The sequence below is a fragment of the Shimia sp. genome, assembly GCF_965227725.1.
In the GTDB taxonomy this organism is placed as follows: Bacteria; Pseudomonadota; Alphaproteobacteria; order Rhodobacterales; family Rhodobacteraceae; genus Shimia.
Genome location: NZ_CBDDGH010000001.1, coordinates 1004286 through 1061340, shown reverse-complemented (window position 1 = coordinate 1061340; position 57055 = coordinate 1004286). Strand labels below are relative to the sequence as shown.

The 57055-nt window shown below is 56.2% G+C and carries 51 protein-coding genes and 5 pseudogenes (1 of these 56 running past the window's edge); 26 read left to right on the top strand and 30 right to left on the bottom strand.

The window, feature by feature from the left end; all coding sequences use genetic code 11:
• The first annotated feature begins 54 nt into the window (after nt 1–54).
• On the top strand, nt 55–609 hold the full coding sequence (locus ACO07T_RS04970; RefSeq protein ID WP_209058183.1) for an ActR/PrrA/RegA family redox response regulator transcription factor: 555 nt from the start codon (nt 55–57) through the stop codon (nt 607–609).
• 140 nt (nt 610–749) lie between these two features.
• Here the strand turns inward: ACO07T_RS04970 and ACO07T_RS04965 are convergent, their stop codons facing one another.
• Complete coding sequence (locus ACO07T_RS04965; protein WP_422048491.1) at nt 750–1637, bottom strand: LysR family transcriptional regulator; 888 nt, start codon at nt 1635–1637, stop codon at nt 750–752.
• Nucleotides 1638–1774: 137 nt separating this feature from the next.
• On the opposite strand from ACO07T_RS04965, the gene ACO07T_RS04960 reads away from it, so the two are divergent.
• Nucleotides 1775–2458 (top strand): type 1 glutamine amidotransferase domain-containing protein, encoded by a 684-nt coding sequence (locus ACO07T_RS04960; RefSeq protein WP_422048490.1) that lies wholly within the window; start codon nt 1775–1777, stop codon nt 2456–2458.
• 110 nt (nt 2459–2568) lie between these two features.
• On the opposite strand, the gene ACO07T_RS04955 is transcribed toward ACO07T_RS04960, so the two are convergent.
• The 3 genes from ACO07T_RS04955 to ACO07T_RS04945 form a co-directional block, all read right to left on the bottom strand.
• The gene (locus tag ACO07T_RS04955) at nt 2569–3063 is read right to left on the bottom strand and encodes a GNAT family N-acetyltransferase (RefSeq protein ID WP_422048489.1); all 495 of its coding nucleotides are present in this window, start codon (nt 3061–3063) and stop codon (nt 2569–2571) included.
• 40 nt (nt 3064–3103) lie between these two features.
• Nucleotides 3104–3688 carry an HD family hydrolase gene (locus ACO07T_RS04950; RefSeq protein WP_209076382.1) on the bottom strand — a complete coding sequence of 195 codons (585 nt, stop codon included), beginning with the start codon at nt 3686–3688 and terminating at the stop codon, nt 3104–3106.
• An 89-nt stretch (nt 3689–3777) separates the two neighbouring features.
• The gene (locus ACO07T_RS04945) at nt 3778–3900 is read right to left on the bottom strand and encodes a hypothetical protein (protein ID WP_422048488.1); all 123 of its coding nucleotides are present in this window, start codon (nt 3898–3900) and stop codon (nt 3778–3780) included.
• A gap of 14 nt (nt 3901–3914) precedes the next feature.
• On the opposite strand from ACO07T_RS04945, the pseudogene ACO07T_RS04940 reads away from it, so the two are divergent.
• The 10 genes and pseudogenes from ACO07T_RS04940 to ACO07T_RS04895 all read left to right on the top strand — a co-directional run bounded on the left by ACO07T_RS04940 (nt 3915) and on the right by ACO07T_RS04895 (nt 15127).
• A pseudogene (locus tag ACO07T_RS04940) lies at nt 3915–4567 on the top strand (IS6 family transposase).
• A gap of 239 nt (nt 4568–4806) precedes the next feature.
• The gene (locus ACO07T_RS04935; protein ID WP_422048487.1) at nt 4807–6702 is read left to right on the top strand and encodes a GumC family protein; all 1896 of its coding nucleotides are present in this window, start codon (nt 4807–4809) and stop codon (nt 6700–6702) included.
• Between the two features lie 174 nt (nt 6703–6876).
• Nucleotides 6877–7944, top strand: coding sequence for a glycosyltransferase (locus ACO07T_RS04930; protein ID WP_422048486.1), 1068 nt, complete (start codon nt 6877–6879; stop codon nt 7942–7944).
• Nucleotides 7941–8927, top strand: coding sequence for a glycosyltransferase (locus ACO07T_RS04925; RefSeq protein WP_422048485.1), 987 nt, complete (start codon nt 7941–7943; stop codon nt 8925–8927). The genes ACO07T_RS04930 and ACO07T_RS04925 overlap by 4 nt, the downstream gene beginning before the upstream one ends.
• Nucleotides 8920–10041: a glycosyltransferase family 4 protein gene (locus tag ACO07T_RS04920; RefSeq protein ID WP_422048484.1), complete on the top strand. Its 1122-nt coding sequence runs from the start codon at nt 8920–8922 to the stop codon at nt 10039–10041. Before ACO07T_RS04925 ends, ACO07T_RS04920 begins: the two co-directional genes overlap by 8 nt.
• Nucleotides 10038–11285: a polysaccharide pyruvyl transferase family protein gene (locus ACO07T_RS04915; protein WP_422048483.1), complete on the top strand. Its 1248-nt coding sequence runs from the start codon at nt 10038–10040 to the stop codon at nt 11283–11285. Before ACO07T_RS04920 ends, ACO07T_RS04915 begins: the two co-directional genes overlap by 4 nt.
• The gene (locus ACO07T_RS04910) at nt 11260–11928 is read left to right on the top strand and encodes a WecB/TagA/CpsF family glycosyltransferase (RefSeq protein ID WP_422048482.1); all 669 of its coding nucleotides are present in this window, start codon (nt 11260–11262) and stop codon (nt 11926–11928) included. The genes ACO07T_RS04915 and ACO07T_RS04910 overlap by 26 nt, the downstream gene beginning before the upstream one ends.
• A 58-nt stretch (nt 11929–11986) precedes the next feature.
• On the top strand, nt 11987–13072 hold the full coding sequence (locus ACO07T_RS04905) for a hypothetical protein (RefSeq protein WP_422048481.1): 1086 nt from the start codon (nt 11987–11989) through the stop codon (nt 13070–13072).
• 1 nt (nt 13073) lies between these two features.
• The gene (locus ACO07T_RS04900; RefSeq protein WP_422048480.1) at nt 13074–14027 is read left to right on the top strand and encodes an acyltransferase family protein; all 954 of its coding nucleotides are present in this window, start codon (nt 13074–13076) and stop codon (nt 14025–14027) included.
• Nucleotides 14024–15127 carry a hypothetical protein gene (locus ACO07T_RS04895; protein WP_422048479.1) on the top strand — a complete coding sequence of 368 codons (1104 nt, stop codon included), beginning with the start codon at nt 14024–14026 and terminating at the stop codon, nt 15125–15127. The genes ACO07T_RS04900 and ACO07T_RS04895 overlap by 4 nt, the downstream gene beginning before the upstream one ends.
• 82 nt (nt 15128–15209) lie before the next feature.
• On the opposite strand, the pseudogene ACO07T_RS04890 reads toward ACO07T_RS04895, so the two are convergent.
• The 5 genes and pseudogenes from ACO07T_RS04890 to ACO07T_RS04870 all read right to left on the bottom strand — a co-directional run.
• Nucleotides 15210–15840: pseudogene (locus ACO07T_RS04890) on the bottom strand (integrase core domain-containing protein); the annotation flags it as partial.
• Nucleotides 15824–16551, bottom strand: a pseudogene (locus tag ACO07T_RS04885) (transposase); the annotation flags it as partial. The pseudogenes ACO07T_RS04890 and ACO07T_RS04885, both read right to left, overlap by 17 nt.
• A gap of 220 nt (nt 16552–16771) precedes the next feature.
• The gene (locus ACO07T_RS04880; protein WP_422048478.1) at nt 16772–17983 is read right to left on the bottom strand and encodes a polysaccharide biosynthesis/export family protein; all 1212 of its coding nucleotides are present in this window, start codon (nt 17981–17983) and stop codon (nt 16772–16774) included.
• Nucleotides 17984–18286: 303 nt separating this feature from the next.
• Nucleotides 18287–18712, bottom strand: coding sequence for a transposase (locus ACO07T_RS04875; RefSeq protein ID WP_422048606.1), 426 nt, complete (start codon nt 18710–18712; stop codon nt 18287–18289).
• A pseudogene (locus tag ACO07T_RS04870) lies at nt 18692–18823 on the bottom strand (IS6 family transposase); the annotation flags it as partial. The gene ACO07T_RS04875 and the pseudogene ACO07T_RS04870, both read right to left, overlap by 21 nt.
• A gap of 241 nt (nt 18824–19064) precedes the next feature.
• On the opposite strand from ACO07T_RS04870, the gene ACO07T_RS04865 reads away from it, so the two are divergent.
• From ACO07T_RS04865 to rfbA, 7 genes are all read left to right on the top strand, one after another.
• Nucleotides 19065–19388, top strand: a complete 324-nt coding sequence (locus ACO07T_RS04865; protein ID WP_209058171.1) for a hypothetical protein — start codon at nt 19065–19067, stop codon at nt 19386–19388.
• 175 nt (nt 19389–19563) lie between these two features.
• Nucleotides 19564–20949 carry an adenosylhomocysteinase gene (ahcY, locus tag ACO07T_RS04860; protein ID WP_422048477.1) on the top strand — a complete coding sequence of 462 codons (1386 nt, stop codon included), beginning with the start codon at nt 19564–19566 and terminating at the stop codon, nt 20947–20949.
• 208 nt (nt 20950–21157) lie between these two features.
• Entirely contained in the window at nt 21158–22324 is a 1167-nt protein-coding gene (locus ACO07T_RS04855; RefSeq protein WP_422048476.1) for a nucleotide sugar dehydrogenase, read from the top strand.
• Nucleotides 22325–22453: 129 nt separating this feature from the next.
• Complete coding sequence (gene rfbC / locus ACO07T_RS04850; protein ID WP_422048605.1) at nt 22454–23008, top strand: dTDP-4-dehydrorhamnose 3,5-epimerase; 555 nt, start codon at nt 22454–22456, stop codon at nt 23006–23008.
• A 4-nt stretch (nt 23009–23012) separates the two neighbouring features.
• Complete coding sequence (gene rfbB, locus ACO07T_RS04845; RefSeq protein ID WP_422048475.1) at nt 23013–24095, top strand: dTDP-glucose 4,6-dehydratase; 1083 nt, start codon at nt 23013–23015, stop codon at nt 24093–24095.
• A complete protein-coding gene (gene rfbD, locus ACO07T_RS04840; protein ID WP_422048474.1) occupies nt 24092–24955 on the top strand; it encodes a dTDP-4-dehydrorhamnose reductase in 864 nt (287 codons plus the stop codon). The genes rfbB and rfbD overlap by 4 nt, the downstream gene beginning before the upstream one ends.
• A gap of 2 nt (nt 24956–24957) precedes the next feature.
• On the top strand, nt 24958–25836 hold the full coding sequence (rfbA, locus tag ACO07T_RS04835) for a glucose-1-phosphate thymidylyltransferase RfbA (protein WP_422048473.1): 879 nt from the start codon (nt 24958–24960) through the stop codon (nt 25834–25836).
• A 7-nt stretch (nt 25837–25843) separates the two neighbouring features.
• Here rfbA and ACO07T_RS04830 read toward each other — a convergent pair whose 3' ends face one another.
• Nucleotides 25844–26827, bottom strand: a complete 984-nt coding sequence (locus ACO07T_RS04830; RefSeq protein ID WP_422048472.1) for a Gfo/Idh/MocA family protein — start codon at nt 26825–26827, stop codon at nt 25844–25846.
• A gap of 212 nt (nt 26828–27039) precedes the next feature.
• Here ACO07T_RS04830 and ACO07T_RS04825 point away from each other — a divergent pair, with 212 nt between their 5' ends.
• The gene (locus ACO07T_RS04825; protein WP_209058117.1) at nt 27040–27381 is read left to right on the top strand and encodes a DUF2853 family protein; all 342 of its coding nucleotides are present in this window, start codon (nt 27040–27042) and stop codon (nt 27379–27381) included.
• A 767-nt stretch (nt 27382–28148) separates the two neighbouring features.
• Nucleotides 28149–29483, top strand: coding sequence for a glycosyltransferase family 4 protein (locus tag ACO07T_RS04820; RefSeq protein ID WP_422048471.1), 1335 nt, complete (start codon nt 28149–28151; stop codon nt 29481–29483).
• 65 nt (nt 29484–29548) lie between these two features.
• Here the strand turns inward: ACO07T_RS04820 and ACO07T_RS04815 are convergent.
• From ACO07T_RS04815 to tsaD, 6 genes and pseudogenes are all read right to left on the bottom strand, one after another.
• A pseudogene (locus ACO07T_RS04815) lies at nt 29549–30252 on the bottom strand (IS6 family transposase).
• Between the two features lie 261 nt (nt 30253–30513).
• Nucleotides 30514–30909: a DUF1761 domain-containing protein gene (locus ACO07T_RS04810; protein WP_422048470.1), complete on the bottom strand. Its 396-nt coding sequence runs from the start codon at nt 30907–30909 to the stop codon at nt 30514–30516.
• Between the two features lie 48 nt (nt 30910–30957).
• Nucleotides 30958–31377, bottom strand: coding sequence for an EVE domain-containing protein (locus ACO07T_RS04805; RefSeq protein WP_422048469.1), 420 nt, complete (start codon nt 31375–31377; stop codon nt 30958–30960).
• Complete coding sequence (locus tag ACO07T_RS04800; RefSeq protein WP_209058110.1) at nt 31377–31652, bottom strand: YciI family protein; 276 nt, start codon at nt 31650–31652, stop codon at nt 31377–31379. Before ACO07T_RS04800 ends, ACO07T_RS04805 begins: the two co-directional genes overlap by 1 nt.
• 2 nt (nt 31653–31654) lie before the next feature.
• On the bottom strand, nt 31655–32608 hold the full coding sequence (locus ACO07T_RS04795) for an NAD(P)H-dependent glycerol-3-phosphate dehydrogenase (protein ID WP_422048468.1): 954 nt from the start codon (nt 32606–32608) through the stop codon (nt 31655–31657).
• A complete protein-coding gene (gene tsaD / locus ACO07T_RS04790; protein WP_422048467.1) occupies nt 32605–33702 on the bottom strand; it encodes a tRNA (adenosine(37)-N6)-threonylcarbamoyltransferase complex transferase subunit TsaD in 1098 nt (365 codons plus the stop codon). The genes ACO07T_RS04795 and tsaD overlap by 4 nt, the downstream gene beginning before the upstream one ends.
• Before the next feature lie 82 nt (nt 33703–33784).
• Here tsaD and ACO07T_RS04785 point away from each other — a divergent pair, with 82 nt between their 5' ends.
• From ACO07T_RS04785 to ACO07T_RS04775, 3 genes are all read left to right on the top strand, one after another.
• Nucleotides 33785–34492 (top strand): uroporphyrinogen-III synthase, encoded by a 708-nt coding sequence (locus ACO07T_RS04785; RefSeq protein WP_422048466.1) that lies wholly within the window; start codon nt 33785–33787, stop codon nt 34490–34492.
• Between the two features lie 73 nt (nt 34493–34565).
• Nucleotides 34566–35963: a COG4223 family protein gene (locus ACO07T_RS04780; RefSeq protein ID WP_422048465.1), complete on the top strand. Its 1398-nt coding sequence runs from the start codon at nt 34566–34568 to the stop codon at nt 35961–35963.
• 10 nt (nt 35964–35973) lie between these two features.
• Nucleotides 35974–37479, top strand: coding sequence for a heme biosynthesis protein HemY (locus ACO07T_RS04775; protein WP_422048464.1), 1506 nt, complete (start codon nt 35974–35976; stop codon nt 37477–37479).
• A gap of 47 nt (nt 37480–37526) precedes the next feature.
• Here the strand turns inward: ACO07T_RS04775 and ACO07T_RS04770 are convergent, their stop codons facing one another.
• The 8 genes from ACO07T_RS04770 to ACO07T_RS04735 all read right to left on the bottom strand — a co-directional run bounded on the left by ACO07T_RS04770 (nt 37527) and on the right by ACO07T_RS04735 (nt 49204).
• Entirely contained in the window at nt 37527–38774 is a 1248-nt protein-coding gene (locus ACO07T_RS04770) for an NAD(P)/FAD-dependent oxidoreductase (RefSeq protein WP_422048463.1), read from the bottom strand.
• A gap of 84 nt (nt 38775–38858) precedes the next feature.
• Nucleotides 38859–41273: a response regulator gene (locus tag ACO07T_RS04765; RefSeq protein ID WP_422048462.1), complete on the bottom strand. Its 2415-nt coding sequence runs from the start codon at nt 41271–41273 to the stop codon at nt 38859–38861.
• A 25-nt stretch (nt 41274–41298) separates the two neighbouring features.
• The gene (locus tag ACO07T_RS04760) at nt 41299–42204 is read right to left on the bottom strand and encodes a phosphate/phosphite/phosphonate ABC transporter substrate-binding protein (protein ID WP_422048461.1); all 906 of its coding nucleotides are present in this window, start codon (nt 42202–42204) and stop codon (nt 41299–41301) included.
• A 303-nt stretch (nt 42205–42507) separates the two neighbouring features.
• Nucleotides 42508–43629: an ABC transporter ATP-binding protein gene (locus ACO07T_RS04755; RefSeq protein ID WP_209058085.1), complete on the bottom strand. Its 1122-nt coding sequence runs from the start codon at nt 43627–43629 to the stop codon at nt 42508–42510.
• Nucleotides 43622–45319, bottom strand: a complete 1698-nt coding sequence (locus tag ACO07T_RS04750; protein WP_422048460.1) for an alpha-amylase family glycosyl hydrolase — start codon at nt 45317–45319, stop codon at nt 43622–43624. Before ACO07T_RS04750 ends, ACO07T_RS04755 begins: the two co-directional genes overlap by 8 nt.
• A 50-nt stretch (nt 45320–45369) precedes the next feature.
• Nucleotides 45370–46533 (bottom strand): carbohydrate ABC transporter permease, encoded by a 1164-nt coding sequence (locus ACO07T_RS04745; protein WP_422048459.1) that lies wholly within the window; start codon nt 46531–46533, stop codon nt 45370–45372.
• An 11-nt stretch (nt 46534–46544) separates the two neighbouring features.
• Nucleotides 46545–47771 (bottom strand): carbohydrate ABC transporter permease, encoded by a 1227-nt coding sequence (locus tag ACO07T_RS04740; protein WP_422048458.1) that lies wholly within the window; start codon nt 47769–47771, stop codon nt 46545–46547.
• 68 nt (nt 47772–47839) lie between these two features.
• Nucleotides 47840–49204: an ABC transporter substrate-binding protein gene (locus ACO07T_RS04735; protein ID WP_422048457.1), complete on the bottom strand. Its 1365-nt coding sequence runs from the start codon at nt 49202–49204 to the stop codon at nt 47840–47842.
• A 204-nt stretch (nt 49205–49408) separates the two neighbouring features.
• On the opposite strand from ACO07T_RS04735, the gene ACO07T_RS04730 reads away from it, so the two are divergent.
• Together ACO07T_RS04730 and ACO07T_RS04725 are read left to right on the top strand one after the other, a co-directional pair.
• The gene (locus ACO07T_RS04730; protein ID WP_209076204.1) at nt 49409–50461 is read left to right on the top strand and encodes a substrate-binding domain-containing protein; all 1053 of its coding nucleotides are present in this window, start codon (nt 49409–49411) and stop codon (nt 50459–50461) included.
• A gap of 1 nt (nt 50462) precedes the next feature.
• Nucleotides 50463–51791 (top strand): GH1 family beta-glucosidase, encoded by a 1329-nt coding sequence (locus ACO07T_RS04725; protein ID WP_422048456.1) that lies wholly within the window; start codon nt 50463–50465, stop codon nt 51789–51791.
• Here the strand turns inward: ACO07T_RS04725 and ACO07T_RS04720 are convergent.
• The 6 genes in view from ACO07T_RS04720 to ACO07T_RS04695 are tightly spaced (each overlapping or abutting the next) and all read right to left on the bottom strand, a layout consistent with a single transcriptional unit that may run on beyond the window.
• A complete protein-coding gene (locus tag ACO07T_RS04720) occupies nt 51788–52519 on the bottom strand; it encodes a copper homeostasis protein CutC (protein ID WP_422048455.1) in 732 nt (243 codons plus the stop codon). The two genes, ACO07T_RS04725 and ACO07T_RS04720, sit on opposite strands and share 4 nt — an antisense overlap.
• Nucleotides 52506–53645 (bottom strand): N-acetylglucosamine-6-phosphate deacetylase, encoded by a 1140-nt coding sequence (locus tag ACO07T_RS04715; protein ID WP_422048454.1) that lies wholly within the window; start codon nt 53643–53645, stop codon nt 52506–52508. Before ACO07T_RS04715 ends, ACO07T_RS04720 begins: the two co-directional genes overlap by 14 nt.
• Nucleotides 53642–54871, bottom strand: a complete 1230-nt coding sequence (locus ACO07T_RS04710; protein ID WP_422048453.1) for a class II D-tagatose-bisphosphate aldolase non-catalytic subunit — start codon at nt 54869–54871, stop codon at nt 53642–53644. The genes ACO07T_RS04715 and ACO07T_RS04710 overlap by 4 nt, the downstream gene beginning before the upstream one ends.
• Entirely contained in the window at nt 54864–55769 is a 906-nt protein-coding gene (locus ACO07T_RS04705; RefSeq protein ID WP_422048452.1) for an ROK family protein, read from the bottom strand. Before ACO07T_RS04705 ends, ACO07T_RS04710 begins: the two co-directional genes overlap by 8 nt.
• Nucleotides 55766–56827, bottom strand: a complete 1062-nt coding sequence (locus ACO07T_RS04700; RefSeq protein WP_422048451.1) for a tagatose-bisphosphate aldolase — start codon at nt 56825–56827, stop codon at nt 55766–55768. The genes ACO07T_RS04705 and ACO07T_RS04700 overlap by 4 nt, the downstream gene beginning before the upstream one ends.
• Nucleotides 56824–57055 carry the 3' end of an SIS domain-containing protein gene (locus ACO07T_RS04695; protein WP_422048450.1) on the bottom strand. Its footprint extends 767 nt past the window's final position, so 232 of the gene's 999 nt are visible here — the last part of the coding sequence; its start codon lies beyond the right edge, outside the window — the gene reads right to left on this strand; its stop codon occupies nt 56824–56826. Before ACO07T_RS04695 ends, ACO07T_RS04700 begins: the two co-directional genes overlap by 4 nt.

Sequence of the window (57055 nt, the reverse complement as noted above, 5' to 3'; positions counted from 1 at the left end):
ACCAAGATTGGCTGTGCCGTTACAAGTTAGAAAATTGGCATAGGAAACAGGCAAATGGCTGATAGCGCGCTGTCGGAGATCGGGCCGGACAAATCCCTCCTCCTCGTAGATGATGATGAACCGTTTCTGAAACGACTGGCAAAAGCCATGGAAAAACGGGGCTTTGAGGTGGAAACCGCTGGATCGGTTGCTGCGGGTCAAGCCATCGCGACAGCCCGTCCTCCAGCCTATGCCGTGGTTGATTTGCGCCTTGGGGATGGCAATGGATTGGACGTTGTCGAGGTCATCCGAGAGAAGCGCGAAGACAGCCGCGTGGTGGTGCTGACCGGTTATGGCGCGATTGCCACTGCTGTGGCTGCGGTGAAGATCGGGGCGACGGATTACCTCAGCAAACCGGCGGATGCGCAGGATGTGACCAATGCGCTTTTGAGCACCGGAGATGAGCTGCCGCCGCCACCGGAAAACCCGATGAGTGCGGATCGGGTGCGCTGGGAACACATCCAGCGGGTTTATGAATTGTGTGACCGCAATGTGAGTGAAACGGCGCGGCGGCTGAACATGCATCGCCGGACGTTGCAGCGGATTCTAGCCAAGCGCTCGCCGCGTTAATTTTGCTCTGAGTCGGCCAAAACGGCCTGTCTGTATCGCGGTGGTAACGCGTCGGTATTGCGTCGGTGCGAATTTCGCCCGGCGCTTTTAACGTTTTGCGCAACGGCTGCGCCGCCCGGATCTTGTGTAAAAAATGCGTTTCAGCTGCGTTCGTTGGCAAAGGACGCCAGCAAGTGATCTATCGCCGCACGCACATGACGTGGCATGAGGCGGCGGTCTGCATAGACAATCCAGTGAGAGCGGCTCTGATCCTCAAATCCTTCGAGGATGGGGGTGGCTTCGCCCGCGTCGATCAGCGGTTGCAGATTTCCAATGGGCGAGTAGGCAATACCAAAGCCGCGCCGGACAGCATCCTGCATGAGTGGAATATTGTTGGTGCGCAGGCGACCCGAGATTTTGACGGGCAGGGGGCTGCCGCTTTCCGGGTCGTGAAACAGCCAGGTGTCGTTGTTGGCGACAAGGCAGGAATGCTGGCGTAGATCCTGTGGCGTTTGCGGTGTGCCGTGGCGCGCGAGATATGCGGGGGCGGCGACGCAGGAGAGCCGGTGGTTGACCAGCTTGCGTGCAATCAGCGAGCTGCTTGAGAGCACGCCGTAGCGCAGGGCAAAATCATAGCCATCCGCGATCAGATCCACATTGCGGTTGTTGAAATCTATCTCAAGCGTGATGCGCGGATTGGCTTGGGCAAAATCCAGAAGCCTTGGTGCCGCCACAGTTTCGGCAAAGGGGCCAGCGGCAGACACGCGGATCAGACCGGAAAGTGCTGCGACATCTCCTGCGATGCTCTGGTTGGCCTCCTGCAGGCCGGAGATGACGTTTTCGATCTGCGCGAGATACTCCGCCCCGCGTTCGGTGACCCGGACGGTTCGGGTGGTGCGCGCCAGAAGCTTTGTGCCGAGCCGGTCCTCCAGCGCCTGAACACGGCGCGAGATATGAGAGGTGGAGACATTGAGCCGCCGCGCCGCTGTGGTGAAGCTGCCGGTTTGCGCCACCGTGGCGAATTCTTCGATCCCGTCCCAGAGCGCCATGCCGTGATCCCTTATTGTTGCTCATGTGCAAAGATGTGTTGTCAGTTACGTCACTTGCGTCACCTATGCAATGATACCTAGATGCCTCCTCAGAAGAGGCGGCGCGGGCTGCCTCACATCATAGGCAGGAACATCTGATGACCAAAAAGATCCTCGTGGCGCTGACATCCCATGACCAACTCGGCGACACCGGTGCAAAAACCGGTTTCTGGCTCGAAGAGCTGGCCGCGCCTTACTATGAGTTCATTGATGCAGGTTTTGAGGTCACGCTGGCGTCGCCCAAAGGGGGCTTGCCGCCGCTCGACCCAAAGAGCAATGAGCCTGATTTCCAGACCGAGCACACCCACCGTTTTGAGGCGGATGCGGCGGCAAATTCCGCGCTGAACAGCACCGCAAAGCTGGCAGATGTGGCAGCCGAGGATTTTGACGCAATTTTCTATCCCGGTGGCCACGGCCCGATGTGGGATCTGGTTGAGGATGCGGACTCCATCAAGTTGATCGAAGATTTCTTTGCCGCGCAAAAGCCGGTTGGTTCTGTCTGTCACGGGCCGATCGTTCTGGTGAACGCAAAAGACGCAGAGGGCGAATACATCGTCAAAGACCGCAAGGTGACCGGTTTTTCCAACACCGAAGAAGACGCCGTGGCGCTGACCAATGTTGTGCCGCAGCTGTTGGAAGACACGCTGATCGCCCGTGGCGGGATCTACTCCAAAGGCGAAGACTGGATGTCTTATGTGCAGAAAGACGGGCACCTGATCACCGGTCAGAACCCGAACTCCTCTGCCGCCGTAGCGCAGCAGGTGATCGAGGCGCTGTCTTAAGCTGCTGGACAAAGGAAAAGAGGCGCTGCGGAAGCTCAGGTTTGCCTGCGCAGCACGTCTGATCTGTTTCACGTGAAACGACGCGCCGGAGATCCTCTCTGGCGCGTTTGTTATGTCAGGTCGTAGCGCTTGTGGATTTTGTCCACGGTGCTGCCATCGGCCAGCGCGACGTCGGATTTCCGGGCGTAGGTTTCAAAGCTGCGGCTTCGGTAATAGGCGAGGCCGCCTGCGTTGTCGGCGCGGATTTCGGCGTTGATCCATTCATAGCCCAATTTGCGCGCGGCTGTCTTTGTGGCGTCAAACAGTTTGGAGCCGATGCCCATGCCGGTTTGGCCGGTTTTGACAAAAGTGCCGATGTCGCAGGCTTCCGGGGGCAGGGCGGCATAGGGGCCGATCCATTGAAAACCCAAGAGCGTGCCGTTTTCGGCTAGGGCAACATGCCAGGTGGCGTCCTCTGGATTGGCCATCAGCCATTCGCCAAGCGCCTCTTTGGTCATGGTCTTGGTGATCGCGGTTGTGCCGCCCGCTGCGATGATTTCATTGAGCAGATCAGCGGTTTGACGCAGGTCGGCTTGTGTGCCGGGTTGAATGGAAATTTGTGTCATAAAATAGATCCAAATAGAGACTAAATAGGCTTAAATAGGTTCAAATTTGCGCCAGTAATGCGGCGTGTCGGCGGGTAAAATCGGTGCGCACCTCTACGGGTGGGCGCAGGTCAATGGTGAGCCCGTCAATCACTTCCGGGTCGGGCACCCCAAAGAGTTTGTTGGCCTCTGCCACGGAAAAGCCTGCGATCTGCGTCGCTTCCATCCAGGCGGAGATCTTATCGGCTTTCTTGATCTGGGCCTTGAGGCGCTTGGGCGTTTCAGCGGGCAATCCAAAGCGGATGTGAATGGCGGCTGTCAGACGGTCATCAAGCTGTCCGTAGCCGGGGCCCACAGCGGCTTTCACCGGGGAAATCATATCGCCAATGACATATTCGGGCGCATCATGCAGAAGCGCGGTGAGCCGGGTCTTGGGCGTCGCGGATTTATACATGCGGCGATAGATGTCTTCGACCAGCAGGGAATGCTCGGCCACGGAATAGGCAAAATCCCCATGGGTTTGCCCGTTCCAGCGCGCGACAAAGGCGAGGCCATGGGCAATGTCTTCGATCTCTATGTCCACAGGTGTGGGGTCAAGCAGATCGAGCCTGCGCCCTGATAGCATCCGTTGCCAGGCTCGTGCCATGTGTTTGCGCTCCCAAGTGTTCGCAAAATACCTACGCCAGCCACAGGGCGCAGGGCAAGCGTGTGCGAAACGCAGGCATGGGGCTGAGCTCAGCCAACGGTGCCGCTTGCGGTCAGCAACACACTTGTGACCACGATGAGCGACGCCAAAATGAGGACGGTGGGCACCAGTCGCGCAAACCGCAACCGGGGCTTCTGAGAGGGGGCAATCATAATTTCTTCCTCAGATCATCGCCCATGCAGTGTGGTTGTATGCCCGTTTCAATCCAAGCCTAAACGAAGTTGACGAGATGCTGCTGCAGCGTGGGATCGACGTGTCTTACGAGACTGTCCGGCGCTGGGTCATCAAGTTCGGGCCACAAATCGCTCGCAAAATTCGAAAGCGACAGGACCATCCCGGCGATATCTGGCATCTCGATGAGGTTGTCGTAAGAATATCAGACTGCAAGTATTGGCTTTAGCGCGTGGTCGATCAGCACGGCGTCGTTCTGGACGAAATCATCCAACCTAAACGCAACCAACGAGCTGCTAAACGGCTGTTGCGCAGCCTGATAAAGTATCTTGGTTTTACTCCCAAACGGATCGTCACGGAAAAGTTGCATTCATATGACGCCGCCAAACGAGAGATCGCGCCGGGCCTCGATCACTGGTCGCACACGGATCTCAACAACCGCGCTGAAAACAGTCATCTCCATTCCGAAAGTGAGAACGAACAGTGCAAGGCTACCGCTCTCCAGCCGGACTACAGCGGATCGTGGCCGTCTTTTCCGCAGTCCGCAATAGCTTCAGTGTCCCCACTTACCGTCGCTTAGCACTAACAATTAGATATCACGGCCTTGAGGCATTTGACGCCTGGAATGCTGCCACAAAGGCCGCTTGAAATCCGAACACCACAATCGCTATGTGGATCACGGGTGAACGTGACAACACCCTTGAAGCTAAGTGGCCCCCCGATGTTTACGATTAATGCAACAGTCTCTCAGAAATATATGTTGTAGCAATGGTTTGGGTTGCGCGATTTTTCTGCCATTACTATAGGCAGCAACGCTGATCTAATGGTGTTTTCAGCGTCTTTGCAGCCTACTATTAAGGCCTTAGATAACTCGATTGAGGTGAACTATGATGCAGTCTGAAGAACAAAGAGATCAGATCGATTTGGCTGAGTTTCTTGCTGCTGTTTGGCATAGTTGGCGCATGGTTTCTCTGATCACTATTGGATTTGTCAGTCTTGCGGTCTTTTATGCGTTTGTAGTTGCTGAGCCTCAATATGAAGCCTCGACGCGGTTTGAACTTCTAGAAAAGGATCAAGGTGGTGGAGGCCTGGGGCAAGTAGCCGGTCTGGCTGCTATCGCGGGCATCAACATATCGGCCAGTGCCTCAGAAGCCGAGTCCTTGCAAGATCGTGTTCTATCACGACCTTTTGTTGAAAGCATATATGAGGATGCAAGTTTTGCATCAGATCCAGAATTCAACTTCATTCTCCGAGAACCTAGCCTGGTCGATAAAATCAAGGCTCTCATCCGTGGTGCGCCTAAGACAACGCCTGATCAAGACGGCTACTATGTGATGGCTGTTAAGGCACTGTCTAAAAGGATGACGCTATCGCCCAAAGACAATGGCATTGTTAAATTGACGATACGCCATCCCGAGGCCGATCGAGCTGCACATGTAGCCAATGTTATCGTTGAAAGAGCGCTTAATGATATCTTTTTGAGAGAACGTGGTGAAGTACGCGACAGTTTGAATTACTTTGCGGATGAGCTGTTGCAAGTGCGTGAAAACTTGGACTCTGCAAACTCGGCGATGCGTGATTTTGCGATAGAAAACAGCTTACTATCTGATGAAGAACTGGGGAAGGCTTCAGCTCAGCTTACCCAAGTACGGCGCGATATTTCACTTATCAGTGATAGTCTTCAAGCTCTCGAAAGCATCAATGATAGTTCATTTGATGGTACGCAATTTGTGCAAGACTTTCCTGTGGCGATGAGTTTGCCATTTCGACGGGTTCTCAAGTTGTCGGGCAAGCCGAGCGAGTGGGAAAGCCCGACAAAGAGTGAAGTTGAACGGGCTAGTTCCAGTTTGCGTGCGCAGCAAGCAGCGTTGATATCTAGTTTGGATGTACTTGAAAAACAGGCACGTGTTTCGGGTGCTGAGGCGTTAGAACTTGCAGCCTTGGAACGAGAAGTCGAAGTGCGTCAAGCCATCTACGAATCCCTTATCACACAGTTTCAATCGCAGACATTGTTGTCTGGATACGAGCGAGCGAGCGGTCGGATTATTGAAACAGCGATCGCACCCTCAAATCCTATCTCGCCGAAAAAACCGCTATTGATTGTTCTTGGCTTGGTTATCGGCTTGATAATGGGAGTGATCGCAGTTCTGTTCTGTGTCATACGCCGGGAAGTGATCTACTCGAAAGGTTCAATGATTCGTGTCTTTGAATCTATTCGCTTGGATTCCAACAGCGCGATAAACCCAACCGTTATATCTGTTGATAAAATTCGTGCGTTAGCACCTAGCAGATTGATCTCCGCGATTGGCGATGACTGGAAGGTTGCAGCGGTTATGCCAACCAGCAGCACGGGTGTTGGAACAACCCTTGCAGCGGGAATTGCCGGTGGCTGCGCTGAGGCCGGGCGGAAAACTGCGATACTGAATTTGTCTGAAAAGGATTTGAAACAAAAGAAGTCGTCATCAGTATCTCAGCAAGGAGACTATTCTCTTGCCGTTCTAGAGGAGAACGTTGATGTCTTGAGGCCCTCTAGTGTGAGTGGCTTCTTGGTGCGATCAGATGTGTTTAAACGTTTTGGGGAACTCAAGGATCTATATGAGCGTGTTGTAGTGGTTCTTCCGCCCACCGAGAAAAATCCATCTGTGTCACGTGTTGTTGCACAGCTGGCCGACGAAGTGGTTGTGGTTGCCGAGTGCGTAAGGTCGACACGCGGAGCAGTCCAGGTAGTTAAGTCCGTGTTGCAAAGGTCTGAGGTCTCAGTGCCTACCGTGATTGTGGTTTGAGTGCTGCTTGCCGGATGACAAACGGCTTTGGGAACCGGTGCACCACGCTATGAGCCCTTTTCAGAGTTTTTGTTAGCAGCCGAAACAGCTCAATGCCGTTTCAGGGGGCGTAAACTTAAGGAATGCACGTGCCTGCTCTGAACTGTCAGGCATTGCTAAAGAGTTGGTGGAAATATGATCGTAGCTTTTTTTATAAAGAGTTTTTACGGAGGTGGAGCGGAAAAGGTTGTTGTAAATCTGGCGAACGCTCTTTCTAAGCGATATGCTGTCAAGATTTTTGTCGCCCAGAATGACGGCGTCTACAAAAATTTAGTAGGCTCCTCAATCGAAGTCATAGAGTTAGGCCAGCCGTCGATACGATCAATCGTGACAGAGCTGCCTAAACTTCACAAAGAACACAAATTTGATGTTCTGATTTCTAACTTGGTTCATGAGAACATTTTCGCAAGCCTCGGCTGGCTATTTAGCTTTCGTGGCTTCAAGCTAATCAAGGTTGAACACAACAAAGTGTTTGATGAAATGGCGGCGGCTTCGAAAGCCAAGGCTTTCATTACGAAAGCCTTATGGGCGCTTACGAAGAACTTAGGCACGCTCACAATTGGTGTGTCGAAAGGTGTATGTGATGACCTTACCACCAATGGAGTACGGCGTGTACGATACATCTATAATCCAATTCTAGATGCACGAAGTAGGTCGCGGGATCGCGGGGTCAAGGCAGGCCATAAAATTCTGTTTGTTGGTCGATTGGTTGATCAAAAGGATCCTCTCCTAGCTCTTAAGGTGGTTAGGGAAATTCTGAAGAAAGATAGTAGATTTTCGTTGACGATCGCAGGGGAGGGCCCTCTAAAATCTGAGATTTTGGAGTTTGTTCAGGCAAACAAAATGGGCGATGCGGTCAAGTTAGTCGGTTTTCAGAAGGATATTGAGACGCTCTATGAGAACCATGATTTTTTAGTCCTAACTTCAAAGTTTGAAGGTTTCGGAAACGTCATAGTCGAAGCTGCCCATAGAGGGTGTATTCCGATTGTTGCAGATGTTCCCTTCGGCCCGAATGAAATCGTAACTTCATCAAAGATTGGTGTCTTGGTTAACAGTCGAGATAACATTGGTGCCTATGTAGATGCCATGTTGTCGAAAAGTAGCGCGTTTGACTTTGAGTTTGCGCAAAAAGAGCTACGCCAAAGGTTTGGTATCGAGAGTATTTCGGATCAATATTCTGAGTTGATTGAGGAACTAGTATGAAGAATGGGTTGGCAGTTTTTGCATGGGATGATGGCGGAGGTGTGAACAAGATCCATCATACGATTATGGCAAAAACCTCAGTCAATTGGCGCCACCTCTATCTGAATGAAAAAAATATTCTGAACGCGTTTGCAAAGCTCTATCGCAAGCTGAGCGGAGGCGACTTTGACGTTGTCTTTGTGGGCAATGGGCGTGAAGCGCTGTTGGCTGAGCTCGCCAAAAGAATTTCGTTCAAAAAATTCCGTATTGTATATGTACAACATACTCCCATTGAATTTTCTGGGCGGAAGTCTGGCTTGAGCGCGGCATTTTTTCGTTTTTTGGTAAAGCGTCAAAGCGTAATCACAATTTCAAACGAATTGCATGAAAGTTTATCGACCGCGCTTTCTATTCCAAGCGATGCCATCGAATTGATTTATAATCCTGTGCTAGAAGCTGAGGACGCGGACTTCTTACTGCCATCTCACCAGAACGAGCCAATCAGATTGTTGGGTGTTGGTCGTCTATCTACCCAAAAGAACTTCGTGTTCATGATCGGTTTGGTGCGCTTTTTGTTGGACCAGGGGATTTCATGCGAGCTTTCTATTTTTGGTGAGGGAGAGGACGAACATCTTCTAAAGGAAGAAATTGCGCGGCTAGATCTGGAAGATTTTGTGCATTTGAAGGGTTTCAGTACTGAGATTCACACTGAGTTCGCTTCACATGATGTTTTTCTACTGTGTTCGCTCTGGGAGGGATTGCCCACAGTTCTGATCGAAGCATTGCAATATTGCCCGCGTGTAGTGGCTTATCAATGTCCAACCGGCGTTGCCGAAATACTTCACGAACAGCCAGCGACATGTGTCGTCTCCAGACTCGACCATGCGAGTTTTAAGGCCGCCATAGAGCAGGTCCTTAGTCTTCATGGTCCTATACAGAGGAAATTTAAAAAATACTCTGTGCAACGAAATATCTCAAAATATCAGGCTATATTCGATGTTTAACAACACGCTATCAATCGTTTTTAGGTTTCCAAGGTTTGAGGGCCAAGCAGTTGTGAGCGGCGAGGTGAAAAACGCATTTCACTTTACTAATGAACTTGTAAGCAAGTCCAAGAAATCTACGATTATCTCGTTTGAAGAAGATGCAGATAAAGACGTCATTGAACAGGATGGCGCTCTAACTATTGTGCGTCTTAAAACGCCTAAGGCACGTGGTGTTGTTCGATACTTCATTCGCGCATTCGCAGCTAGACGCGCAATCCGACAATTGCCGGATCGTGATTTTGAGCTGGTCCATTCGCATTTGACTTATGGCTCGATTGCGGCAGCGATGGCTGGTTTTCGAAAGGTTCTGATTACCACGCCACACGGAACCAATTTTCAAGAAATCAGTACGGAACTCACGCAGAGCTTCAAAGATAGACTGCGCTTTCTAAATTCTGTCCTTCAGAGAGAGTTGGATTCATTGGCGATGAACCTCTCTAGACTGAACGTGTCGGTTTCCGTATTTCAGATTTCTGACATGAAGGAATGCTACCGCTGTAAGGCCCCGATCTCAGTCGTATACAACGGGGTTCCAGACTACTATCAGCCTCTCGATCAGAGTAAAAAACATGATATCCTTTTTGTGGGGCGCGCGTGCAAAAAGAAGGGCCTCGATGTGGTAAAAGAACTGGCTGAAAACCAGTATCGAGACCGCAGTTTCAAAGTTGTCTTGGGTGACAAGATTTTTGATACATTGGAACCAAGTTTCTTGGCAGATCTAGCTCAACTTCCGAACGTTGATGTCACATACAATGTATCTGAGCTTGGCTTGGTGCAGCTAATTAACGAAAGTAAGGTTTTGTTAGTGCCTTCAAGAGGATATGAGTCTCTTCCTACAGTAATTATGGAGGCAGTGGCATGCGGAACGCCGGTGGTTGCGACGCGTGCATGGGGCGTGCCTGAGGTGATCTTGAACGAAAAACTGATGTTTGAAGAGGATGTCCTATCAGACATCATTGATTGCGTAGAGCATGCTTGGGATAATGGGTTTTCTTCAGCGGATTATTCCAATAAGCAACTTTGCCAAGAGCATACAAAACTACTGAAGACTTTTGCTGAGGATCTATCGTGAAGAAAGCTGTGTTACTCGATTTTGCTTCGGAAGTGAATCGCGGCGACGCGATCATGCAAGAAGTCTTCTACCAGCATTGCCAAGATACGCTTGGAGTGGACGAGATATCTGTAGTGAGCGTGTATGGCAAAAATCAGGATTACGATAGTCCAAAGCATTTCGACTTGTCATCGCGGTTCAATCCAAAGATTTTCGCAAACTTGAGAAATTCAGGAAATAAGCTGGAAGGATCTTCACGATCTAGCAAGCTGGGGAACGTTTTGAACCTCTTCGTGTCTCTCTTGCAACTTCTCAATCTGCTGATTTTCCGACGGTTTGTTGGTCGCCCTGATCAATCGGAACTCGCAAAGGAAATTCGTGAGGCGGACTATGTGATCTGGAACGGGCGGAATTTTCGTAATCGCCGAGGTATCGGTGAGCTCTATGATATTTTGTGCATGTCTGTATCTCCCATGATCGCAGTTATTCTCGGACGGCGTCCAGTGACAATTGGTGTTTCGATATGGCCGTTGCGTATGAAGTCATCAAAATTCATTTTACGCTTTGTTCTGTCGAAATGCGAATTTGTGTCTTGTAGAGAAAGTGAGAGTTTTTCATACGCCAATAACGTGTTGGGGCTAGAGAACACACGTTTAGATCCAGATCTCTCTTTTGCATCCATGCCCTTTAACGGCTTGAAACGTGCGGATGACCCAGACATGAAGACAATGTACATCACATTGGTTGATTGGGATGAAGACGGGGAGCAGGTCAGACAAGACTATATCAACGCAATTGGTGAAGCTATCCGGTGGGGGAACGAAAATGAGTTTTCTGTCACCATCGTTCCTCAGGTACATTTCCAGTGGGAAGACTATCGAGCGCTGCTCCCGGAGCTTGAGAAATTCGGTGACTTTTCAAAGTTGGAGAAATCTCTCGAGCATGAAGAATTGTTGGAACTTTATCGAAACGGATCGATTTTGATCGCGACCAGGATGCACTCTGCTATTTTTGCGTTGTCGGAAGGATGTAAGGTTCTGGCGATCTCTTACGATAGCGGAGCTAAGTGGAACATTCTTACAGACGCTGGTTTGCCTAAAAAATACCTATGCCAAATGCAGAACGTGGGGCAAGTGAACATGCCAGCTCTGCTGCGGGACATCAATAACGATAGTGCATACTGGCAGGACATCGTGCCCGGCTATCTCGACAATAAGAAAAAAGTTGAGGCTCCGTTCCTTGAAACGCTTCGCATTAACAGCTGAATTCAGTTTTCCAAGGGTAATAGGCGAAAGTAAAATCGTTACTTTTGTCAATCCGACTAACTACTTTCAGACACGACCTAAGTGGAACGAGTTTACACAGGTTTTTAGCGACGGGATTCTGTTCACAAAGCTGTATGGGCGGCGATCTGGAGTAGCCATCGAACGGGTTTCATTTGATTTCGGCTCTATTGCAGAAAGTGTTTTCAGTGAAGCTATCAATCGCAATTTTCGTGTTGCATTAATTGGCGGAAAACCTCGCGAGATAGCCAAGGCAGTTCAAAAAATACAGAAAAAATTTCCAAAACTAGCCATCTGTTTCCACACAGATGGCTATGGAGATAAAGATCTTGTCCTTCGAGAGTTGGAGGCTCAGAAGCCTGACTTACTCATTGTCGGGCTGGGGTCACCACTGCAAGAAGACTTTCTAATTGAGTGCAAATCCAAGCTACCAAACCCTTTTTTAGGTTATACTTGTGGCGGCTTTCTTACGCAAACGTCCATTTCGGAAAACTACTATCCCTCCTGGGTGAATAGATACAATCTAAGGTGGTTGTTTAGATTTTTTAGACATGCACATGTTCGGAAGAAACTACTGGTGGATTATCCGGTTTTTCTGGTGCGTTGGTTTACAGATATAAGGTAATCCAATCTATGCTCCAGATTTTTTGGAAATGCATGTTTAGCACGGCATGAGATTAGAAATGACGATATCTAAATCTCATGCCTTTTTTGTCTGTTTGCTTTTGGTACCTCTGTATCCTTTGGGCAGCATTCAGATGGGTGTCCTTCTACACTACGTAGCTGTTTGTACCTTCGCTGTGTTTTTCTTTTTGCCAAAAGACCAGCGTGTGTTCTTGCCCCATTCAGTAGCGATCCTGATCGCACTCTATTTTATGCCTAATGTGGTCAGGATTTTTTTTCAAGAAGTGCGCTTTGATTTGGTTAACAGTATATTGCGCGATTTAATCTGCTTTTTGACATTTATTATCTCTTACAACGTATTCGCCAATCAAGATCTTCAAAAGCTGAGACGTGTTTTGAAAACACTGATTGGTGTAACGGTTGGCTTCGTAATTTTGCAGATTTTGCCTGGGACGTATTCAATATTAAGTCACTGGAACCCAAGAGGTGTCCAAGGATTTTATGGCGTCCAAATCGGTAGCCTTTTCGTGTTTAGTTATTCTTTCGGGGTCTTCATTCTCCTATCATCCATTGTGCTGGGGAAAGTCAAATTTCTCTCTGTGGTGCTGATCGCACTTACACAGAGTAAGTCAATCTTTCTGGCGTTTTTGGGAATTTCTCTGCTTAGGATGAAGCTCAGAAGCCTACCTATCTATCTAGGTGTGCTTTTTACTGTGGGGTTCTTGTACTACGATACCATCCTGCAAAGATTACCATACCTATATTTTTTGATTGATACTTGGGCATCTGGAGAGATCGACCCCAGCACGCAGTATCGTCTCATACAGGCTCAAATCGCAGTGAATTCTGTTCTTGATGGACCTTTTTGGGGCAATCCAACGAGCGACGTTAATATCGAGAACCTTTATCTCTACACGTTGAATGAATATGGGCTGTTGGGTGCCACGTTGCGGCTCGTAGTCGCCTTTCTGGTAGTGCTTGAAACATGCGGGCGTGGTGTCCTATCTCGTTCTGAACGCATGCAAATCCTTCTGGTAATCCTGTTTGCAGGACTGTCGTTTCCTGTACTAGAAGCTCCAAAGATTTCGTTGTTAATCTGGGCCCTTTTTGGGGCTCTCTACCGTATATCTCAGGAAAGGTCCTAAGGTGCGTCCAGGAAGACTCGAATACCTAGATGCTGCGAGGTTTTGTGCTGCAGTTTCTGTCTTTTTGTATCATTTACTATATGTGCATCATGGAGAGTTGTCAGAGGTTTTTCTCCCCTTCAAGTATGGAATTTGGGGGGTGATGGTTTTCTTTGTGATTTCCGGCTTTGTGATCGGAATGAGCGTCGAAGGTTCGACTGCCAAGATGTTTGTACTGAAGAGGGTAAAACGGTTGTACCCTGCGTATTGGGTTTCAATCGCATTTGTAGTCGTAGTCGCGGCAATTGTGGGAGAGGTGCCGGACGCACTGACTACTATTGTAAATCTGACAATGCTGCAGGAGTTTTTGGGCTTTGAGCACATCAATGGAGTTTTTTGGACTCTTACATTTGAGTTGCTATTTTATTTTTATATTTTGTGTGGGGTCTTTATTCTTAAAATAAATATCCGAACATTCAATGTTTTATGGATTTTGGCGCTGTGTGTGGCACATGTTGTCGATATTGATATTGTTCGAAAGTTGATCTTGGGATCTTATGCAATTTATTTTGTTTTTGGCCTTCAGGTGATGCTTATATTCAAGGAGAGGAAGTTAATAGATTGGGTTGTTCTGGTCTTTATCTTAGGACTTCTGTTTTTTTACTCTCGTGAGAATCTCCAGCAATATTCTGTCTATCTTTCAGATAGTATGGGCTTCCTCGGACTGTTTAAGTTTGTTTTTATTTTCCTTTTGTTTTCATACGGATTTCAAAAAATACTGCCGTCCAAAGTTGCTTACCTTGGGGAGATTTCGTATCCGCTTTATCTGGTGCATCCATTTGCAATGGTTTTAAGTAACTATTTTTTTGACAATTGGTTGGATATTTTTGTTTCTACTTTTTTGTCATTTACTGTGAGTGCATTGGTGCTGATTTCTGAGCGACACCTTCGAAGCCTAATGAACAAACTAATATGAAAAACCTCTCCCTGTTGCTGGTCTCCGGTGTATCGGCAAGCGCACTGCAGCTCCTTGCCAACTTTTTCTTGTACAAGCAGTTTTCAGGTGCCGAATTTGAAGCGTTCTATGCTCTTCTGCTATTGAGCGCGAGTATTCGGCCGCTTGCAACCCTGAAAATGGAAGCGGCTTTGTTCCGTAACACGAAGACTATTAGGGTCTTCTGCTTTGTTTTATGTCTCGCAACGGTTGTAAGTCTCGGCGTCGGTTTGTCAGGTTGGCTTTTGTCTCGAGAGTCTTTAACCCAGATTGCGTGCATCATCTGGGCGACGGCACTTAATGAAGTTCTAGAAATGTTTCTTGTGAAACAAAAGCGAGTGCGTGCGGTCAGCGCCATCCGTATCACGAGACCTTTGTTCTTGATATTTTTGGCCTACTTGTCCTTAGAGCAATACTTGGACCGAGATCTCATCGTTTTGTTTTTCCTGTCCTATATTCCTGGTACTGTCGCAGGACTTTTGATGCTCCGGAAATTCTTGTGTTACCTTCCGTCCCTAAAAATTCAGGACGGCTTTGAAATTTTTAAGGGTGAATACGCTCTTCTCATTTACAATGTTCCCGCAGCGATGGGAGTTGGGTTCGCTCAGTTCACCGTTTTTCAGGAATTTACCAACCGGGTGTCATCCGAGATGGGCGCACAGGCCGCCATCATTTCAAGGTTTGTTGATGCCGGCACCAATATCTTCATCCCAAACTTGCGTTTGTATTTACTGCGATTTGTAGAGTTGTCCCGGTATCATTTGTTCGTGTCTTGGTGGTTTAGCTTTACCTTGGCCAGCCTTTTGATTTTGATTTCTGTCTCACCAGCTTCAGTCTTTATTCAATTCTTTGCCGTCTTAAGTCTGTTTGGCTTAATGCGTGCTTTGGTTACCGTTTTTGGGACGTTTGCCTACCAGAAACGCAAGGACTACTTTGTCCTTCTGGATGCTGGCGCGCTGTTTGGTTTCGCTTGGTTCAGTGCGTTTTACGTTCAGATAGGCAATCCACTAATGCTGTTCCTTTATCCGCTGAGCTCTGCAATCATTTGTTTGGCACTCTATTTCTACCTTCGAAAGTTGTAAGAAGGGTACGGGGTCAAAAGTCGAGTGCTGCAGATAATGTCAGGGACAGGAGCGACTGACCTGCTCCTCGTAGAGTCCGCGTTTATTGGTTAGCACTGTACAGGTTTTGGTCTTCGTTTGACCGGATTGCATATTCGTTTGGCGTCAGACCAGCGAGGCTGGTGTGAGGCCGGTTGCGATTGTACTCAGCGCGCCATGCCGCAATTATGCGGTAAAGATTGGGACACATTTTCGTTGAGGCTTTCCTCGCGCATACGCCCGTTGAAGCTTTCGACGAGACCGTTCTGCATGGGTTTGCCTGGTGCGATGTAATGCGCGCCGACCTTGCGGTCCTCCTGCCATTTCAGCATCGCGTTGCTGGTCAGTTCGGTTCCATTGTCGCTGATCACACGGCAGGGACAGCCGTGCAGTTGGGCGATCCGATCCAGTTCACGGGCGACGTGCCTACCGCCAATTGATGTGTCCACCACGGCAGCCAGGCATTCCCAGCTGAAGTCATCGGTGACGTTCAGCACGCGGAACTGCCGCCCGTCCTCCAGCGCATCTGACATGAAGTCGAGTGACCACCTTTGGTTCGGGCCTTGCGGAATTGCCATCGGTGTTCTGGTGCCGACGGCGCGCTTACGTCCGCCCCGCGTGCGAACGGTTAACCCTTCTTCGCGGCAGAGCCGGTACAGCTTCTTCCAGTTCACAGTCCAGCTGATCCGCCATAAAGTCCATAGACCAGATCTCATCCGCAGCTTCAGGCACGGCCAGCGGCTCAGGCTTCTCCCGTTGAAGTCGTTCCCTTGGCTTGATCCGCATGTTCAGCTCCAGCTCGCGATAGATGGGGTAGACGCGCTTGTGGTTCCATCTGAACCTCTTCACGTTGCGCAAGTGCAGGAAGCACAGACCAAAGCCCCACGTCTAATTCGCTTTCGTCAGCGCCACCAACCAATCCGCGATCGCCTCATTCTCACCGCTGAGCTTTGACTGATATTGATAGCAGGCCTCGTTGAGGGAAAAGGCACGGGCGCCGAGGCAATACTGGCAGATCGATAGCGCACCGCCCATTCGGCCATCTCCTTGCGCTGAGATGGCCTAGCCGCTTTTTTCCAAGCGCCTGCTCAGGTTCTCTCGAACCATTGGCGTTCACCTTCGCCGTTCAGCAGATTGTTCTGCATGCTCTTCTCGGCATACATCTCCTTGAGCCGCGTTCGCCATTGGGCTCGAACCAATGGCGCCTTCAATGGCTCACTCTCATCGTCGAATTCTTGCATCCGGGCCATCAAGCTCGCATCCATGCTGCCATACTTGGAGCGCCATTTGTAATAGCTCGCGCTGCTTATGCCGTGTTCCCGGCACAGGTCACCAACAGGCACGCCGTTCTCTGCTTACTTTAAGATCGCCATGATCTGCGCGTCGCTGTACTTCGATTTCTTCATCAGAATCTCCTCTTTCATCTTGGAGAAAATTCTACTTCCGCACACCCTAAATTTTCGGGGGAATTATCATGCTAAAAAGGTCGTTTGAGATCCGAAAACCAGGATCTCTATGTAAGTCACCGGTTAACGTCACGACACTGAGTGTCTTTGCGCAAAGCCATGTCATATAGACATATTCGACCGCAATTTTGCGGTCGAATGTACAATTTTCAAGCAGCATCTATCGTAGGCTGGCTGCGCCAGTGTTTAGCAGAACAGGGAAGGCCTGTGCCAGGGTGCGTCCCCATGTGGTGATGGGCTGTTCTTGTACAAAAATTATGTCATTTGGGCGCATCTGGAATTGAGTGGCCATGGCGATATTAACAACGTTATTAGCGTTGAGGTGGAAAGCTGTCAGCGTTTCTCCACCACTGCGCAACACATAGATATGAGCTGGGTTACCTGTCACCGTGGGGAAGCCACCGCTTTCATACAATACATCTGCAAGCGAAGAGCTCACCTCAAAAGGGAGAGCGAAGCGGCCTTGCTGGCTGACCTCTCCAGTGAGATAGACATGATCACGCGCCACCGCACCCAATTCCAATTTGGCTTGGAAATTGGCGCGCCGCTCCTGCAGTTCATTCCGGTGTTGCTCGTAGGCATTGTCTACAAAAACCGAGTCACCATCCTGCAATGCGACTTTTCGAACCTTGGGACTGGAGTAATAACTGGCAAGTGGAATCTGATAGAGGGAGCCCGCACGGTGAATACGGATCAAAGCATAAGCGTGTCGGCCAGGTACCATACCACCAGCGGCAGCGATCGCCTCATCCAAATGCAAAGTGTTGAGAGTAATAGGCACCAACTGTGGCTGCTGCACAGCACCTTCGATCGACACCTGCTTAGAATTGAACTCGGCTATCTCTAGGCTGAACTCAGGATCCAATTGGTTTTGCACCAATCTCTGAAAGACACGCTCTTCCGCTTCTTCGATAGTCAGACCTTCTATGGCAACCGCGCCCACTTCAGGAACAGCTATGGCACCGTCATCACGGACAGTGTAGTTTTCACGTTGGCTTTGAGCCGGTTCATCGCCAATTGCGAAGCTGCGAGTGGCAAGCAGGACTGTGTCGCCAATTCCGATTTTATAAGCACCGGTTACAGTTGGTGGCGGCAAGCGCAGCTCAAGTTGTTTGGGTTTCTTGGGAAGCTGACCGAGATTTACGGAGGTGCCACCCGCAATTTGCGAAAAAGCTCCAGGCAAACGCTTGGGTTCGTAGGAACTGGTGTTGGCGCGCGCAACAGTTGCGGGTGTCATGGATACAACCGAAACATCAAAGGCGGTTTTTTTTTCACTGACGGTCGGGCTGTTGTACGTCACTCCACAAGCCGAGAGGAACACGCAGAACGCCAAGATTACAGCGCGGTGCAGATGCAGCATATTTAAATCCATCGTCAGTCTTTCAACTGGGGCAGCAGTATCGCAATTGCGACAAGACGGCTATATGGATTTTCAAGCACCCTTTTGTTAATCATCCGGAGTGACACTAATGCATAAGTCTCAAACAGTGGAAACAATCCAAATTAGCGGTCAAAAATTGGCTAACCAAGCCACCTAGATCATAGTGTAAACATAACTTCTTGTCGCGTGACGCCTTGTTTTAGCGATAGAACGGACAATAAATCTACAGAAAATCCGAGCACATGCGGGCGGTTCTATAATCTCATCTGCATCGTGCGTTGTATGACCTGTACCCTATGAGAACCAGACCACGCAAATTGCCTCAAAGACCTCTTTAAAGGTTCGCGCACCGATCCGTCGCAGGTGGGCTCTGAGCGTGGAGAATGCTCTTTCAATGGGGTTCAAGTCGGGTGAGTATGGCGGTAGGTAGAGGAACCAGCAGCCATGGTCGCGCAGTGACTGAGCGGCCTCTTTGTTCCGGTGGGTGGCTAAGTCATCGAGGATGACGACGGCACCGGGGACGATCTCGGGGATCAGCACCTCACGGATGTAAGCGGTGAAGGCCGGGCCGTCCATCGCACCCTTTATGACCACGGCGCGATCAGCTTGTCGTGTTTCAGCCCTGCGATCAGCGTCTTTGTACCCCAACTGCCGAAGGGTGCGTCCATTGTCAGGCGTTCCCCCGTTTTGCACTTCGGTAATCCCACGTTGCAGAGGCATCTCTTCAACTTCGCGTAGGCTTAGATTGAAACGGGTATACAGCCACACCGCGTGGGCGATGATTTGAGGAGGAAATCGGTGACGCTTGTAGCTGATCGATGATGAATTCATCGATGTCAATTATGCCCAAATCCAAACATCAGTAACCCAACAGCAATTAACGTGACAACACCGTTGGGATCACATGCTGCCGCAAAACAACGTGATCACGCGTGTTTTGAAAAACAGCCGCATGGCACCAACATGACTAGCGAGGGGGACACGTAACTTATCTACGTCCTCCCGCGTGTCCCTCTCTCCAACCCCAGCGCCTGTTGCTGATGCAATGGGCCGCGCGTGAAAGGAGAGCGCTATGTTTAAGAGACTTGTAGGATCCGCCCTGTTGTTTGGTATGGCCGCAGCGGCCCCACCCGCATTTGCCCAAGGATGTGCAGATCGCGAGACATTGGTAGAGCGGTTGCAATCCAAATACTCCGAGGTCAGGACCGCCGGGGGCCTGCACGGCTCGGCCTCAAACACCCAATCGGCGGCACTTGTGGAGGTCTGGTCCTCCGAAAAAACCGGAACATTCACCGTGATTTTGACCAATGCGCAGGGGGTCTCCTGTGTGGTCGCTGCCGGGACCGACTGGTTCCAGCACGTGCCGATGCCCGAGCCGCCGGGCGTAAATGGCTAGTAGGTTTAGCGCAGAAAAACTGCATCGCCTGTGTCAGCTGCGTGCAAAGCGCTGAAATATCGACGGATTGGCACGGGCCTCACAGGCTGACAGGCTCAAATCCCTGCGCCGTTGTGCAACACCCATAGGGGTGCTATCTGGTCGCCAAGGAAACCCTGCATAGGAGCTGGGCGCCATGGCGACCGAATACACTGTAAAAGACATTTCGCTGGCCGATTTTGGCCGCAAGGAACTGGATATTGCCGAAACCGAGATGCCGGGCCTGATGGCGCTGCGCGAGGAATACGGCGAAGCGAAGCCACTGAGCGGTGCGCGCATCGTTGGCTCGCTGCATATGACCATTCAGACCGCTGTTCTGATTGAAACGCTGGTGGCTCTGGGTGCGGATGTGCGCTGGGCGAGCTGCAACATCTTCTCCACGCAGGATCACGCGGCGGCGGCGATTGCCAAAGCGGGCATTCCGGTGTTTGCGATCAAAGGCCAGAGCCTTGAGGAGCACTGGGACTATCTCGACAAGTCGTTCCTGTTTGAAGACGGCCCCAACATGATCCTCGATGATGGCGGCGATGCGACGCTTTACGTGCTGTTGGGTGCAAAAGCCGAAGCGGGCGAAGACCTCGGCGTGCCAACCTCTGAAGAAGAGGAAGTGATCCACAAGCAGATCGCCAAGCGTATGGCGGCAAGCCCCGGCTGGTTCACCAAGACCCGCGACGCGATCCAAGGCGTGTCTGAAGAAACCACCACCGGTGTGCACCGTCTCTATGATCTGGTGAAGCGCGGCGAGCTGCCTTTCCCAGCGATCAACGTGAACGACTCCGTCACCAAATCGAAGTTCGACAACAAATATGGCTGTAAAGAGAGCCTCGTGGACGGCATCCGCCGTGCCACTGACACCATGATGGCTGGCAAAGTGGCGGTTGTCTGTGGTTATGGCGATGTGGGCAAAGGCTCCGCCGCCTCCCTGCGCGGCGCAGGTGCTCGTGTGAAAGTCACCGAAGTGGATCCGATCTGCGCCCTGCAGGCGGCTATGGACGGCTTTGAAGTGACCACGCTGGAAGACGAAGCCGCCACCGCGGATATCTTCATCACCACCACCGGCAACAAAGACGTGATCCGCATCGAGCACATGCGCGAGATGAAGGACATGGCGATTGTTGGCAACATCGGCCACTTCGACAATGAGATTCAGGTGGCGAACCTGAAGAACCACAAGTGGACCAACATCAAAGAACAGGTGGACATGATCGAGATGCCATCCGGCAGCCGCTTGATCCTGCTCTCTGAAGGCCGTCTGCTGAACCTCGGCAACGCCACTGGCCACCCATCCTTCGTGATGTCTGCGTCTTTCACCAACCAGGTTCTGGCCCAGATCGAGCTCTTCACCAAAGGTGAGGAGTACAAAAACGAAGTTTACATCCTACCCAAGCATCTGGATGAGAAAGTGGCCGCGCTGCACCTTGCGAAAGTGGGCGCGAAACTCTCCAAGCTCAGCAAAGAGCAGGCGGATTACATCGGTGTCGGCACCGAAGGCCCGTTCAAGCCAGAGCACTACCGCTATTAAGGTGGTTTAGAGCCTGAAATAAAGAAACGGCGCTCCTGAGAAGGGGTGCCGTTTTTTGTTTGGCGCACTGGGTCCGTCAGATCAGATTTTGCGCAAATCTCGGTGGCGCGTTGCCAATTTGCGGCGGATGAAGTTAACACATTGCGACGATCTGGACTCAACTCTGAAGGCATGCTCCAACATGTCCATTGTTATAAGGACCATTTGAATGAAAATTGCTGTTGCGGGTTTGGGGTATGTTGGGCTGTCAAATGCGGTTTTGTTGGCCCAGAACAATGAGGTTGTCGCTGTCGATGTGTCTGAGGCGCGGGTGCAGATGGTCAATGAGCGTGAGTGCCCTATTGTGGATGCGGAGCTGGAAGAGTTTCTGACCTCGCGGGAGCTGCGTTTGACCGCAACCACCGATGCTGCGGCAGCTTACACAGATGCGGATTTTGTGATTGTCGCGACGCCGACGAATTATGATCCGAAGACCAACTATTTTGACACTTCCAGCGTTGAGGCTGTGATCAATCAGGTGATCGCTGTGAACACCTCCGCGACGATCGTGATCAAATCCACCATTCCGGTTGGTTATGTGAGTGACATTCGGGCGCAGATGGATACGGATCAGGTGATCTTCTCCCCCGAGTTTCTGCGCGAGGGCCGGGCGCTTTATGACAACCTGCATCCGAGCCGGATCATTGTGGGGGAGCAGTCAGAGCGGGCGCGGATCTTTGCGGATCTTCTGTTGGAAGGCGCGGTGCGCAAAGATGTGGAGGTGCGCTTCACCGATCCGCAGGAGGCAGAGGCGATCAAGCTTTTTGCCAACACCTACCTGGCGATGCGTGTGGCCTTTTTCAATGAGCTCGACAGCTATGCCATCGCTGGTGGCATGGACTCGCGCCAGATCATCGAAGGCATCAGTCTCGATCCGCGCATTGGGGATCACTACAACAACCCGTCTTTTGGCTATGGCGGCTACTGTCTGCCCAAGGACACAAAGCAGCTTCTGGCGAATTACAACCATGTGCCGCAGAACCTGATCCGCGCGATTGTGGACGCCAACCGCACGCGCAAAGACTATCTCTCCGATCAGATTCTGATGAAGGGGCCGCGGGTTGTGGGGATCTATCGTCTGGTGATGAAAGCGGGCTCGGACAATTTCCGCCAAAGCTCTGTGCAGGGCATCATGAAGCGTCTGAAAGCCAAGGGTGTTGAGGTGATTGTCTATGAGCCGGTGCTTGAGGAAGAGGACTTCTTCCGCTCGCGGGTGGTGCGCGACATTGATGCCTTCAAGGCGGAGGCCGATGTGATTGTCGCCAACCGCATGACAGACGATCTTCTGGATGTGGAAAACAAAGTCTTCACGCGGGATCTGTTTGGCGCGGATTGAGCGCGTTTCAGAGAACGTTTTGACCTCTCTATCCCAGAGTTACAGCCCCTCTGAGTTGCCAATTCCTTTCACCCTATCTATGCGTTGAGGTAACAGCAGCGCGATGCCGCTTTGGCGATGGGAATGACGATGCAGGTAGAAACAACAGCGCTGGACGGGGTGCTTATCCTGACACCAGCACGCTACGGGGATGCGCGGGGGTTCTTTTCGGAGAGCTGGAACAAGCAGCGCATGCTGGAACATGGTATTGATCTGGAGTTTGTGCAGGACAATCATTCGATGTCTGCCGAGGTGGGCACGGTTCGTGGTTTGCATTTTCAGTCTCCGCCACATGCGCAGGACAAATTGGTGCGCTGCGGGCAGGGCGCATTGCTCGATGTTGTCGTGGATGTGCGCAGGGGTTCGCCCACCTACGGGCAACATCTGGCTGTGGAGTTGAGTGCAGAAAACGGCAAACAGCTTCTGGCGCCCAAAGGGTTTCTGCACGGGTTCATCACCCGCGCGCCGATGACCGAAATCATCTACAAATGCACCGATTACTATGCGCCTGACTGCGATGGGGCGGTGCGTTGGGACAGCTGCGGCGTGGATTGGGGCCATGATGGCGCGGTGATCCTGTCTGACAAAGACAAAGCAGCGCCAGCTCTGAAAGATTTTGACAGCCCGTTTACGTGGGAAGGATGACGCGATGAAGATTCTTGTGACCGGTGGTGCAGGGTTCATTGGCTCTGCTGTGGTGCGTCAGGCGATTGCCGCTGGGCATGGTGTGGTGAACGTGGATGCGCTGACCTATGCGGCCTGTCTGGAGAACGTGGCATCGGTTGCGGACAGCCCGAACTACAGCTTCGCGCAGGTGGACATCCGTGACCGCAAGGCGCTCAATCAGGTCTTCACAACGCATCAGCCGGATGTGGTGATGCATCTGGCCGCGGAATCCCATGTGGATCGCTCCATTGATGGCCCCGGCGATTTTATCGAGACCAATATCACTGGCACATTCAACATGCTGGAGGCGGCGCGCCAGTACTGGATTGAGAAGGGCAAACCGGAGGGGTTTCGCTTCCACCACATCTCAACGGATGAGGTCTATGGCAGTCTGCCCGCAGATCCGGAGGTGCAGTTCACTGAGGACACCGCCTATGATCCGCGCAGTCCCTATTCCGCCTCAAAAGCGGCTTCAGACCATCTGGTGCGGGCCTGGGCGGAGACCTACGGGCTGCCGGTTCTGCTGACCAATTGTTCTAACAACTATGGGCCGTATCACTTCCCGGAAAAGCTCATCCCCGTTGTGATTCTGAACGCGCTCGCAGGAAAGCCGCTGCCGATTTACGGCGACGGGTCCAATGTGCGGGATTGGCTTTATGTGGAAGACCACGCCGATGCGTTGCTGACAGTGGTGAAACAGGGCGTTGTTGGGCGGACCTACAACATTGGTGGCGAGAACGAGCGCACCAACCTGCAACTGGTGCAGACGCTCTGTGCGATCCTTGATGAGCTGCGGCCGCGGGAGAGCGGGGCCTATGCCGACCTGATCACATTTGTGACCGATCGCCCGGGCCATGATGCGCGTTATGCGATTGACCCGACCCGCATTCGAGAAGAGCTGGGCTGGCGACCGTCGGTCACCGTGGAGGAAGGGCTGCGCAAGACAGTGGCCTGGTATCTGGACAATGAGGCCTGGTGGCAGCCGCTGCTCAATCGGCATCGCGTGGGAGAACGCATTGGCGAAGATGCGGACCGCAGTGCCAAAGACGCGGCTGATGCGTCATGAAGGCACTGGTGTTCGGAAAAACCGGCCAGGTGGCGAGGGCGCTGATCGCCTGCGGAGAAGCCGAGGCTGGTCTGACCATTGAAGCGCTTGATCGCAGCCAAGCGGATTTCACCCAGCCCGATGCCTGCGCAGCATTGGTCGAGGCGACAGATGCGGATGTTGTGATCAACGCGGTGGCCTATACGGCCGTGGATCAGGCGGAGAGTGACGAGGCGGTTGCGACCACAATAAACGGCACCACTCCGGGGGCGATTGCCGCCGCCTGTGCCGATCGGGGCCTGCCGTTTGTGCATATCTCAACCGACTACGTGTTTGACGGCGCGGGCGAGGCGCCCTTTGCACCAGATCATCCGACTGCACCGCTGGGAGCCTATGGCCGCTCCAAATTAGCGGGCGAAGAGGCGGTGCGTGCAGCGGGTGGCACCCATGCGATCCTGCGCACCTCCTGGGTGTTTTCCGAGCACGGCAATAACTTTGTCAAAACCATGCTGCGGCTTGGGGCGGAGCGCGAGGGCCTCACCATTGTGGCAGATCAGATCGGCGGGCCGACCAGCGCGGCCCATATCGCGCAGAGCTGTCTGACCGTTGCACGCACTCTCACAGCGCAACCGGAGCAAAGCGGCACCTATCACCTTTCGGGCGGACCGGATGTGAGCTGGGCAGATTTTGCCCGAGAGATCTTTGCACAGGCAGGTTTGAGCTGCGCGGTTGAAGACATTCCAAGCAGCGCATATCCAACCCCGGCCGCGCGGCCCGAAAATTCCCGTCTGGACAACAGTCAGACGCTTGCCAGCTTTGGCATAGAGCGGTCTGATTGGCGCATTGAGTTGGCAGACGTTTTGAAGAAATTGGACAGATAGATATGACACAGCGCAAAGGCATCATTCTGGCGGGCGGGACGGGTTCACGCCTGCATCCGATCACCATGGCTGTCTCAAAACAGCTTTTGCCGATCTATGACAAACCGATGATCTACTATCCGGTTTCGGTGCTGATGCTGGCAGGCATTCGCGAGATCTGCATCATCACGACGCCGCAGGATCAGGAACAGTTCAAGCGGCTTCTGGGAGATGGCAGCCAGTGGGGGATCTCGCTCACCTATGTGGTTCAGCCGTCACCGGACGGGCTGGCGCAGGCGTTTATTCTTGCAGAAGAGTTTCTGGATGGGGCGCCCTCCACATTGGTGCTTGGCGACAATATCTTCTTTGGGCACGGCTTGCCTGAGGTGCTGGCAGCAGCCGATCAGCGCGCGGTTGGCGGCACGGTTTTTGGCTATCATGTGCAGGATCCAGAGCGCTATGGCGTGGTGTCGTTTGATGCGGATGGACAGGCGCGCGAGATCGTGGAAAAGCCGGCGGTGCCCCCGTCCAACTATGCGGTGACCGGGCTGTATTTCCTCGATCAGGAAGCGCCGGAGCGCGCGCGCAGTGTCAAACCTTCTCCGCGCGGAGAGCTTGAGATCACCGATCTGCTGCAGACCTATCTGACCGAGGGCAAGCTACATGTGGAGACCATGGGGCGAGGGTATGCCTGGCTTGATACCGGCACCCACGCCTCCCTGCTGGACGCGAGCAATTTTGTGCGCACGCTGGAAAACCGGCAAGGGCTGCAGACCGGCTGTCTGGAAGAGATCGCCTTTGATCGCGGCTGGATTTCGGTGGAGCAGCTTGCCGAGCGCGCCAAGCTCTTTGAGAAAAGCGCCTATGGCGCCTATCTGGCGAAGATCCTGGCAGAGACCTGAGCGCGGCCTAGGGGCGGCAGGCCGCCTCCCATTCGGTCAGAAACTGCATGATTTCCAGACTGTCTGAGAGCCGTGGACTGGGCCGGTCTGCGGCCTTTGCACCGCTGCGTAGAGCGCGCTCTACCATGCGGGTCTGGTGATAGAAGGCATCCTGCTCAGAGCGCACCACGATGTCACGCGCAGGGCCGTCGTAAGGCTGCCAGATCATGCGGCTTTCGCCCGGTTCAGGCAGCCAGGGATTGGTGGCAAACCGCAGCGTGCCTTTGGTGGTCACGATCACAAATTCATGGGCCAGACCATGTCCATCTGTGCTGTGCAGATTGGCAAGAACACCATTGTCAAACCGCACAGAGACACTTGCATCCTGCAGCGCAGCATCTTTGCCAAGGTTGCCAAAGCCCGTGAGTTGCCGGGCGGCAAAAGCCTCCTGTCCGCACATGGTTTGCACCACCAGATGCAGCAGTGAGGCCGGATAACAGCCAAGATTGTAAAGTGTGCCACCTCCCGCCGGATTGACCACCTGCCAGATATCGGCGGCATAAAACCCCGACACAGACCGCAGCTCCCCCACAGAGGGATCGCGCAACACGGTCACAAGCTGCTCCATCAGGGGATGGGCGAGATACATTAGACCTTCCACAAAGAAGGTCTCCGCCTTGCGCACCGAGGCGGCAAGGGCGGTGGCGTCGTCCATGGTTGTGGTCAGGGATTTCTCACACAGCACGGGTTTGCCTGCGGCCATGGCGGCTTCGGTGGCGGCGCGGTGCAGATGGTTGGGCAGCGCGATATAGACCACATCCACATCCGCGTTGGCGAGCAGGGTTGCTTGATCGGTGGTGCTGGCCGGGATGTCATACTGCGCGGCAAGCGCATCCAGCGCCGTCTCGTTGCGGCCGCAGATCATGGCCACAGAAGAGCGCTCACTGGCGCGGATCGCGCCGAGCATGGCGTGCGAAATAAACCCGGTTCCGATGATCCCCCATCGCAGCATGGCGTGTCTCCTGTTGGCTTGAGTGGCGGCCAGATGTCCTATGGCCTGAACCTAGAGAGCGGGCCCGCAAATGGCCAGCACACCGGTTTGGCGGGGAAAGACCGGGCGGTTTTCCCTTTGCGCTTTGTAGCCTGAGAGCTAATTTGACGCGCAAGAGCGGCAGATAGGCCGCTTTCGTTCATAAAAATTGACTAAAATATAAGGGGAGTATCATGGGAAAACGCGACGATTTGATCGCCAAATATGCAGATGATCTGCAAAACAAATGCGGCATGACGCCGGATATGGATCTGCTGACGAAGGTCACGATTGGATGTGGCCCGGCGATCTACAATGATGATGCCTCAACGGTGGCGAGCTCTCAGCCGGAAGAGATCGAAATCGTGAAAAATAACTTTCTCATCAAGAAGTTGGGCCTTTCAGACGGGCCGGAGCTGATGCAGGCGATTGACGCGGTGTTTGAGACTTACGGGAAATCCGAGCGCAACAAATACCGTGCGGTTGTCTACTACATGCTGACCAAGCATTTTGGCAAAGAAGCCCACTACGGCTAAAGACTACACCACTCACGAAAGGCGCGTGTTTTGGCGATCTGGCCAAGCGCGCGCCTTAAGTCTTTCCAAAACCCTGATGGATCCCCTCATATTGTCGGTACTTGATAATTGAAACAGCGCGGGGGTCTGCGCTAGGCATAATGTGTCGGGCTAGGACGGCCGGACCCTAAGAGATAACAGACGCGTGTGGTGGTATGGGAGCACGCGGGGGGCATAGGGGGTCTGACCGAGTGGAAGCAGGCCCCCTATGTTTTATTTTGAGCACGACAAACGGATGCTTAAACCGGCACATGCCAAATTAGCCTATATTGCGAAGCTGAGCCTGAAGGGCGTTCAACGGCGTTCAGCCCAACCGAGACCTTGTTGCTGCAGAACTCTGTGCGCGGAGGGTGTTTCGGATTCTAAGTGTCCTTACTGAAAGTTGGCTCCTTGGTTGCTTTAATTTTGTGCGATCTAGCGGCGCTGACACGCAAATATCCGAAACAAAGGGCTATCTGGTACATGCGCGTTGAATTGCCGATGATTTACCGCCTAGCTTCACTTTGAGCACCGTAACCTTGAAATCGAATGGAAGCTGCGTTATGGGCTGCTGTGAGTGGCAAACATATGCATTCAGACAGCTGCAACCGGGGCTAGAAATGCGAAGATGTGCAAATTGGCAACGGCCCGTTTGAAACAATTGACCTTGGTTGAAACAGCTTTGATGGTTTTACAGTTGCGTAATAATAAAGCTACACAATTTAAGATAGATTTCACTGAGAATACCCATGATTGATCCAATTGACGCAGGATACGTCTTCCCGCTGCTTGTCTCCTTTGGTGTTAGCTTCGGATTGTGTTGTCTCTTTGCGTTGGCGCCGAGTCTCTTTCTCAATCAAGAGCACATGCACAATGACCTGAATGCTCGTCAGGCAGAACATAAACGACCCACACCGAGAATAGGTGGCGTAGCGGTTGTACTCGGGGTGGCAGTGACCTCCGCAATCTATTGGCAGAGAATAGAAAGTGATTTGATTTGGGCGCTCGCGGCGACCGCGATTGTTTTTGCGGTTGGACTTCGTGAAGATTTGCACCGGGATATGTCTCCCAAAGTCCGACTGCTGGCGGCATTCGCTTCGGCAAGTCTCGCAATGCTTCTGACCGGTGCTTTGTTGCCAAGGCTTGGTGTGCCTTTTTTAGACAGTGCTGTCGCCCTGACGTTTGTAGGTGTTTTACTCACCCTTTTGTGGTCAGCTGGGGCTTGTCACGCCCTCAACCTCATTGATGGTTTGAACGGCCTCGCCTCCGGCTATAGCATGATGGCTTCCGTGGCATTCTTTGTTATCGCCGGGATGACGGGCGATTATGATATCCAATTTGTGTCGGGTGTGTTGACCCTGGCGCTGCTTGGATTTTTCGTTCTCAATTGGCCGCATGGCTATCTGTTTCTTGGCGATGCCGGGGCCTATGCTATCGGGCACATCCTATCTTGGCTCGGTATTATTCTGTTGGTTCGCAACCCTGAGGGTGCCGGGCTTGCCGTACTGCTGGTTCTTTTCTGGCCAGTGGCTGACACCGCCTTTGCGATTTGGAGACGGCGGCTATTGGACAAAGAGACAGACCAACCTGACCGTCTCCATTTTCATCACCTAGTGGTACGCGCATTGAGGATTTTTTTCGGAAAAAAACTCAAATCAGAGCTTTATAACCCGTTCGGGACGCTTGTGCTGTTTCCGTTTGTTGCTGCGCCAATCATTGCAGGTGTGATTTCGTGGCAGAATGGTCTGTTAGCCCTCTTCTTTTTGTTCCTGTTCGGGACACTCTTTATCGGTAGCTATGTCGTGTCGATGAACTTTTTCCGAAACCGAAGATTTAGCCAGAAAGAGGCTGCTAAGTTGGCTATTCGTCAAACTGAAGCGCGTCCCATCGAAGTGTCCTCATTGTCTGGAGTATACGGTGAGGGCCTTCAGTCGACCAACCTTCAAATTTTTAAACGCTCAGAGGGTGGAAACTGGAGCATAGCCTCAAAAGATCAGCAGGGCGATGAGATTACGATCTTTGACAAGTTCACGACGGATCATGAGGCTTGGGACTATTTCAACGCTTCTTTGGCAAAAGACTGATTATTGGGCTTGGTGGTGTTGTCACGTTAACCGGTAATCTACATAGCGATTCTGGTGTTCGGATTTCAAGCGGCCTTTGTGGCAGCATCCCGGGCGTCAAATGTCTCAAGGCGGTGATATCTGATCGTTAGTGCTGAGCGACGGACAATGGAGGGGACACCAAAGCTATTGTGGATTACTGAATAGATGGCCACGAACCGCTGTAGTCTGGCTGGAGAGCGGTACCTTGCATTGTTTGTTCTCGCTTTCTGAATGGGAGGTGACTGTTTTCAGCGCGATTTTTGAGACCCTTGTACGACCAGTGATCGAGGCCCGGCACGATCTCCCGTTTTGGCGGCGCCATATGCATGCAGCTTGTCCGTGATGATCCGTTTGGGAGTAAAACCAAGACGCTTTATCAGGCAGTGTAACAGCCGTTTGGCGGCTCGTTGGTTACGTTTAGGTTGGATGATTTCGTCCAGAACGACGCCGTGATGATCTACCGCGCGCCAAAGCCAATAATTGCAGCCAAAAAATCTCACGACAACCTAATCGAAATGCCATAAATCGCCGGGACGGCCCTGTCGCCGTCGAAATTTGCGAGCGATTTGTCGCCCGGGTTGATGACCCTGCGCCGGACAGTTTCATAAAACACATCGATCCTATGCTGCAACAGCAACTCTTCAACTTCGTGTAGGCTTGGATTGAAACGGGCGTACAACCACACTGCATGGGCGATGATTTGAGGAAGAACCCGGTGACGCTTGTAGCTGTTCGATGATGAATTCAACGATGTGACTTATGCCAGAATCCAAACGTCAGCAACCGAACAGAAATTAACGTGACAACACCCCACTTAACCCTTCTTTTACCAGTTTCTGAAGCTGCGCCCGCAGCGCATCTGGCAAAGATGCTGACATAATCCATTCTCTCAAATAGGATGAACTACAGATTGCACCTTAGTGGAAATCCTTCGATTCTGGTTTTGGCTCGAACGTTTTAGTCGTTCAGCTACAGCTCTAAGCATAGACTATCCCGTTAACTGCCCATCTCAAAACAAAGTCAGCACCACACCCATAATCCCGCAGCCGATGGTGGCGTAGCCGCCGTCAATCAGCATCAGGACACGCGGGCGACCTGCGAAGCTGTAGTTGGTGATGATCCAGGGTGTTGCCAGAAACAGGCCAATACCCAGCCCGCCGATCAACCCTGCGCCGGAGCTGGTGATGCCGGAGAGCGCAAAGATGTGGCGCATCATGCCCGCCACAATCAGCGTGCAGACAAAGGCGGCGATATAAGGGGCCGGATTGCTGGCGTTGAGGGGGCGGCCGTTGTCGCCCAGCTTGACCTCAGCGGCGGCCATCCAGGGTTTGGCCAGCACCATGTACCAGACCGACCCAAAGACATAAGACGCCACAGCGGCGACACATACGGCTAGAAATCCCATGGAACCCTCCCCGTTCACATTTGGACTGGGGAGAGTATGCCTGAAAACTCAAGGTTTGACACCGCCCAGATCACAGACGATGGCCCATTCCTCGGCGGTGACGGGCTGCACCGACAGGCGGGAGCTTTTCACAAGCGCCATTTCGGTGAGGCGCGGATCGTCCTTGATCATGGCAAGCGTCACCGGTTTGGGCACAGGCGCAATGGCCTTGATGTCCACGCACTCCCAGCGCGCGTCATCTGTAGTGCTGTCTTGGTGCGCTGCGGCGCAGACCTCAATGATCCCGACCACGGATTTCTCTTTCTGGGAGTGATAGAAAAAGCCGCGGTCGCCCACGGCCATGTCCCGCATGAAATTGCGCGCCTGATAGTTGCGCACGCCGTCCCATTCTTCGCCAACCTCGCCTTTGGCGACTTGCTGATCCCAGCTCCAGGTGGAAGGCTCAGATTTGAACAGCCAATAGCGCATCAGCCCAGTACCTTGTTCCAGGCGGTCAGCTCCACGCTCTCAAACAGGCCAGCGGCCTTGTATGGGTCCGCAGCAGCCCAGGCTTCGGCTTCGGCCATATCCGCGACGTTCAGGATGATCAGCGAGCCGCACATGTCACCGGCCTCGTCCAGAAACGGGCCTGCCATCATGACAGTCTCGCCAGAGCTTTTCAGATAGGCCACGTGGTCGTCACGGTTGGCCTTGCGAATGTCCAATGCGCCGGCTTTGTCTTTGGCGATGAGGGCGATCAGCATATTTATTCCTCCTTGGGTGGTCTTGAGAGCAACATTTCCATGGCGTCGCGGATTTGCAAGCCCCCATCGAGGATCGCAACCACCGCAGCGGTGATGGGCATGTCAGTGTTCAGGGTTTTGGCGCGTGCAAGTGCGGCCCGGGCGGTGGCGGCGCCTTCCACCGTCACCGACGCATCAAAGCTGTCGCCCCGACCGAGGGACAGACCAAAACTGTAGTTGCGCGATTGCTCCGATGAACATGTCAGGGTGAGGTCACCAAAGCCGGAGAGCCCAGCCAGCGTGTCGCCTTGGGCACCCAGCGCACGCGCCATACGCACCATTTCCGCATAGCCACGGGTCATCAGCGCAGCGCGCGCGCTGTCACCCAGCCCCGCGCCCATGGCGACGCCACAGGCGATGGCGATCACGTTTTTTAACGCGCCGCCCAGCTCTGCACCGACGGTGTCAGTTGTGCGATAGATCCGCAAATTGGGCGATATCAGTCTCTGTTGCAGCGCTTTTCCGGTGTCTTCATCCGGTGTTGCCAGCGTCAGTGCCGTGGGCAGGCCTCGGGCAATATCGGCGGCAAAACTGGGGCCGGTGAGGATCGCAGGCGTGGCATCTGGCAGCACATCGCGGATCACCGCCACAGGGCCAAGCTCGGTGCCCAGCTCCACCCCTTTGCAGCAGGCCACAAGGGTGCGGCCGGAGAGCTCTGGATGGGCTTCCAGAACGCCGCGCAACCGCTGCATGGGCACCGCCAGCAGGATGACATCTGACAGGGCGTCAGTAAAATCGGCGGTGACGCTCAGGGTGTCGGGCAGGGTCACGCCGGGCAGGCGCGGGTTTTCCCTAGTGTTCTGCATCACCTCGACGGCCTCGGCATCACGCGCCCAAAGGGTCACCTCGGTGCCACCTTTGGCAAAGGCCACGGCAAGTGCGGTGCCAAAAGCGCCTGCGCCTAAAACGGAGATCATGCTTTGGCCCCTTTCTTGCCGGAGCCAAGAAGCGCGGGCGCGGATTGATCCAGCGGCCAGCGGGGGCGTGCCACAAGCGACATGTCGTCCTGCTCCCCTGCACGAAACCGTTCCAGCCCGGCGTAAGCGATCATCGCTGCGTTATCGGTGCAAAGCGCCAGTGGCGGCGCGGTGAAGGTCACGCTAAGATCGGCACAAACAGTCTCTAATCTGGCCCGAATGGCGGTGTTTGCCGCCACGCCACCGGCCACAGCCAGAAGCGGCTCAGAGGGGTTTTCCGCCAGATATGTCTCCAGCGCGCGGCGGGTCTTTTCCGCCAGCACATCCACCGCAGCGGCCTGAAATCCGGCGCAGAGGTCGGCGCGGTCCTGCACGGTCAGCCCGCCTTTTTCGGCGATGATGGCATCACGCTGGCGCAACAAAGCGGTCTTCAGGCCGGAGAAAGACATGTCGCATCCGGGCCGATCCAGCAGTGGGCGGGGGAAGCGAAAGCGCTTGGCATCGCCTTTCTCTGCCTCCGCCTGTACCGAAGGCCCGCCCGGCTGCGGCAGGCCCAGAAGACGTGCGGTTTTGTCAAAGGCTTCGCCGGGGGCGTCATCAATGGTGCCGCCAAGGCGGGAGAATTTCTCAGGGCCATGGGCAATGAGAAACTGGCAATGCCCGCCCGACACCAGCAGCATCAGATAGGGGAAGGCCACCTGATCGGTGAGGCGCGGGGTCAGGGCGTGACCGGCAAGATGGTTCACCCCGATGAGCGGGATGCCAAGGCTGGCCGACAGCCCTCTGGCGCACATCACACCGGAAATTACCCCGCCAATCAGCCCGGGCCCCGCGGTGACGGCAATGGCGTCCAGATCCTTCAGGGTCACGCCGGAGGTGTCCAAAGCCTGCTGAATACAGATGTCCACCTTCTCGGCATGGGCGCGGGCGGCGATCTCCGGCACCACGCCGCCGTAGGGGGCGTGCAGATCGGTTTGCCCATGGACAACGGAAGCGAGGATATCGGCCTCAGCGCCCGCAGGTTGGCGCAAGATCGCGGCAGCGGTGTCATCACAGCTGCTCTCAATGCCAAGAATGGTGAGCGTTTCAGTCATGGCGGCGGGTGTCCTTGCCGTTGCGCGTGGGTTCTGTGGCAGGTAACACCTCCCTATCGTTCAAACAATCCCGGTGGCCTGAATGCCGCAAACACCCGCTTCGATTTTGCTGACCCGACCTTTGGCGGATGCGGAGCGGTTTGCGGAGGTGTTGCGTTCGCGCGGTGTGGCGGTGTCGATTGAGATTTCCCCGATTGTGGAGATTGTGCCCACCGGCGCGGAGGTCGACCTCTCAGATGTCACGGGTGTTGTGTTCACCTCCCGCAATGCGGTGGCGGCGATTGCGGGGCAGGATCTACCCGCCTGGTGCGTTGGCAAGGCTACGGCAGAGATGGCAGCGGCCAAGGGCTGGCGTGCCATTGCAGCGGAAGGCGACGCGGATGCGCTTTATGCGCGAATTTCAGCCGACGCGCCCAAGGGGCCGCTTTTGCATCTTCGCGGGGTTTTGTCGCGGGGCGATTTGGCCGCTCGGCTGACCGATCTGGGCATCGAGACGCGCGAAACGGTGGTGTACCGGCAGGTCCCTTGTGCGCTGTCAGAGGCCGCAAAATCGCGTCTCATGCAGGAAAAGCCCGTCTTAGTGCCGCTTTTTTCGCCAAATGCCGCAGACCAATTTGCGCATCAGTTGCAGGGGCTTGGCCCGATCAAGGCCGCTTTGCACGTGGTGGCGATCAGTGGCGCGACACAAGATGCCTTGGGGAATTTGCCATGTGAACAGGTTGTTTTGGCGGCCAAAAAAGAGGCGGGGGCCATGGCGGATGCGATCACGAGACTGTTGGACGCAGGGTGACGCATTGAGCGAGTCGCCACGCTCGCCTAGACTTGGTGCTGCATTTGCAAAAACGGATTCGAAAGGGTGACCGGTGGGGACCACGGACAAGTCGGACAAGCCGAACAAGGATCAGGTGGAGGTGGTGGAGGCCGCGGACACGATCGAAGATGCCGAAATAGTGGAGGAGAGCGCCGCGGAGGAGGCTGAGGAGGTTTCCGAGGAAATCGCAGCGGAGGCCCCTGAAACGGCCGATGTAGAGGCCACTGAGGAGACAACCCTGGAGGAGACAGCGGAGACCGCTGAGCAAATTTCAGACGAAGATCCTGAGGACGGCGTCGAGGCAGCGGATCAGGCGGACGACATGGCCGCTGACGCAACAGAGGAAGAGGACGCCTCTGAAGACGCTTCGGATACTGATCTCTCTGAGGACGCGCCGGACAGTGCAGACGAGCCATCCGCGCAAGAGCCGGAGTTTGAGCGCGTCGCCTCTGAAAAGCCTGAGCCAGCAGCGCCAACACCCGCGCCACAGGACGCCCGTCGCGGCGGCTTTGTGCCGATGGTGTTTGGCGGTGTCATCGCGGCTGTCATCGGATTTGGCGGGGCGATCTATTTTGGCGATCAGCTTGGTCTTGACGGCGACACCAAGGCGGCGCTTGCCGAGCTCACCGCGCAGCTTGAAGCACAGAATGCCACGCTGGCTGAGCTGCAGGGCGGTGTGAGCGCAAGCTCTGCTGCGGCAAGCGGGGCGCAAGGCGCAGCGGATGCGGCAGCAAGCGCGCTTGAGACGTTGCGCGCGGATGTGGGCAGTCTGTCTGAGGCGGTGGCCACTTTTGAAGCGCGCCTGATGGATATCGAAAAGCGCCCGTTGACCGAAGGGTTGGGCGCGGCGGCGGTGGCCGCCTATGAGCGCGAGGTGAAAGACCTCAAAGATCTGGTTGCGGCCCAGAAAGCGGAAGCGGCGGAGTTGAAAGACCGCGCGGATTTGTCGGCCAAGACGGCATTGGCGCGCTCTTCTGTAACGCGCATCGTTGCCGCGCTTGAGAGCGGCGCGCCGTATCGGGCTGCGGTGGTTGATCTGCGGTCTGCCACCGGGCAGGAGGTTGCGCCGGTTCTGGAGCAGTTTGCCGATGACGGGATCATCCCGCTCTCAGCGCTGATCGAGAGTTATCCGGATGCGGCGCGTGCGGCCCTGGCCAAGGCGCGGGCGGATAAGGTGGATGATGCCCAAGGCAGCACCCTTGGCAATTTCTTCAAAACCCAGTTTGGTGCACGCTCTGTTGAGGCCCGCGAAGGCAGCGACACAGATGCGATCCTCAGCCGGGCCGAAGCGGCCCTGAAGGCGGGTGATCTGGCGACAGCGCTGGGCGAGATCGACACATTGGCCGAGGGGCCGAAATCCGTGATGGCAGAGTGGGTTGCGCAGGCGCAAACCCGGGCTGACGCCACGCAAGCTGCCGAAGATCTGGCACAAACCCTAAACAGTAACTGAAGGTCATTTCATGCTCTGGTCCCTGATCAAAATTATTGCGTTTGTTGCCATTGTCACCGGGCTGACCTTTGGCTCGATTTACCTGCTTGAAAGCGAAGGCGGCGTGATGCTGACCGTGGGCGGGGTGGAATACAGCCTCGGCCCGTTCCAGACCGCGCTGGCGCTGGCCGCTCTGGTGGCCACTGTCTGGGTGGGCATCAAGCTTCTGGGCTTCCTTGTGGCGGTTCTGAAATTCCTCAACGGGGATGAAACCGCGATCAGCCGCTATTTTGACCGCAATCGCGAGCAAAAGGGCTATCAGGCGTTGTCTGACAGCGTCATGGCGCTGGCCTCCGGCGAAGGACGCATCGCGATGGACAAAGCGCGGCGCGCAGAACGGCTGTTGATGAAGCCGCAGCTGACCAACCTCATTGTGGCGCAGGCTGCTGAGATGCATGGCGACGCCAAAAAGGCCGAGGAAACCTACAAAAAGCTGCTCAATGACGAGAGCACGCGGTTTGTCGGTGTGCGCGGCCTGATGAAGCAGAAGCTGGCGGCAGGCGACACCGATGTGGCGCTGAAGCTGGCGGAAAACGCCTTTGCGCTGAAGCCGCGACATGAAGAGGTGCAGGACACGCTGCTGCGGCTTCAGACCGAAAGCAAAGACTGGAAAGGCGCCCGTGGCACGCTGAACGCCAAGCTGCGTCACGGCAATCTGCCGCGCGATGTGCACCGCCGCCGCGATGCGGTTCTGGCGCTGTCGGAAGCCAAGGATGTGATGGCCGAGGACACCTCGATCGAGGCGCAGGAGCAGGCGATTGAGGCCAACCGTCTGTCGCCGGATCTGATCCCTGCGGCGGTTCTGGCGGCGCGCGGCTATATTGAGAAAGGCAAAGCGCGCTATGCGACACGCCTGCTCAAGAAAGCCTGGGACACGCAGCCGCATCCGGATCTTGCCGCTGCCTTTGCCGAGATCGCCCCTGATGAAACGCCTGAGGCGCGCATCAAGCGCTTTGGCGCGTTGATCAAGACCACGGCGGAGCACGACGAGAGCAAAATGCTCATGGCGGAGCTCTATATTGCGGCGGAAGATTTCCCGGCGGCACGCCGTGCGCTGGGCGATCTGGTTGAGAGTGCGGCCACGCAGCGGGTGCTGACCATCATGGCGGCCGTGGAACGTGGCGAAGGCTCAAGCGACGCCGTGGTGAAAGGTTTCCTCGCCAAAGCACTGAGCGCGCCGCGTGGCCCGCAATGGGTGTGCGACAACTGTGGCCACATCCATGCGGAATGGGCGCCAACCTGTGAGACCTGCCACAGCTTTGACACGCTGAGCTGGGTGGCTCCGCCGGAAGTCGAAGGTCAGAGCCAGGCCAGCGCGGCCATGCTGCCACTGATCATCGGTGCGCTGGAGGATCACTCCGAACACTCCTCTGTCGAAGATGCCGAAGAGGTCTCGGAGGCGGATGATCAGGTGGTGGAAGGCTCAGCAGTGGAAGCTGAGGTGGCCACACCGGAAGCGGAACGCAAATCCGCCTGATCCTTAATAAAACTTAGAACATCGCCCGCCACGTTGCGGGCGATGTTTCATGTGAAACGTTGCGGGTGGTAGGGCGCGAGGTCCATGTTGGGCGTCTTGCCGGTGATCAGATCCGCCACCAGACGTCCGGTTTTTGCACCACCTGTGAGGCCGATGTGCTGATGGCCAAAGGCCGCAAACACACCGCTTGTGCCAATTTCTCCCAACATCGGCAGGCTGTCGGGCAGCGTCGGGCGGAAGCCGAGCCACTCCTCTTCGCTGTCAGCGCGCAGATCAGGGAACACCTCTGCCACCTTGCGGCGCAGCAGCTTGAGCGGGGCTTTGGATTTCTGCTCTGACAGGCCGCCAAACTCGACAATCCCGGCACAGCGCAGCCCTTGATCCATGGGCGTGGCCACAAACTTGGCGTCCGCGATCATCATCGGATTGTTGGGCTGCACCGACGGGTTGCGGTAGGTGACGTGGTAGCCGCGTTCGACCTCCAGCGGCACAGTGAGGCCCAGTTTGTGCGCCAGATCCTTGGACCAGATCCCGGACGAAAGCACCGCGCGGTCACAGTCGATGCGGCCCTGATCGGTCAGAACGGCGGAGATGTCTCCCCCTGAGAGATCAAAATCCCGCACCTCCGCCTGCACAAAGCGGCCACCCATGCCGGTGAACGTCTCCACCAGCGCTTTCACGTAAGACGCGGGGTTGAGGATATAGCCATGGGCTTTGTTGACCGCGAGCAGGCCGATGTCCCCGCCCAGAATGGGCTCCATCTCCCGTATCGCCTGCCCTTCAACGAGGTCGGGCACAAAGCCCATCTCGGCGCGCATGTCCCAGACGTAGCTGTCGGCGTCAAATGCGGCGCGGTCTTTGTAGGCAAAGAGATAATCGGTGTCTTTGATCCAGCGCTCCGCCGCGGTGCCCGCGGCGAGCGCCTTATGTTGCTCGACGCTGTCACCAATCAGATCTGTCAGCGCCTGGGTGATGCGGCGCACATGGGTGTCGCTGGAATATCCCATGAATTTCAGCAACCAAGGCACCAGCCGGGGCAGGTGGCCCCATTGCATGAAGAGCGGGAAATCAGGATTGAGCAGATAGCCCGGCGCCTTTTTGGCCAGACCCGGCGTTGCATTGGGCAGGATGGCGCAGCTGGCCAGCAGGCAGGCATTGCCAAAAGAGGCACCCATGCCCGGCGCGCCCTTGTCAATCAGCGTCACTTCACAGCCTGCGCGCCGCAGCCAAAGCGCCGTGGCCGCGCCATTGATGCCCGCGCCCACCACCACAACATGCTGTGTTGTCTTCGCCATGTTCCGCTCCTTGCAACTTCGCCGAGTGTTGCAGGGCAAAGAGCGGAATTTCAATAGCTTGCGCGTCTCGAGCGGCGATCAATATCAAAGTTCAGCAATGATCTTTTTGAGCTGCTGAAGTTTGATCGGTTTGGCCATATGCGCGTCCATCCCGCTTTCCAGACAGGCCTCCCGATCCTCGGGAGCGGAATGGGCTGTCAGCCCGACAATCTGGCTGCGGGCCGCACCGCCAAGCGCCTCAAGCGCGCGGATTTCGCGGGTCGCGTCCAGCCCGTTCATCACCGGCATGCTCACATCCATCAGCACCAGATCGGGGCGATGCGTGCGGAACCGGTTGATCGCCTGTTCCCCGTCATTGGCGGAGTAATGGCTGATCCCAAGCCGTGTGAGGAAGACTTCGATGAGTTTGCGGTTGGTTTTGTTGTCATCCACGATCAGGATGGTTTTGTCCTCAGGCAGCTCCGAAAGCTCCTGCGCGATGGGTTTGGGCGCGCCATTGGCGGCAAAGAAGGCCTTGGGTGCGGCGGCCTCTTCTGCGTCGATTTCATCCGGCACGAGGGCGGCCAGCAGCTTGGGTGTCAGCACAGGTTTCAGCAGTTCGGCATCGGCCTGCGGTGTTTTCACCTTGTCGGTCTTGAGCGCTTCGCTGATCGGTTTGACCACGATCAGACGCGCCTTCTTGCGGCCCTGAGCCGCCTTGAGCTCGGCAAAGAGCTTGGCCTGCTCCATATCGGGCAGGGAGGTTTCCGTGATGATCACCTCGTAGGGTTCCTTGGCCTCCGTGGCGGCGCGCAGGCTGCTGAGCGCGGCGGCGGCGGTCTCAAAGGTCTGCGCCTCAGCCCCCCATTGGCTCAAGGTTTCCTTGGTCACAAACAGCGCTGTGGGTTCGGATTGCAGAACCAGAACCCTGAGGCCTTCCAGATCGACGCTGTCCTCGGAATGCAGCGGCGGCGGCGTGTCAGGCTTTTTGATCGGAATTGTGAATTTGAACGTGGTGCCTTTGCCCAGTTCAGAAGTGACCCAGATGCGCCCGCCCATGAGTTCGGTGAAGCCTTTGGCAATGGCAAGGCCCAGACCGGTGCCCTGATGGCGGCGGCTGTAGGAGCCATCCACTTGCGTGAACTGGTCAAACACGGTTTCAAGCTTGTCTTTCGGGATGCCGATGCCGGTGTCGCAGACATCCACCTGCATCACCTCGCGCCCGTCATCCTTTTTGAGCGTGGCGTTGATCAGCACATAGCCTTCTTCGGTGAATTTCAGCGCGTTGCCGACAAGATTGATGATGATCTGCTGCAGGCGCGAGTCGTCGCCCATAAGGGATTTGGGCAGTTCCGGCGCCACCCGTGTGATCAGATCAACGCCCGCCTGCGCGGCCTGAAAGGAGAGCATCTGCGCGGTGTTTTCGATCACGTCGCTGGGGCGGTAGGCCTCTTCGCGCAGGGTCATGTGATCGCTGTCGATCTTGGAGAAATCCAGAATGTCGTTGATGATCCGCAGCAGGGTGGAGCCGGAACTGTGGATCGATTCTAGCAGGTTTTGCTGATCCACTGACAGATCGGTGTCCGCCAGCAGCTCCGCCATGCCAAGCACCCCGTTCATCGGTGTGCGGATCTCGTGGCTCATGCGCGCAAGGAACTGGGATTTGGCCTTTTCGGCGGCTGTGGCCTGTTCCGCTGCGATTTGCAGCTCTTGGTTCTTGAGGTTCAGGTCGCGGCCCGACACCTCAAGCTTGGTCTGCGTGTCCTCCAGCGATTGCACCCAGGCGCGCAGGTTGCCCAGCATCAGGTTGAAACTGTTTGCGAGGCTTTCGACCTCATCATTGGTGCGGATGACAATGGACTGATTGAGGTTGCCTTTGGCGGCGCGTTTTGTGGCGCTGTTCAGACGCGCCAGCGGCTCGGTCAGACGGCGCGACACCCAGATGCTCAGCAAGACGCCGGTGAGGGTGAAAAACACGCCAAAAAGCAGGTTCCGGCGCAGCACAAGGTTCACTTCCCGGCTGGCCGGTTCCCCATCCAGATCAAAGCGGATCGTGCCGTAGTTCACATTGCCATAGATCACCGGCACCGCCACCTGAATGCGGTTGTCCTCGGAGATGATATTGGTTGTTTGGGTCTCTGTGGCCAGCGTGATCAGCGGATCTTCGACGCGGCTGAGAAAGAGCGCATTGGCATCCTCTTCGCCGTTCACCAGCAGATAGCTGTTTGGGTCGACAAACTTGAGGCTTAGGATGTCGGGCTGGCGCATCAGCTCCTGATAGATGATGTCGAGCTCCGCCGGACGCCCCTCAAAGAGGTAGGGCAGGGTGACTTCCTGGATCAGGATCCCCAGCGCGTCCGAGCGCTCCGAGAAACGCGTGCGCACCAGTTCCAGCTGGGTCAGGGTGTTGAGATAGATCAGCGTGGTCACAAAGGCGCCGATCATGAGGCCGAAGTACAGCGTCATGCGACGGCCAAGACCGTAGGTCATCGATTGCCATGTCTGGGAAAAATAGCTCAAAGGTCGTTTCTTCTCTGCGGACACGCTACTGTATCCCCGCCTTTTCGAGGTCGCTCAGTATTTTGTTGATCCTTTCAAACAGCCGATTGCGACCATCTGGAAAATCATCAAACGCGCTGGTGTTCTGCAGTTTTTTAAGCACGTTGCGACCTTCTTCTGACTCTTGCATACCCAGCAACACAGAGCGTACGTCTGAGAGCGTGTCGGGGTTCAAACTCTCCCGATGCAACAACACCTGACGCGGAAACTTTGCGGAACTGGCGATGACGCGATACTCACCCGGCCGGGCTGCGCGCAAGGCCTGAAACGCATCCAGATTGGTGGCCGCCGCGTCCACACGCTGGCTGGCGATCAGAAAAATGGTGTTTTTATCGTGTGAGGAGAACACAAAGTTCACTTCACCCTCTTCGGCAACCTGCGTCTGGTTCAGCTTCTCACGCAGACGCAGGCCGTGTTGCACAATGATGTGGGCGGGCAGCAGAAAGCCGGCCGAGGATTCCGGTTCGCTGAAGGCAATGGTCTTGCCTTCGAGATCGTCCAGCGTGGTGATCCCGCTGTTCACATGGGCGATGATCACCGAAAAATAGGGGCCTGCGGTTTCCTGATGGCGGCGCAGAAATGGCTGTGCGCCGGACATCTTGGCCACTTTGCCGGCCACAAGCGGGCTGTCGATGAAGATGTCGACCTCGTTGCGTTTGATCGCATCCGCCATTTGATCGGCGCTGGACACCACCATCAGCCGAACATTGGTCACCGCGGTGCCGCGCATTTCTTCCTCAACATAAGCCGCGAAAGGCTCATATATCTTCATCTGCGCGCGGATGCCCTGGTTCATCGTGCCAATGGTCAACGTCTCCGCCACCGACATATGCGGGGCGCAGTGAACACCGGCGACAGCCAATGTGACGAACAACCTGATAAGACGCAGCATTGCGATAAACCCCAATGACTTAGATAAGCCGACAGATGGAACGTCTTGACGACTATTTAACAGAGGTAAAAAAACTGTTGAAATTTGGGCGGTCTGCCAAATTCGTCAAAAATTTTTCGTAAGTTTGCGCAGAGCCTGTGCTGCTCTGGTTGTGGCCCACTGAAATCCGGCGGCGCGATTCTTGCTGGGTGCGTTGCATCCCCCTAGTTTGCAACGATTTTGCGCACCGCACCACTGTTTTGCGGCGGGTGCTGCAGGGGCAGAGAGCAACCCTAAAATGAGGGCCATGCACCTCGGCGCGGTTTAATGCGCCTTGGTTGCGATCGATTTGATCGGGCGGTCGCGATAGAGAAGCGACTGCGTGTCGGCAAAAATATGCACCTTGGCCGGGTCTGCGGTCATGGACACCTGCTGGCCTTTGAGGTCGCGGTGAATGCCCTGAAGCTTGCCGATCACCGGATCCGCGTCACCTTGCGGCTGAAAATAGAGCAGGGTGACCTCTCCCAGAGCTTCGGTGATATTGACCGTGCCGGTGAAGATCGCGGGGCCATCGGTGGTTACCAGATCTTCGGGGCGCACGCCGATGTTCACGGCACGCCCCATATCCTCAGCGCGCGATGGCACCGTCGATGTGGCGGTGCCACCTGCATCCAGCGCCACGGTGGTTGTCTCGCCCGTGCCGGTGATTTTGCCGGGCAGCAGGTTCATGGCCGGAGAGCCGATGAACTGCGCGACAAATTCATTTTCGGGACGCTCATACAGCTCTAGCGGCGTGCCAACCTGCGCAATGCCGCCACCGGCCAGCACCACAATGCGCGAGGCAAGCGTCATCGCCTCCACCTGATCATGGGTCACATAGACCATGGTGCTGTCCGGCATGCTTTCCTTAAGCTGCGCAATCTCGATGCGGGTGGCTACCCGCAGTGCGGCATCAAGGTTGGAGAGCGGCTCATCAAACAGATAGACCTTTGGGTCGCGCACAATCGAACGGCCAATGGCCACACGCTGGCGTTGCCCGCCAGAGAGTTCTTTCGGCAGACGGTCCAGCAGATTGTGCAGCTGCAGGGTTTTGGCGGCCTTCTCCACGCGCTCATTGATCTCCGCCGTGCTCATCTTCGCGATCTTGAGCGCAAAGGACATGTTTTCGCGCACGGTGAGATGCGGATAAAGCGCGTAGGATTGGAACACCATGGCGATGCCGCGCTGGCTGGGCGGCACATCGTTGACCAATGTGCCGTCAATTTCCAGCGTGCCGCCGGTGATATGTTCGAGCCCCGCGATCATCCGCAGCAAGGTGGATTTGCCGCAGCCCGACGGACCGACAAAGACAATCAATTCGCCTTTCTCGATCTCCAGATCGATGTTGCTCAATACATTCACCTGGCCATAGGACTTGGCCACATCTTTGAGAACCAGATCAGCCATGTCCGCTTTCCTCGCTGTTTTGCGCTGTGTTAGAGCCTGATGAGACCGCAAAGACCGCCTGCCATCCGGGCAAGGTGACGCTGTTGCCATCGCGGCTGACGGTGAAGGGGGCTTTGGCCTCCACTTTCCAGGCGCCGCTGGGCAATTCGAAGCTTTGGTCTTCGTCAGACAGGTTGAAGGCACAGATCGCGCGGGTGCCATTGTGGCTGCGCTCAAACCGGATGTGGGTGTCATCGGCGTGGATCAGGGTGAAATCCCCCTTGGCCAGCGCAGGCACGGTTTTGCGGAAGGCGATCAGGCGGCGGTAGAAGTTCAGCATGGAGCCGGAGGCGTCCTCCTGCGCTTCCACCGACAACGCCAGATGTTCAGAGGCCACCGGCAGCCAGGGCTTGCTGTCCGAAAAACCGCCATTCTGATTGTCAGACTTCCACACCATGGGCGTGCGACAGCCGTCACGCCCTTTGAACTTAGGCCAGAAACGGATGCCATAGGGGTCTTGCAGATCGTCAAACGCCACATCCGCCTCCGGCAGGCCCAGCTCTTCACCCTGATAGATGCAGGCAGAACCGCGCAGCGACATCAAAAGCGCGGCATAGGTGCGCTGGGCGGCATCAGACAGCGCCCAACGGGAGCCGTGGCGTTCCACGTCATGGTTGGAATAGGCCCAGCAGCCCCAGCTGTCCTGAGAGAAGCTTTCCGCCTTTGCCATCACTTCGGCGATGCGGGTGCCGGTGGGATGCACATGGCCAAGCAGGGCAAAATCATAGGCCATATGAAGCTTGTCCCCGCCGCCGGTGTATTCCGCCTGAATTTCACTGCCGCGATGGGAATCCCCCACTTCACCCACGGTGGTGATCGCGTCATATTCATTCAGCAAATCCCGCAGATCGCGCAGGAAGCCGAGGTTTTCCGGCTGGTTTTTGTCGTGCAGGTGATCTTGATGGTTATAGGGGTTCACCGCTGGCGCGATATTGTCGTTGCGCTGATCCTCGGGCAGGGGCGGGTTGTCGCGCAGCTCTGCGTCACAATAGTAGAAGTTCACCGTGTCCAGACGGAAGCCATCCACACCACGCTCCAGCCAGAAGCGGGCCACATCCAGCAGCTCCTGACGCACCTCTGCGTTGTGGAAGTTGAGGTCCGGCTGCTCGGCCAAGAAGTTGTGCAGATAATACTGCATTCGCGCGGTGTCCCACTGCCAGGCCGGACCGCCAAAGATCGACAGCCAGTTGTTGGGCGGCGTGCCATCGGGCTTTGCATCGGCCCAGACATACCAGTCGGCTTTGTCATTGCTGCGATCCGCACGGCTTTCCACAAACCATGGGTGCTGATCAGAGGTGTGGCTGAGCACGAGATCGATGATGATCTTGATGCCCAGCTCATGGGCTTTGGCGATCAGCGCGTCAAAATCCGCGAGCGTGCCAAACATCGGATCGACATCGCGATAATCTGAAACGTCATAGCCAAAATCCAGCATCGGCGAGGTGAAGAACGGCGAGAGCCAGATGGCATCCACGCCAAGGCTGGCCACATGGGGCAGGCGCTGGATGATGCCAGCCAGATCACCAATGCCGTCGCCGTTGCTATCCTGATAAGAGCGCGGATAAATCTGATAGATCACCGCACCGCGCCACCAGTCTGGGTCTGTGATGAGAGCGGTGTCTTGGGTCATGTTCGGGTCCTGATATGTCATCGGGTCGTCCTAGGTCTTGGCGGCATTTCTGCCGTGTTAGGGTATGTTTGTTATTTCACGGAGCCGGCCAGCAGGCCGCGCACGAGATAGCGTTGCATGGCAAAGAACACGCAGAGCGGCGCCACGATGGAGACAAAGGCCGCGGTGGCGAGGATCTCCCAATTGCCGCCACGGGTGCCCAGCAGCTCGACAATCTGATTGGTCATCACCGTGGTGTTGCCGGTGGCATCAATCAGGAAGACTTTGGCCACCAGCAGGTCATTCCATGTCCAGAGGAACTGCAGGATCGCGAAAGAGGCCAGCGCAGGGAAAGACAGGGGCAGGATGATCTTGGTGAAGATCTGAAAATCCGTGGCCCCATCCACCTTGGCGTTCTCGATGATGTCTTTGGGCAGCCCTGCCATGTAGTTGCGCAGTAGGTAGATCGCGAGCGGCAGGCCAAAGCCCGTGTGGGCCAGCCAGACGCCAAGATAGCCTTTGCCGATGCCGATATTGAGATGCAGCTTCAAAAGCGGGATCAGCGCCAGTTGCAAGGGCACCACCAAGAGGCCCACCACCGTGGCAATCAGCAGCACGCGGCCGGGGAACTCCATCCACGCGAGCGCATAGGCGGCGAAGGCGGCGATCAGAATTGGGATGATTGTGGCCGGAATCGTGACTGTCAGCGTGTTGAAAAACGCTTTGGCCATGCTGTCATTGCTGTTGCCGGAAAAGAGCACCTGATCATAGTTCTCAAGCGTAAAGTCCGGCGGCAGGGTTGCGGTAATGAACACCCGCTGGCCACGTTTGCGCAGCTTCTCTGTCGAGGTGAAGCGATAGTTCCCCGCCGCGTCCATGGTGAAGGTTTTCTCATCTTTGGAAAACGTCGCCACCTCGCCCACCGCAAAGGCATCCACCGCTTTGGAGGAGACGCCAAACCGCGTGATGGTGATACCTGGTGCGGGGCCATCCTCAGCCTCGTCCAGCAGATTGCCCTCAACCACCCAGAGGTCACCCTCCTGTGTTGCGGCCTCCGCCCCACCGGTGCGCAGCTGCACGACCTGCTCTGCCGAAAACAGGGATTTCCACCATCCCGAGGCAGAGATCTGATCTGCGGTGCGGAAGGAGGACACCAGCAAACCAACGGTGGGGAAGAGCCACAGCGCCACAAGCAGCGCCACAGAGATATTCACTGCCCAGCTGAGACCGGATTTACGTCCTGCGATATTGTCCATGGTCTCTCTCCTCAGCGCAATTCTTTGCGGGCCTGCACCACGTTCCAGATCAGGATCGGGGAGACGAGCAGCATGATGATGATGGCACTGGCAGAGCCCACGCCCCAGTCATTGGCGCGGAACAGCTTGTCATACATGTAGTTGGCCAAGACCTGCGTTTCCCACTGGCCGTTGGTCATGGCGAACACGATGTCAAAGACCTTGAGCACGACCAGCGTGATGGTGGTCCAGACCACGACAATTGTTGGCATGATCTGCGGGACTTTGATCTTGAAGAAGATCTGAAACGGGTTGGCGCCATCCAGAATGGCGGCCTCGATGGTTTCTTCGGGGATGCCGCGCAGCGCGGCGGAGAGGATCACCATGGCAAAGCCGGTCTGGATCCAGATCAGCACCACCATCAGGAAGAAGTTGTTGTAAAATGGCAGGGTCAGCCAGGTCTGCGGTGCACCATATTCAAGCTCGGTGACAAAGACCGTCACCGCATTGCTGAGCGCGGTATAGGCAAACCAAAGGCCAAGAGCCGCGCCAAAAACACGCAGCGCTTTGATCAGCACGGTGCCAGCGCTTTCAAGCAGGGGGCGCAGCAGCAGATAGGCGACATAGGCCACGATTGCGGCAAAGCTCACCAGAAGCACCGCAGGCAGCAGTTTCAGGATCAGAAAAGAGCCTATTCCACCTTCAAACTGCAACCAGACCGCATTTAAGATGCCAATCTGTTCATTGCCCGCGGGGCGCGCATCATAGACCAGCTTGAAGATCACTGACGCGCCCACAAAAGAGATCGCCATCGGCATGAAGATCAGGGATTTGGCGATGTTGCCCCATTTGATGCGGTCGGTCAGCTGTGCCGCCAACAGGCCGAAGGCGGTGGAGGCTGCAGGCACCACAATCAGCCACAGCATGTTGTTGCGCATCGCCTCCCAGAATTTGGGTTCGGCAAACATCTGGCTGTAATTGGCGAGGCCGACAAAGGCCTCATCCTGCGTGCGGTCCGTGAGAGACAGCCGCAGCGTCTCAATCACCGGATAGCCAAGATACAGCCCCAGCGCGAGGATCGCAGGGCCGAGAAACAGCCACGGGCGGATCATGTTTGCGCGGTTGATATTGCGCCCCGCATTGGGACCCACCGGCGGAAACAGGACTTTATCCAGAAAGAGATTGGACAGGTAGAAATAGCCAAGACAGCCACTCACACCAATCGCAATGGTCACAAGACCAAGCAGGGCCGGAGACATGGCGCACCCCTTTTTTGAACTGTGCCGCCCCGACTGTGGGGCGACACGGGTTTGGCGTCAGAGCGCGCTTATTTCAGCGCGTCCCAGCTGTCCTGAATTTCGGTCGCCACAGTGGCCGCATCCTTGCCGCCGGTGAAATCGACCATGCCGGTCCAGAAGGAGCCTGCGCCCACGCCACCTGGCATCAGGTCAGAGCCGTCAAAGCGGAAGGTGGTCGCATTCACCAGAATATCCGCCTGACCGCGCAGCGCGTCGTTCAGGTAGGTCTCCGGATTCACGCTTTTCAGCGGTGTCAGGAAGCCCGACTGCGCGCCAAAGACTTCATGCGCCAGCGGCAGCTGGAAGAATTCCATCAGCGCGGTGGTGGCATCAGACGGATCGGTGATCGCCATCAATGTGCCCCCGCCCAGAACCGGATTGCCGAGGTCTTTGCCCTCATAAGACGGGAAGTAGAAGAAATCGACATCTTCGCCAAACTCAATGCCTTCCGGGAAGAAGGCCGGCACGAAGGAGGCCTGACGGTGCATGTAGCACTCCGCCGGGGCGGCAAACATGCCTTTCGGGCTGTCGCGGAAATCGGTGGTGGCCACGGCACCCGCGCCGCCGGAGACTTTGGCGTCATCGCCCACAAACCAGCCGAACTCGTCGATGGCCGCAACCACACGTTCGTCGTTGAACGGAATGTCGTTGGTGGTCCAGGCGTCATACACATCGGCTGGCTGGGTGCGTAGCATAATGTCTTCCACCCAGTCAGTGGCGGGCCAGCCGGTTGCCGCGCCGGATCCCAGACCGATGCACCAAGGGGTTTCGCCATCGGCCACGATCTGCTCGGTAAGTGCGCGCAGCTCCTCCATGGTTTCGGGCACCTCATACTCGGCGTCCTCGAAGTTTTCCGGCACATACCACACCAGCGACTTCACGTTCACATTGTAGAAGAAACCATAGTGCTGATCGGCGCCGTCTTTGTCCGCATAGGTGCCAAGATCCACCCAGCTTTGGCCCGCGCCGTAGTTCTCAACGGTCCAGGGCGCCATGTTGGCGGGCAGCGGCGAAAGCAGGCCGCGCGCGGCCATGTCTGCCGCGAGGCCCGGCTGTGGGAACACGGCGATATTGGGGGCGGAGCCCGCTTCGGCGTCGATCACGATCTGCTGCTCAAAGCTGTCAGAGCCGGTGTAAATCGCCTCAGCGCCGGTGGCTTCAGTGAAATAGGCCAGCACGGAGCGGAACACGTCGTCCTCCGGTTGCAGCCAGGGGCCAGCGACGGTCACGGTCTGACCGCTCAGATCCGGCGCGCTCTCGGCCCATGCGTTGTAGCTGTCCCAGCTGAATGCTCCCTCACCCGGCTTGAACTTCATATGGCCGTGGCCGTCCGCCATTGCGGTGCCCGCCATCAGCGCCAGCGCGGCGGCGCTCGCATAGAGTTTCGGTGTCATGGATTTCCTCCCAGTTTCCATAATCTGTGGATAGATTACCAAAGCGCTTTGAATTTTGCAATGCGCTTGAAATTGCGGCGCTTGTGCCAAAGAAATATATGATTTATTACTGTTTTCAGGAGGAATTCTTTGATGTCGATGCTGTTGGTCACACCGATAAAGCATCAATTATCAAAGCGCTTTGAGGAATAAACGTCAAAAATCATGAACCTGAAAGAGCTCTCAGAGAAACTGGGTCTGTCGCAGACCACAGTGTCGCGTGCGTTAAACGGCTACCCCGAAGTGCGCGAATCAACGCGGCAAAAGGTGCTGGAAGCGGCGCGCGCCCACAACTATGCGCCCAACACCCGCGCCAAAACGCTGGCGACCGGGCGGGCGATGACCATCGGCCACGTGCTGCCGGTGTCCAAAAAGCATGAGATGGTGAACCCGATCTTTGCGGATTTCATCGCCGGGGCGGGGGAGATCTATTCTGACAACGGCTATGATCTGTTGCTGTCGGTGGTTAATGACGAGGACGAAGAGGCCAGTTACCGCAAACTTGTTTCACGTGGAGCAGTGGACGGGGTCATCGTACATGGTCCCAAGGTGAATGACCGCCGTATCGCGCTGTTGCAGGAACTGGGTGTGCCCTTTGTGGTGCATGGCCGCTCCACCGAGGTGGCAGAGCGCTACAGCTGGGTGGATGTGAACAACAAACGGGCCTTTCAGCGGGCCACCGAATTTCTGCTGGATCTGGGCCACCGCCGCATCGCCTTGCTGAACGGATTGGCGGATATGGATTTTGCCACCCGCCGCGGGGCGGGCTATGTGGCGGCGCTGGACGGGCGCGAGGTGCCTGTGCGCCAGGAGCTGATCTTTCACGATGAGATGACCGAGAACTACGGCTATGAAACCTGCCGCAAAGCGCTGGCGATGGAGAAGCCGCCAACCGCCTTTGTGGTGTCCTCGATCATTCCGGCCATTGGCCTGCGCCGCGCGCTTTCCGAAGCCGGGCTGAAGATGGGCCGCGATGTCTCCGTGGTTATCCATGACGATGCGCTGAGTTACTTCGGCAACGAAGGCGATGTGCCGGCCTTCACCGCTGTGCGCTCTTCGGTGCGCGAAGCCGGGCGCAAGGTGGCTGGCACGCTGATTGATATGATTTCCAAACCCGGCAGCGAGCTGCGTCAGGAGATGCTCGAAGCAACCCTGACCGTGGGCCAATCTACCGGGCCTGCCCCGGCGGTGCGACAGGTTCTGGCACAGGAGGATTGAGATGATCACCCACAAGCGCTCCGACTTTCCCGAAGGGTTTCAATTTGGTGTGGCCACATCGAGCTATCAGATCGAGGGCCACAGCTTTGGGGGGGCGGGGCGCACGCATTGGGATGATTTTGCCGCCACACCCGGCAATGTGGTGCGCGCTGAAAACGGCGCGCTGGGCTGTGATCACTATAACCGTCTGGAAGGAGATCTCGATCTCATCGCTGGTCTGGGGGTGGACACCTATCGCTTTTCTACCAGTTGGGCGCGGGTGCTGCCGGAGGGGCTTGGCGCACCCAATCAGGAAGGGCTCGATTTTTATGACCGACTGGTGGACGGGCTTTTGGCGCGCGGTATCAATCCGGCGCTGACACTCTATCACTGGGAGCTGCCCTCCGCCCTGGCCGATCTGGGGGGCTGGCGCAATCGCGATATCGCGGGCTGGTTTGGCGACTATACCGACACGCTCATGCGCCGGATCGGGGATCGCGTCTGGTCGGTTGCGCCGATCAACGAGCCCTGGTGTGTCGGCTGGCTGAGCCACTTCATGGGAGCACATGCGCCGGGGCTGCGCGACATCCGCGCCACCGCACGGGCCATGCATCATGTGCTTCTGGCCCATGGCACAGCCATTCAGGTGATGCGTGGCCATGGCATGAAAAACCTCGGCGCGGTGTGCAATTTTGAATGGGCCAAGCCGCTGGATGACGGTGCAGAGGCCGCCGCTGCCGCGGCGCGCTATGATGCGATTTACAACCGGTTCTTCCTCGGCGGGCTGTTCAAAGGGGAATATCCCGCGCTGGCGCTGGAGGGTTTGGAGCCGCATCTGCCGCACGGCTGGCAGGATGATTTTGAGGTGATCACCACGCCCGTGGATTGGAGCGGGCTGAATTACTACACCCGCAAGCTCATTGGGCCCGCCGATGGGCCATGGCCGCGTTACAGCGAGCACACCGGCGATCTGCCTCTGACCTCAATGGGCTGGGAGATCTATCCCGACGGGCTGCGCGATTTCCTGATCCGCATGGCGCGCGAATATACCGGCGATCTGCCGATCTATGTGACCGAAAACGGCATGTCTGCACCGGATCACCTCACAGATCGTGGCGTGGTGGAGGATCCGCACCGCATGTCTTACCTCAATAGCCATCTTTCCGCGGTGCAGGACGCGCTGGCCGCAGATGTGCCGCTGAAGGGCTACTACATCTGGTCGCTGATGGACAATTACGAATGGGCGCTGGGCTATGAGAAGCGTTTCGGCCTGATCCATGTGGATTTTGACAGCTTTGCACGCACGCCAAAGGCATCTTATCACGCTTTGGCACAGGCGCTGCGCAGCTAGCCTCGCGTTGCAAGCTGATCCAGCTCTTTCCGGAAGGCAGAAATGGTGGCGCGGTCTGTCACGCGCTGCGTCTTGGCAAAGCCAAATTGATGCAAATCTGCGGCCACAGGCATGTCTTTCGCGCAGGAGCTGTGAAAGGATGTGATGCTGGTTTTTTCTGCGACTTCAGCAAGATTAGAGACTGATACGCCGCTGCCCGCCATGATCTCGATCCGTCCGTTTGCCGCGCTGTGCAGCTGTGATAGCTGCGCCAACGCGTCAATCGCCTTGGGCGCTCCGCCGGAGGTCAGGATGCGGTCTATGCCCAGTGAGATCGCCTGCTCCATCGCCGCGATGGGATCAGGCAGCAGGTCGATCACCCGATGCAGCGTGACCTCCAGACCTTCGGCGGCGCGCATCAGGGTGCTGAGCGTGTCCAGATCAAGCACATCCCCTTGGCGTGCGCCGATGACCACCCCTGCGAGACCGGCCTCTTTCACCGCATGAATGCTGGCGCACATCACCTGTGTTTCGGCCACGTCATAACAGAAATCTCCGGCGCGGGGCCGGATCATCACATGGCTTGGCAAGTCGCTCTGCGCCGCCAGCGCTATCAGCCCCGGATCGGGCGTCAGCCCTCCCAGCTCCAGCGCGCTGCACAGCTCGATCCGGTCCACCAAGCCAGCGCAGGCATCCAACCCGGCAGGGCTGTCGATACAGACCTCAAATGTGAGCCTATTCCGCCGCATCTGGGGCTTTTGGCGCGGTGAGAATTGTGGCAAGCGTGCCGGTCACGGCGTGGTCTTCATCCAGCAGGATCAGGTCTTCGACAGGGCGGTTGAGCGGGCTTGCGAGCGCCTCCAGCTCCATGCAGGCCGCAGGGGTGGTGATCGCCATGCGCAGAGCGGCTTCCGGTGTCAGCCCGATCTTTGAAATCAGGCGCTGCACGCCCTCGGCCTGGGTGATATGCGCCCCGGCCAGGCCGCCCTGACGGTTGATCAGGCGTCCGTCGCGCAGCACAACCTCATGGCCATAAAGATCAAACCGGTCCGGCCCGCCAACCGTGGCCATGGAATCCGACACCAGCATCATACGGTCCGGCACCGGACGCGCGCGCAGGGCGAGCCCCACCATGCCGTCAGCCACATGGAAGCCGTCACAGATGATCCCGGCATAAAGCGATGAGTTGATCACCGCGCCCACCACGCCGGGTTCCCGGCTCGTCATCGGGGACATGGCGTTATAGAGATGCGTGGCGCAGCTTGCGCCCGCCGCAATCGCCGCCTCAACCTGCGCTGCCGTGGCATCGGTGTGGCCCAGCGACACAACAACGCCGATCTCTGCCAGCTCGGAAATCTGCTCAAGCGTTGCGGCCTCTGGCGCCAGCGTTATCATCACCGGAATGCCGATCTCGCGCAGATGCCGCACCACATTCATCGTGCGCGCATCAAGGGGGCGGATAAAGCTGCCCTCATGGGTGCCTTTGCGCGGCTCTGCAATATGCGGCCCTTCGATGTGCAGCCCCGCAACGCCGGGCAGATCTTTGGCGGCGACTATGGCATTGGCGGCATTTTCAAGCACTTCGGGGCGGTCGGTGATCACCGTGGGCAGGATCGCAACCGTGCCGAAACGCCGGTGCGCGGCGGCGATGGTGGCGATGGCCTCGCGCGTGGGCGTGGCGTTTAACAACACGCCGCCGCCGCCGTTGACCTGCAAATCCACATAGCCCGGTGTCAGCGTGCCGCACAGTGGCGTGGCCCCCGCCGGCGCCTTGGCGATCTCTGTCACAACGCCGTTTTCCACACGCAGGGCCATGCCTGTGCGCAGATCTTTGCCGTCAAACAGGTGATCGGGGGCCAGCCATTGCGTGCTCATGATGTCACCTCAAGAAAATAGGGATCCAGCGCCAGCTCGATCTGTGCATCCACCAGCCGTTGCGCCTGAGAGCCGCTGAGCATCTCAGCGCGGGCCAGCGTGGTTTCGTCAAAGGCCCTGCGCAGCGCAGCATCGGGCAAAGCTTTGGGCAGATCGTCAAACAACGCCTTTACAGCGGCTACCGCTTTGGGTTGGGGCCAGTAGTAGCGGATACGATCCGCCAGCCCGAAATGGCGCTGCTGATAAAGCGCCTCCTCGGCCCCATGATAGTGCCCCTGCCAGTGTTTTGGCGTTTCCATCATCACGTCTTCCATTGCCGCCTGCAGCGCGCCTTTGGTGCCGCGCAGGCTGTCCAGCGCGTAAAGCGCTTCGCGGTATGCGAAGGTCAGCGCCGGGCCGACCTTTTGGAACGCAAAGCCCAGCTCTGCAAGCCGGTGAAACACCTCCGGGTGCTGATAATCCGTCGAATGCGCCTCAAGGCAGACATTTGGCGCGTCTGCCAGAGCCGAAACAAAGCCCGGATCGCGCGTCAGCGGCATGTGATGCACCTCGGTCGGGCTGAATTCCACACCGGGTTGCACCACCAATCCGCCAATCTCGGGGGCCAGATCGCCGAAGGTCTCCATATGCATCGCCAGCGTCTTTGCGGCGTCTGCGGCATTGGTGGGTGGAATGTCTCCGTCCTCATCCATGCGCGCGCCGCCCGGCGGGGGCACTTCGGTGCCAACCACAAAGAGCAGATCCTCGCCCGCCTCTGCGCAGACCCGCGCCAGATCGGCAGAGCGGCTGGCGGTTTGATCATCATTGAGCTGCGCCGCTTCGCCCGCGCAGCCTTCAGAGCAATCCAGATGGATCTTGCCAAAGCCAGCTTTCACATAATCACGCACCAGCACGCGCGCCTTTTCCATAGCCGCCTCGGCTGGCATGGCGCGCCAGGCCTGCGGGCCGAGATGGTCGCCGCCAAAGATGATGCGCCCGCGGTCCACACCTGCGCCGTCGGCGATGTCGTGCACATAGCGGATGAAGCCCTCCGGCGTGATCCCGGTATAGCCGCCATCCTGGTTGACCTGATTGGAGGTGGCCTCGATCACCACCTGCTGATCCTTGCGCTCCGCCAGCGCGAGCGAGGCGCGCAACACATCCGGATGGGCAGAGCACACCGAGGGGATGGCCACCGGCGCGCCGCTGCGGTTCTGGGCGATGATTTTGCGCAGCACATCAGTCATTTTGTGTCTCCTGCCAGGCGGCATAGGCCGCGCCGCGCGCGCCGCTGGCGTCTCCGCCTTGCGCCAGTACCAGTTTTGCGGCGAGGAAATCGCCGATCTGCGCGTCTTGCGCGGCGGCTGTGATGTCTTCGATTACGCCGTCGATCCGGCTCAAGCCACCGCCCAGCACAATCACGTCCGGATCGACCGTCAGGGTCAGCCCGTGGATCATCTCGGCGGCAAGGCTGGTCCAGACTTTCCAGACCCGCGCCATATCGCCCATGCGCCGCGCAGCGATCTCGGGTGGGGAGAGGTTCTGTCCGGTCAGATGCTCCGCCAGCAGGCTCAGGCCGGGGCCCGCGACATAGGTTTCAATACAGCCCTGACGGCCACAGCCACAGCGATGGATCGGCAGCCGATACCGGCTCACGATATGCGCGGGCGCGGCGATATGGCCAAACTCGCCTCCGGTGAGGGTTGGCCCCTGCAATAGAGACTGTTTCACCACAATCCCGCCGCCAATGCCGGTGCCGATGATCAACGACATCACCGTGTCATGGCCCCGACCCGCGCCAAAAATCGCTTCGGAAAGCCCCAGCGCGCGGCAATCATTCACATAGGTGATCGGGCGTCCCAGGGCGGTGTTCAGATGGGTGGGAAACGGATGGTCCGTGGCGGGCAGGTTGGCGGTCAGCGCGAGGCCGGTCTTGGGGTTGATCAACCCTGCCGCCCCGACGCCGACAGGCACGGCCATGCCTGCCTCAGCTTCGGCCCAGCGGGCCTGATCCACCACGGTGGCCACCAGATCTTTGTAAGACTTGGGCGTGGGGGCACGATGGCGCGCAACCTCGCTCCAGTCTTCATCAAACAGGCGTACCTCACATTTGGTGCCACCCAGATCGATGCCGGCAACGGTCATGCGTCTGCTCCGTCGCCAACCCCGTGCAGGGTCACCCCGGCCACCACCCGGCTGAGCGTGCCTTGGCCCGTGAAGGGATCATCCACATTGAGGCTCAGGTCTGCCGCCCATTTCACCCCGTCAATCTGGGCGGCGGCGATGCACAGCGGTGCGGCCCAGGCGGTGCCAAAGGGCATGGGGATGTCGATATCGCCGTCGGGGCCAATCTCTGTCACCCGCGCTTCAGGGAACTGCGCGCGCAGCTCGGCCACGAGATCGGTGTCATAGGCGCGGGTTGGCGATTGCGGGCTGGAGAAGACGGTGATCGCGGTCTCCCCGCGCACAAAGGACTTTGGCCCGTGGCGGAAGCCAAGGCTGCTGTCCCACAGCGCAGGCGTCTGCCCGGCGGTCAGCTCCATCACTTTCAGGGCCGCTTCGCGTGCGGCGTAGGTGAGGGGGCCGGAGCCCACATAGACCGCACGCTCCGGGCGCGGTGTGCCAAACTGTGGCAACAGCGCGTCGAGTTGATCGGCCAGCGCATCAAAGCGCGCAGGCACATCACAGGGCGCATCAAACAGCGCAAGTGCGGTCAGCAGCATGGTGGAAAAACTGCTGGTCATGGCAAAGCCCGCGTCATGGGTCACTTCGGGCAGGTTGATCACCTTCAATGGGCCGGGCGCTGCGCGGGTCGCCAGCGCGCCGTCGGGGTTGCAGGTGATGTGCAAACGCGGCGCATCCGGCGCCAAAGCGTCGAGCGCGTCCAATGTGCCAAGGCTTTCCGTGGAATTGCCGGAGCGGCCAAAGCTCACCACCAACGGGCGGTTGCCAGTCAGAAAGGCGCGCGGATTGGCCACCAGATCGGTGGAGGGCACAGAGCGCGTGCCCGGCACGGCGGCGGCGATGATATCGCCGATATAGGCGCTGGTGCCTGCACCACAGAACCAGATTTCATCGGCTGCCTGCTCCGCAATCCATGCGCGCAGGCCAGCGACATCCAGCGCGGCCCCCCAGGCGCGCCAGACAGCGGGTTGTTGGTGAATTTCGCGCCAGGTGGCCCAGGTGTTCAGAGAGTCGGTCATGTGGTTTGGGTCACTTTCGAAAGCGTTTCCGGCGCATCGGGGTTCAACCCCAAAGCCAGCGCGGTTTCAAGGATCACGGGATAGATCAGCGCCAGCAGATAGGCGGCTGCGGCGGCGGGTGTCAGCGGAGCGTCGATCAGCTCGGAAACCCGTAGCCGATGCACATCACAGCCGACCGCGCCAAAGCGCGCCTCTGCCTGATCCAGACTGTCCTGAATGTCGGCCTGT

Coding starts and splice junctions, on each gene's coding strand:
- ACO07T_RS04725 (WP_422048456.1), top strand. CDS start 50,463: ATGATCACCCACAAGCGCTCCGACTTTCCCGAAGGGTTTCAATTTGGT.
- ACO07T_RS04965 (WP_422048491.1), bottom strand. CDS start 1,637: ATGGCGCTCTGGGACGGGATCGAAGAATTCGCCACGGTGGCGCAAACC.
- ACO07T_RS04950 (WP_209076382.1), bottom strand. CDS start 3,688: ATGGCACGAGCCTGGCAACGGATGCTATCAGGGCGCAGGCTCGATCTG.
- ACO07T_RS04970 (WP_209058183.1), top strand. CDS start 55: ATGGCTGATAGCGCGCTGTCGGAGATCGGGCCGGACAAATCCCTCCTC.
- ahcY (WP_422048477.1), top strand. CDS start 19,564: ATGGCGACCGAATACACTGTAAAAGACATTTCGCTGGCCGATTTTGGC.
- ACO07T_RS04785 (WP_422048466.1), top strand. CDS start 33,785: ATGCCGCAAACACCCGCTTCGATTTTGCTGACCCGACCTTTGGCGGAT.
- ACO07T_RS04775 (WP_422048464.1), top strand. CDS start 35,974: ATGCTCTGGTCCCTGATCAAAATTATTGCGTTTGTTGCCATTGTCACC.
- ACO07T_RS04855 (WP_422048476.1), top strand. CDS start 21,158: ATGAAAATTGCTGTTGCGGGTTTGGGGTATGTTGGGCTGTCAAATGCG.
- ACO07T_RS04750 (WP_422048460.1), bottom strand. CDS start 45,319: ATGACATATCAGGACCCGAACATGACCCAAGACACCGCTCTCATCACA.
- ACO07T_RS04740 (WP_422048458.1), bottom strand. CDS start 47,771: ATGTCTCCGGCCCTGCTTGGTCTTGTGACCATTGCGATTGGTGTGAGT.
- ACO07T_RS04705 (WP_422048452.1), bottom strand. CDS start 55,769: ATGACCGTTGCCGGCATCGATCTGGGTGGCACCAAATGTGAGGTACGC.
- ACO07T_RS04745 (WP_422048459.1), bottom strand. CDS start 46,533: ATGGACAATATCGCAGGACGTAAATCCGGTCTCAGCTGGGCAGTGAAT.
- ACO07T_RS04945 (WP_422048488.1), bottom strand. CDS start 3,900: ATGATTGCCCCCTCTCAGAAGCCCCGGTTGCGGTTTGCGCGACTGGTG.
- ACO07T_RS04960 (WP_422048490.1), top strand. CDS start 1,775: ATGACCAAAAAGATCCTCGTGGCGCTGACATCCCATGACCAACTCGGC.
- ACO07T_RS04930 (WP_422048486.1), top strand. CDS start 6,877: ATGATCGTAGCTTTTTTTATAAAGAGTTTTTACGGAGGTGGAGCGGAA.
- ACO07T_RS04865 (WP_209058171.1), top strand. CDS start 19,065: ATGTTTAAGAGACTTGTAGGATCCGCCCTGTTGTTTGGTATGGCCGCA.
- ACO07T_RS04895 (WP_422048479.1), top strand. CDS start 14,024: ATGAAAAACCTCTCCCTGTTGCTGGTCTCCGGTGTATCGGCAAGCGCA.
- ACO07T_RS04875 (WP_422048606.1), bottom strand. CDS start 18,712: ATGCCTCTGCAACGTGGGATTACCGAAGTGCAAAACGGGGGAACGCCT.
- rfbA (WP_422048473.1), top strand. CDS start 24,958: ATGACACAGCGCAAAGGCATCATTCTGGCGGGCGGGACGGGTTCACGC.
- ACO07T_RS04720 (WP_422048455.1), bottom strand. CDS start 52,519: ATGCGGCGGAATAGGCTCACATTTGAGGTCTGTATCGACAGCCCTGCC.
- tsaD (WP_422048467.1), bottom strand. CDS start 33,702: ATGACTGAAACGCTCACCATTCTTGGCATTGAGAGCAGCTGTGATGAC.
- ACO07T_RS04800 (WP_209058110.1), bottom strand. CDS start 31,652: ATGCTGATCGCCCTCATCGCCAAAGACAAAGCCGGCGCATTGGACATT.
- ACO07T_RS04715 (WP_422048454.1), bottom strand. CDS start 53,645: ATGAGCACGCAATGGCTGGCCCCCGATCACCTGTTTGACGGCAAAGAT.
- rfbB (WP_422048475.1), top strand. CDS start 23,013: ATGAAGATTCTTGTGACCGGTGGTGCAGGGTTCATTGGCTCTGCTGTG.
- ACO07T_RS04825 (WP_209058117.1), top strand. CDS start 27,040: ATGGGAAAACGCGACGATTTGATCGCCAAATATGCAGATGATCTGCAA.
- ACO07T_RS04770 (WP_422048463.1), bottom strand. CDS start 38,774: ATGGCGAAGACAACACAGCATGTTGTGGTGGTGGGCGCGGGCATCAAT.
- rfbD (WP_422048474.1), top strand. CDS start 24,092: ATGAAGGCACTGGTGTTCGGAAAAACCGGCCAGGTGGCGAGGGCGCTG.
- ACO07T_RS04935 (WP_422048487.1), top strand. CDS start 4,807: ATGATGCAGTCTGAAGAACAAAGAGATCAGATCGATTTGGCTGAGTTT.
- ACO07T_RS04795 (WP_422048468.1), bottom strand. CDS start 32,608: ATGATCTCCGTTTTAGGCGCAGGCGCTTTTGGCACCGCACTTGCCGTG.
- rfbC (WP_422048605.1), top strand. CDS start 22,454: ATGCAGGTAGAAACAACAGCGCTGGACGGGGTGCTTATCCTGACACCA.
- ACO07T_RS04755 (WP_209058085.1), bottom strand. CDS start 43,629: ATGGCTGATCTGGTTCTCAAAGATGTGGCCAAGTCCTATGGCCAGGTG.
- ACO07T_RS04700 (WP_422048451.1), bottom strand. CDS start 56,827: ATGACCGACTCTCTGAACACCTGGGCCACCTGGCGCGAAATTCACCAA.
- ACO07T_RS04880 (WP_422048478.1), bottom strand. CDS start 17,983: ATGGATTTAAATATGCTGCATCTGCACCGCGCTGTAATCTTGGCGTTC.
- ACO07T_RS04820 (WP_422048471.1), top strand. CDS start 28,149: ATGATTGATCCAATTGACGCAGGATACGTCTTCCCGCTGCTTGTCTCC.
- ACO07T_RS04810 (WP_422048470.1), bottom strand. CDS start 30,909: ATGGGATTTCTAGCCGTATGTGTCGCCGCTGTGGCGTCTTATGTCTTT.
- ACO07T_RS04925 (WP_422048485.1), top strand. CDS start 7,941: ATGAAGAATGGGTTGGCAGTTTTTGCATGGGATGATGGCGGAGGTGTG.
- ACO07T_RS04830 (WP_422048472.1), bottom strand. CDS start 26,827: ATGCTGCGATGGGGGATCATCGGAACCGGGTTTATTTCGCACGCCATG.
- ACO07T_RS04905 (WP_422048481.1), top strand. CDS start 11,987: ATGACGATATCTAAATCTCATGCCTTTTTTGTCTGTTTGCTTTTGGTA.
- ACO07T_RS04805 (WP_422048469.1), bottom strand. CDS start 31,377: ATGCGCTATTGGCTGTTCAAATCTGAGCCTTCCACCTGGAGCTGGGAT.
- ACO07T_RS04955 (WP_422048489.1), bottom strand. CDS start 3,063: ATGACACAAATTTCCATTCAACCCGGCACACAAGCCGACCTGCGTCAA.
- ACO07T_RS04920 (WP_422048484.1), top strand. CDS start 8,920: ATGTTTAACAACACGCTATCAATCGTTTTTAGGTTTCCAAGGTTTGAG.
- ACO07T_RS04760 (WP_422048461.1), bottom strand. CDS start 42,204: ATGCTGCGTCTTATCAGGTTGTTCGTCACATTGGCTGTCGCCGGTGTT.
- ACO07T_RS04735 (WP_422048457.1), bottom strand. CDS start 49,204: ATGACACCGAAACTCTATGCGAGCGCCGCCGCGCTGGCGCTGATGGCG.
- ACO07T_RS04710 (WP_422048453.1), bottom strand. CDS start 54,871: ATGACTGATGTGCTGCGCAAAATCATCGCCCAGAACCGCAGCGGCGCG.
- ACO07T_RS04730 (WP_209076204.1), top strand. CDS start 49,409: ATGAACCTGAAAGAGCTCTCAGAGAAACTGGGTCTGTCGCAGACCACA.